Here is a 57,671-nt window from a genome sequence, read left to right as displayed (position 1 = left end):
TCTAAGTATTTGTTTCTTCGCTTCATGGGTTTATAATCACGATAAATCATGTCAAAATATGATACTGTTTAGAGGTCCGAATGAAAAAAGTAGAACGGATTAACATCATCATGCAGTACATCAACAACCGCGCCGCCCATTTTACCATTTCGGAAATCATGCAAGAGTTTAACATCTCACGTTCGACGGTGATTCGAGACATCAGGGTAATTGAAGTGATGGGAATGCCTCTAGTCGCCGAAGTCGGGAGGGACTGAGGCTACTTTGTGATGAACAACTCTGCCCTGCCCGCTGTGCGTCCGCTATGGCCACACGCAATCTGTAACTCCCTTATCTGAAAAGCCGCCACTCTTTCGAAGGTCCCCCCAATCCTGACCTGCTTGATCTATCAGATCTGCCCCATCCTATGTTAGAGTAACTCATCCAGATCCTTCTTGAAGACTGCTACGAGTGGTTTCCGTCGAAGAAAGAAGAGAAATAAAATCTTATCCCTATCTGTAGGTATGGTTTGACAACGGCGAGATTGTCGACAGGAATAATCCGCCTTTTCCCTCCTCTAGGTCGAAACCTTCAATTTGCCGAGAGCTTTTTTCACGATACAGGCGCATGAGATAGGTAAGAAGATTGTAGAACAACTAAGCAATCTGGAAGAAACAATCAACCTCGTCCTCGAACTTGGTCCCAAGGCGATCACCCCAGTTCAAAAAGTACTACCCTTCAAACCTTTTCTTAGGTGGAGATATCAAAGTGAGGGAAATACCGAAAGAAGTTGTAGAAGGAGTGCAGGAGTGAGTGGATATGTTGGGGAACAAGTAATTGACCCCAACTACCGACTGTTAAGCTCATTGAAGATACAGCGATCGCATAGTTTCGATTTTTCAAAGATGACATTTCCGTAATCCACGAGGTTAATGGCGATTATTTTCGCCATACTTGTGATACGGTTCGGCGTATTATCTATAGAGCGAAATCGAAGGCACCCTACTGGGTGCCTTCGATGTTCTTACTGTCTCTCTTTGGCAAATTGGATAAACGAACTCAAATCCATCAACCATCCTTGTTGGGACACTCGTTCACTGTATAGAACGTGCAAGTGCTGCAACAGAGCCGCGGAAATCGGGTCTGCCGTCAGCCGTCCACAAAAGCTCCGTCACAAATGTATGGCGATTCGGATCGTACAGCGGATCTCCTATAATGTTCTTGTACGTTCTTGCGTGGAACACAAATAGCGTCTTTTCGTCGGCCTCTGACACCGTGAAGGAATTATGACCGGGACCATACATAGAGATGCTCTCATCTGTCGAGAAAACCGGTGCTTGCGACTTGCGCCATGAGGTGGCATCGAGCAAATCAGCATCCGCATCGGCTTCAAGCAGGCCCATGCAATAATTAAAATCAGTGGCGCTAGCCGAGTAAGAGAGGAATACCCGATTACCCTTGCGAAGAAATGCCGCGCCATCATTCACTTTATAACCAATGATCTCCCAGTCATATTCCGGCATGGAAATCATCGTTTGCGGCCCAGTCAGCGTCCACGGATTGCTCATTTTAGATATATACAGATTAGAGTTACCTTCGATATTCGGATCCTTTTGTGCGGCAGCGAAATACACGTACCATTTGTCATCAATAAAATGCAGTTCAGGCGCCCAAATATTGGCACTAAGGATACCAGTCTCGCGCTTTCTCCAGATCACTACAGGAGTTGATGTAACAAGCCCCTCAAGGTTCTGGGCTCTACGGATTTCAATCCGATCTACTCCGGAACGGATGCTACGAAGTAATAATAACCGTCCGAATGTCGGTAAATAAAAGGATCAGCTTTCTGCTCAATCCATGGTTGAATGTCGTGTAACACTCTTTGTTGGACTTCCATCTAATCACCTGTTTCATCATGATATATACTACCCTTTAACAGCACCTGCAGTCATACCGTCTATGAAATATTTCTGGAAAGCAATAAACAGTATGAAAATTGGAATGATGGAGAAGAAGGAGCCCACGATCAATAGGTCATAGTTATTGCCATAAGGAGTTAACAACGTTTTTAAACCGATTGGCAGTGTATATTTACTCTGATCTCCCAACACCATGAATGGCCACAACAGATTATTCCAGCTGTTCATACCATTCAGAATGGCCATTGCCGCAAAGGATGGCTTCATAATCGGCATAATTAGTCTGAAATAAATCGCATATTCGTTTGCGCCATCAACCCGCCCAGATTGAATAATCTCTTTGGGTATGCTTCTTAGATATTGCCTGAAGAAAAATATTGTCGCGGCATTGGCTATACCCGGCAGAACGATTGCTGAATAGCTGTTCACCATATTCAAATCATTAATTAGGCTGTACAAAGGAACCAGCAGTATTTCGAAAGGCACCATCATAATGAGCAAAACACATATAAAGAGGAAGTTCTTACCTTTAAAATGATATGCTGCAAAACCATAAGCAACAAATGCGCTTACAAAAAGTGTTAAAACCACTTGAACGATTGTTAAAATCATACTGTTCCAAAACCATACAAAATAATCATGTTCTCCAGTAAACAGATAAATGAAATTGTCAAAACTCATGATACTAAAATCCAAACTTAGGTTAAGACCATATCTAACTAATGATTCACCTGGTTTAAAGGAAGATAGAGCCACTGCATAGAATGGAATCATAATTATAACGAATAGTATAATGAATAAACAAATAATTACTATTCTGGAAATAAAGTCATTCCTCGTCTGGCTGTTGCCCACTTTAATCCTCCTCCTTTTTGAACATTCCACTAAATTTCAACTGCGTTAAATTGATAACCATAGCAATGACTAACAGAACGATACCAACTGCAGCTGCGTAACCCAGCTTATTCTGCTCAATCCCTTGTCTATACAGATATCCGACAATGGTTAAGCCAATATTTTTGGGTGAATTGTTACCGTTAAACATCATTAGGCTCTCGGTAAACATTGCTAAACCTGCATAAACACTAATTGTCGTAACATATACCGTGGTCGGCTTCAATAATGGCATTGTGATCAGTCTAAACTTCTGCCAAGCAGATGCCCCGTCAATTGAAGCAGCCTCATAATATTCATTGTCAATGCTTTTCAAACCGGATAGATAGTAAAGCATATTAACGCCTGTCCATCTCCAACATGCGAGGATTAACAGTGCTGCCATACTCCATTCTCCGTCTTTCAAGAATTTAATAGGCTCTACACCAAATAGACCTAGGAAACTGTTCATTAATGAACCTTCCATTTCACCGAATGTAAGGCGGAAAATGGTACCCGCAACTGCGACAGATGTCAATGCAGGGAGAAAGAACGAAGATTTAAAAAACTCTCTTCCCACCATTAACTGACTGTTTATCATAACGGCGAATAACATTGGAAAAGGAATTAACAGCACTAAGGTTCCTAACATGTACACAATGCTATTTTTAATAGCCGTCAAAAACACCTTATCTGTTAATAATTTCGAATAATTGGCTTCACCAATCCATTTAGGATCCTGTCCCAACATCCTATCTTGAAAGCTCATTACGAATGAATTTACAAGCGGATAAAACCAGAATATCAAAAATATGAGTATAAATGGCAATACAAAAACATAAGGCGCAACTTTTTGAGAGTATACAAATTTCTTTATCATATTCTCAATCTCCCTTGACTAAGATTAAACCTGCCGACCACTATACCTACCGACAGGTTTAATCAAATCATTTACTTATTATATTTATTTCAATTCTTGTTCAATTGCTGCTTGTGCTTCATCCAGCGCTTCCTTCACGTCTTGGCCATCTTCAAAGATAGCATTCAAAGTAACCGTATTGAGGACATTGCCGATCGTCGGTGAAGCTTTAACGGATTTGATAGCTAGAATTTCGTCTTTGATTTCATTCAAAGTATCAAATGCATTTGTTTTAAAGTATTGGACGTATTCGTTATCAGGGTTTTTCGTTACAGCCTCATCTTTCCATACTTCCATGTTGATTGGGTCGAATCCAAGCGTATTCCAGATTTCAGTAGTAGCTTCTTTCGAAAGCTTAGCAAAAGCTACAAATTCTTTTGCCAACTGAACGTCTTTACCATTCTTGGTAACAACTGTGCCAGTACCGCCTAAGCCAACGGAACGAGGATTACCTTCTTCAAATACAGGCAATGGAGCAATTGCATACTTACCTTTAAGGTCCTTCATTTCGTTTACAAAGCGAGACATGTACCACTCAGGCATCAATGCGCTTGCGTAGTTGCCTTTGTTGTATTCGCCTTTTGCTTCTTCTGTATCCGGTTGTCCACCAGGGATCGTATGAATAACATTGTTCTTCTGCAGATCGACTAACATTTCATACGCTTTAATCATTTCAGGCGAGTTAACTTTTGGATTGCCATTCTCATCTGTGAAATCAGCGTTTTGCTGAGCAAGCAACAGCGACCCTTGCCATATTGCTGATGTATCAGCAGTTCCTAAGTACTTACCCGTCTTCTCATAAACCTTGATACCTGCTTGTTTATAATCTTCCCAAGTTTTGATTGTCTTGTAGTCAACACCTGCTTGTTCAAGAATTTCAGTGTTGTAGAAAGCAAGCGTAGCACCTACGTGATAGTCAAAGCCATAAATCTGGTCGGCTTTGGAGTAAATCTCGACACGTGAAGGAACAACAACGTCTTTGTATGGTGCAAATACATCATTTAATGGTTCTAGTGGAACGTTGTTACCTTCCAAGAATTTAGGGAATTGACCAAGCTCGATATCCGCGATATCAGGAGCACCTTTTCCGCTTGTAACTGCCAATAAGAGCTTGTTGTGCATATCATCGTAAGGCATAACCGTTACATTCAACTTAATCTGTTTGTCTGGGTTTTGTTGATTCCATAACCCCAGCATTTTATCTAAATGCATGCCATGCAAATCTACGAATGTCCAGAATGACAATTCTGTAGCATTCTCACCAGCATTAGCGCCTAACTGCTGTGTTTCCGTTTTTGAATCAGAAGAGTTACCACATGCTGTAAAAACAAGTGACATAATAAGGACTGTAACGATGGAGATGAAAGTACTGCGTTTTTTCATTTGTTCGTCATCCTCTCTTTTTTTGTTATGCATTTGAAAAGTCGGCTGACTAGTTAGTTCTGTTAATTTAAGCGGGTTCAATCTACCTTGGCACCACCATCCTTAACATAATTCTAACCGTTCAAAGAAAAGACCCCTTCGCAACAATTTCTCAGATTCCATATTGTAAGCGCTTTACATGCCGTATTATAATATATATGAAATATGCTTTATATAACCAATTGATTATAAAATCATAAAATTTATGGGGAGATGCACCTTTTTGAAAAAACTGGCGCTCTACAAACAAATTCGAGAAGATATCATACAGAAAATTAAATCAGGGCAGCTTCGGCCAACGGACCGGATTCCTTCTGAGCAAGAACTAATGGATGAATTCAGAGTAAGTAAAATAACCGTCAAGAACGCCCTAACCCTACTAGCTGACGAAGGATTAATTATACGCGTACAAGGCAAAGGCTCATTCGTCTCCTCTAGTCTTGATGTTTTTAGCATCCATTCTCTGCCATCCCGCAGCGCGTCGTCCATGCCACTCATCGGCTTCATCATTCCGACGATGAGAACCCGTGTCATTCAGAAGATCGTTGACTACACGGAACAATTCCTGCAAGAAGCCGGCCTCAGCATGGTACTAAGCATCACGCGCGAATCCTCCTCTATCGAATCCAATGTCATTCGTACACTAATGGAGATCGGTGTGAAGGGGCTGATCGTTTTTCCGACAGAAGATGAGAAGTACAACGAATCATTACTGCGTCTGTCGCTCGATAAATTCCCGTGCGTTTTCATCGACCGCTATCTGCGGAACATTGAGACGTACACCATTACATCCGACAATTACGGCGGTGCGTACAAAGCTGTCTCCCATTTGCTATCCAAGAGTCATCAACAGATTGCGCTCATCTCACCTGAGAATGCCAATACAGCCGTCGAGGATCGCACGCTCGGATTCGAAAAGGCTTACACAGATCAAGGCATATCGATTGACAAGAGCTTGTGGTGTCACATCCCTCTTGACATTCTGCGCGGCGAGCAAGCATTGGACTATGTAAGCGACTTCTTGCAGGACCACAGTGGAATTTCGGCCGCCTTCTCCTTGACTGAAGAAACCGCACGCCTTACATCGGCCGCTATAAGTCGTCTGAACAATCACTCAAATATCGATTTGCTATCTTTCGATAATCCACATCTTTCAGGCGTAGCTTATGTACAGCAGGATGAACAGGAAATGGCACGAACAGCCGTAAAGCTGTTACGTGAACAAATGGAAGATATTTATTCTCCTAAGAACGCCGTCATTCCCGTGCAACTCATCTTCCCTTGATACGACAAACATTGCAGCCAGTTGATAGATGAACTGGGCATATCGATTGGTTTTACTGGCGATCTTGTTCATGATTGTCGCCCGGTTTTTTTAAGATTCACTACCAATTTGGTCGTGCCCCTTGCAACGCGCATCTCCTACGCGAATGCTAAGGAATCTCAGAGCATAACTGGCGGAGCTGTTGCGGGAAGGATGGCAGTTGGCTCTAGTTTCCCTACACAACAACACGCCCATCTGTTGTCTTAAGGTTATTCCAGGTCTTTTCAGATGTGACGAGGATGCTCCACTCCAAAAGCGATAGCCCTATGTACCTTTTCAGCGTTACCATGGCCCGAAACCTGCACACATATATACAAATCCATGCCCCACAAGGAACCCCTCAAAAAAACTTGCTCTTATTTATGATACGGTTTACCGTAATGCATCTAAGCACAAAGTACAGTAATACGCATTAGGTGAATTTGGTTGGTTAATGCATCTTGCCTTTGGATTGTTAGCAGTGAGTCTAATTAGCGTTGAAATTGTGATCCTCTCACAGGCTCGTAATATTGCAGGATACACAGGACTCTTTATTCTAGGGCTAAGTGCCATCGGTATAATAATCGCTGCTATTTTTGTGACAGACCCTATATCGCTAAGTCTGGATGATGCGACATTCAGCGGTAGTCTTCTGGTACGCTTGGCAGTTCTAGCATGTGGAATACGTTGCTATGCAATCCGTCTAATACGGGATGCTAAGAGAACAAGTTTAAGATTACATTGGTTTATGTCGGTTTAGGCGAGCCAGGTACTTGACATATGTAATCCGTAGCCCTAAAATGAGCTAAGTCAGTCGATTATGGACTCGATGAGTCGATAATAGGAGCGCAAATGAATTATTCTTAACTCGACTATGCACTTCATGTCCATGGGATCAAAGGAACTGGTTCTTTGTATGAATGCAAGCTGAATCACGCACCTTTTTTTGCCCCTATTATAGATATAAAACATCTATAATATCTTATTTTTAATGTAAGTATAGGAGGCAGTGACAGATCGTATCACTTTACTTTTAAGAACTTAGATTAGGGAGATGACGAACGATGAAAATATTTATGACAGGCGTTACCGGATATATTGGAAGTTCTGTGGCTAAAGTATTGCTCGATGCAGGGCATTCTATCTATGGTCTGACCCGGAGTACCAGCCAAATAAACGAGCTGAAAGAGCTTGGAGTGGAGCCTGTCGTGGGCACACTTGGAGATACGGAAATACTGGCTGATTACGCAAAACGGAGCGATGGAGTGATTCATACAGCTGACGTTGCTCACCGCAAGGCTATTGAGACGTTTGTTAGTGCTTTGCGCGGTACAGGAAAGCCGTTGATTCACACATCCGGTTCAGGCAACGTTGGGGATGATGCCAAGGGCGAATTCCAGAGCGAGCAAATCTATAACGAAGAAACGCCTGTAACAAGGGACTTGGAATCGATTCGAGTCAATGAGCTGGTGCGTAAAGCAGGGGTCGATCAAGGAGTGCGAGGCATTGTCATCGTACCTTCCATGGTATATGGAACGTCTCTCGGACTTCCAAGAGACAGCATTCAGCTTCCAATGATTGTACAGAAATCGAAAGAAATGAACGCCGGAGTATATATTGGCAAAGGTCTGAACAGATGGTCGAACGTCCATATTCGTGACTTGGTCCAATTGTACCTTCTTGCGCTAGACAAAGCGCCATCCTCCTCTTACTTTTTCGCAGAAAATGGCGAGGAATCGTTCCGTGATCTAAGCCGTTACGTGAGTGAGGCGCTTGGATATGAGGGACGCACGGTGAGCTGGTCTCTGGAGGAAGCGGTTGCTGAATTTGGCCTTCTGGCTCAATATACACTTGCGACGAATTGCCGAATTCGCTCTGTACATGCTCGAAACTTGCTTGGCTGGAAGCCTGAAGCCGAATCCGTGCAAACTTGGCTTGCCAATAGCTTTTGAAGATTGTGATGTTGATCAGGGAGGTAGAAGGAAGATGACCAAGATTGAGGCCGAAATATATGATGTTGCGATTGTTGCCGGTGGGCGAAGTCTTATATTCATATGCTTTTATCTAGCCACATGATCTCCATCATAATACTATTTAGATAATGACCTAATCCGAAATGACACAATGTTCTTGTCCCTCGACAGTAATATTAATATTTTACTTTAAATTAAGCTTGCTTACACGTTTTTCACCCTGGACTGCTAAATCCTATTGCATTGTTCTCGGTTTAAATAAACTCGACCAGTTAGATAGTAAAAAGTAAAGGTCAAGATGTACATCTTGACCTTTACCTTAGTAAATCCATATTCTATCAATTGGGACAAAGGAATCTCTTGTTTCACTAACAAAATTGAACTATTTCCGTTCCACAGAGTATCCTTTATCCTCAAGCAACTTCACAATCCCATGCTCCCCTAAGTAGTGAGCAGCACCTATCACAATAAAGTACTCTTCTTTTTTATCACTCTTCAAATATCCATCGATCTTATTAGCCATGCCGATGTTACGGTCGATTAGCATTGCTTTGTTGTACTCTTCGTTATCCGAGTAGGTGTTTGTGAATTCTAACAACTGCTCGTCGTTCCCCGTTTTCCACATCTCAGCCAACTGGTTCATATCATCATCCAACACATCGAAGTTATCGAGTGTTGTATTCAGATTCTCCTCCTGCAGCTCTTTGGAGAAGTTATTGAACATGTTCAGTTGAAACTCGTAAGATTCTAGTTCAATAATTGGAAGTTTTCGTTCAATAGCCTTTTGAACAAAATACAGATCCACCCCTGCCGAACCTTCATATCCAGCAGGCGTAGTCTTAAGGCTGGCGAGTGTATTTTCTACAACCCAAGGCTTGAATTCATCCAGCACATCCGGCTCCAATCCGTTTTTCTTCAAAATATCCCCTAGCTTGGCATACGTTTCGCTTGAAACATGATCCTTCAGTGTCGTCCCATCTTGATAAGATCCCAGATCCAGGATTAACTGTTGTTGTGCTTCGTCTGTTCCTTTACTCACATCAAGCTCTACGCCCAAGTAATCCGCTTCAGCAAAAGCTTCTTCAAACTCTTCATGTAAGGGATAGAAGCTATCATCTGCAAGATGCATGGAGCCCACCAGATATACGGTATTTCCGTTGCTTTCCACTTCCCACATGAAGCCGCGGCTACCCGTTTTTTCAGCCGTTTCTGTTCCTTTGGAGACGAGCAGCACAGTACGTGTCTTCGCATCCCAGTTTACTTCGTAACCTATTGCGTCTCCAACGATACGGATGGGTGCATACGTTACACCATTAATACGTGTTAGCTTGTTTTTAAGAGTAATCGTTTTTCCATCCACAACGGCCGTAATCGTATCATCTGTCGCAGTCTTCAGTTTTACGTCCATCGCATCCAGCGTAGAGCGAAGCGGAACCAATGTTGTTCCCTTATTATTAATTGGTGCCCCTGCAGTATACTCTACTGCCTGATCATTGACTTTAATGGATGTCTCTTCTTGAGGTGCAGCCAGGGCCGGCGCTGCTGAAGCTAGCAAACCTACTGAGATGGTGAGAGACAAGAGCATGTGTTTCCAGTTTTTCATATTATGTATTCTCCTTTAGATAAGTATCGTTCATATTTGAATGAACATACTTAATTATTACGAGTACAGACTGGGAGAAGTTCCACCTTTTCCCTATCACAACCCTCTTTCTTTTTGTGTCATTGCTTCCTACTGTCAGTCCTCTACCGTTTTCTTTGGACTGGTTGCTTCGTCGATGGAACGATCATATGACACACATTAGTTACTCTTACTCTCGTAATGATAATTCGCATTCTCTAGCTTATAGAGGTACGGTGATAACTCTATCCTATACAGTAAATATTTAAAATTTACCGTAACGTTCTCTATTAAAACCATCGCAATTCTAACACATATTTTGGAATTATCCTTCCTGTTAGTTGAACGAAGGCTGAAAATAAGGCATGTAACAATGGTGCGACATGCCCACAGAGTACATCTTCTTCTCTATCGTGCGGCGAACAAGAACCAGGCTAAACTGAGTTTGTCTTATTTAGGAAAAGTGTCTGTCATACTTTAATATTGGAATATGGTTTGGACTTACTTCTGACAACGCAAAAGAGCATTATTGAGCGGTGATGTAGAAATTAAGGAACCAGCAATAATTAAGCTGAGGATCTCATAATTAGATATTTATCTAATCTATAATCGGACTATGTTCTTGTCCATTCCCGTAATGGGTACAAGTTCTTGTCCTTGGCTTGGGACAAAAACTTGTACCTATAAAATAAAAAGCCGCTAAAATATCGACTTCAATGGGACGATGTTCTTGCCCCTCGACATATATATGGCAGTCTTTTATCGTTAAGCAAACCGCAATCAGTTTGATGGCTGATTTTCGTTTTAAACAGTGCGTTTTCCATAAGCGCAAAGAAAGACGCGTACGCCTTCTGAGATGATGCGTTGGGTTTGTTCCTCCTCCAAATTGCTTGCTTTTATCGGTTGATCAAATACCAACAAAAACGTTAAGGCAGCGAAGTGCTTTGTAGCCATTACAGGATCTGGCACATCGAGCAGTCCGGTTTGTCCAAACTCGGTAAACCTCCTGATAATCCCCTCTTCCGTTGCGTTATCCAGCTTTTCTAAAAACGAGCCTGGCAGGTTGGCCGCTTCCATTGTAACCAGACGGATCAAAGCGCTGTAATCGGACGAACCGTTCGCAGAAGCTACGAATTGTTCGCAGAATAAGATGAGCGCCTGCTCCAGATCCTCGAATTCCCAGAGGTAGTCTGATATCCCTTTCTTGATCATGTCCAGAACCGCCTCACTGGTTTCTTCCACAACAGCAAGCAGCAAGTTCTGTTTGTCGCCATAATAATCATAAACGGTCCGTTTGGAAACTCCCGCTTTAGCAGCGACTGCATCGACGCTGGAACGATCAAACCCATCTGAAAGAAACAGGTCTCGTGCTGCCGCAATAATTTTGGCTCGTTTGTCTGAAGAGCCTTTGCGGATTTTTTTGTTTTCCGTATTATCCATCCTTATGTTTCCCCCCTATAGGTATACTATCAAAAATGAGTTCCACTTTACAAGCTACACTGCACGGTGTAGTATAATCAATGCAACATATCACAATCAATGATTAAGGAGGATTTTATCCATGAAAACCGTGCAGTCTTTTGTTGATGTTCTCATTGTCGGGGCCGGACCAACAGGGCTTACACTTGCCTGTGACATTGCCCGTCGAAACGTCGACCATCGTATTATTGAACGAAGCGCCTTATATAACGTAGCGTCTCGCGCCAAAGCAATCCAGCCCCGCTCGCTTGAGGTTGTTGATGATTTGGAGGCCGTTCGTTACATTGTGGACACAGGTGTTGTGGATTTGCCTGTTCGTTACTATACCGCAGATGGCAGGAATGTGGACAAGCCGGCTATTACCGTTGCAGCCAGTGCCGAACTGGAGACACCCTATCGTGATCCGGTCTGGATTGCTCAGTATGATGTGGAAAAAGCATTGCGCGACCGCTATGCGGCGCTTGGCGGTCAAGTCGAGTTGGGCGTGGAAGCTGTAGGGCTTGAACAGGATTTGGATGGTGTGACGGTAACCGTGAATACACCGCAAGGAGAAGAGCAAATTCGCGCTCGTTATGTCGTCGGCGCTGACGGGGGCAAAAGCAATATCCGCAAGTTTATTCAGTTGCAGCTGGTTGGAGAAACACACGATGATGAGCGATGGTATCTTGGCGATGTACGATTGGAAGGGTTAGATCGTGACCATATCCATATCTGGACATCTTCGGAGGGGATGGTCGGGGTGACACCGCTACCGAAATCCGATATTTGGCAGCTGCAGGCTACAATTCCGGCAGACATTGAAGAACCAGAGCAGCCATCGCTAGTGGCGTATCAAGCCATGTTTGACCGCCGGGCTGGGGCAGGACTTGTTCGGCTCACGGATGCTTCCTGGCTTTCCATCTACCGGGTCAACGTCCGTATGGTTGAATGCTACCGCAATGGCCGGGTCTTCCTTGCCGGCGATGCTGCTCATGTTCATTCGCCGGCCGGCGGTCAAGGCATGAATACGGGGATGCAGGACGCGTACAATCTCGGCTGGAAGCTGGCAACTGTCATACGCGGAGCGGACACCGCCTTGCTAGACACGTACGATGAGGAGCGCCGCCCAGTGGCTCAAGCCGTGCTTGAGGACAGCTCGAAGAAGATGGATGGGGTCATAGGAACGGCGACTGAAGGCGGAGGGTTGTCCCTATCTTTGAGCACCATATCCGACGATCTGACGAGTGGGCTTCTCATTTCCTATCGGTCAAGTTCTCTTACCCACCCGTCTGCTCGAACGAATGTTACCCGTTCATTGCCCGGGAATCGTGCTCCTAATGCCGAGGGTCTGCAAGGTACAGATTTTGCGGGAAGTGTATTTGACCTATTGCGTGGTCCACACTGGACTCTTTTGGCTTTTGTAAACCGCACAGATCATCTTTCTTTGGAGAACTTCACCTACGACGAACTTCATGTGCATTGCATCCTTCCATCGCATGTGGAAAGAGTGGAAGGCATGATAGACGTAGCAGGGAATGCCTATCGAATTTACGATGTAACAAGTAATGAATTCGTATTGATTCGTCCCGACGGTTACATCGCACTGCGGGCCTCCATTAATGATACCGCAACGATTTCGAATTACTTGAATTCCATTTATCGCGCAAACTGATTTGGACAAGGCTGGCGGAATTCTTTTCAACATCTCATATGGCTGCCGGCTCTTATATTCGTTTAATTTAGGTTATGGAAGGACTGTTTCTATGGAAGAAATTATTCGAACGGTTAACTTGACAAAGCAATACGGAAATAAAGTCATTGTAGATCGCGTTTCGATTTCCGTTAAAAAAGGAGAAATCTATGGATTCCTGGGGTTGAATGGCGCAGGGAAAACGACAACCATCCGATCTCTTCTCGGAATGAGCAAGCCTTCTTCCGGAGAAGTGTATTTGTTTGGTCAGCGCTGGGCGAATGGGAATCCGGATTTGTCAAGACGAGTAGGTTTTATGGTGGAAGTTCCCTATGCCTACCCTACCTTTACGGTTAGGGAAAACTTGAGTTTGATGGCCAGATTGCGAGGATTACCGGTTCCGAGGGCAGTTGACGAAATTCTGGAGCAATTGAATTTGACCCAATATGCGGATAGTAAGGCAAGAGATTTGTCACTTGGTAACGCGCAGAAACTTGGATTGGCCAAAGCGTTAATTCATAAACCAGACGTTCTGATTCTTGATGAGCCAACCAATGCGCTTGATCCAGCCGGAATTGTCGAGATAAGGGAGATGCTGAAAGCTCTAGCTTCTCAACAAGGGGTTACCGTATTTATATCGAGCCATATCCTTGAGGAAATGTCCAAAATGGCTTCTCGAATCGGCATTATTCACAAAGGCGTTTTACTTGAAGAACTGACAACAAAAGACTTTGAAACCATCCGCCGAAAGCAGTTGATGATCGGTACGAAGGATGCTCGGAAGGCTCAAGCTATTCTTTCAGACTCCGGGTATGCAGTACATTCGACTTCGAATAACTGCCTTGCACTACCGGATGATCATGCCGTGAAGCATCCCGAACATATTGCGAAATTGCTTGCTCAGCATGAAGTGCCGCTCACGATGCTTAACATTGAAGAAGAGAATTTGGAACATTATTTTCTCAAAGTGATCGGAGTTGAGGAGGGAAAACGGAATGAGACTATTGCTGACAGCCTGTAGCGTTGAAGTTTACAAATTGCGTCGATCCTTTGTTTTATGGGGCACGCTTCTGTTTATATTGTTTGTCACCACGTTGTTCTTGGGACAGCCCGATTGGCCTTCTTTTTTTGAACGAACTGCGTTTTTGTATGCATCCGTGTTTGGGCTGCTGGGGTTTGGATTGGTGACAAGCTGGACATTTGGCCGTGAGTATTCTGATCGGACGCTTAAGGATTTGCTCGTTTTGCCTATATCGCGCGGTAAAATAGCGATTGCTAAATATGTCGCAATTATATTCTGGTGTTTTGTAATGATGTTGATCAGCTTTGCTTATGTCTTAATACTTGGTTTTGCTATTGGACTTCCTGGCTTTTCGTTTGCAATTGTACAACATTATTTGTTCCTAATACTTATAATTGGCGCTCTCCACCTATTATTAAGTGCACCTCTTGCCCTGTTAGCCTGTATATCACGCGGTTACCTGGTGCCGATCGGCTTTGCTTTTACAACTTTGATGCTGGCATTGGTATTCGGTCCTACTGCCATTGGCACGTATCTGCCCTGGTCTGTACCTGCTTTGCATTTGCAGGGAAGCGGAGTATCTTCATTTCCCTTGTTGGGTACTAGTTATTTACTGGTTTTCTTAATCGGACTCATAGGTCTCATTGGGACGGTTAAATGGTTACAAAACAGGGAGCAGTGATTGCCAGCCTCTTCATTTTTGCAAAGATCAAGCTTTTGATGCAGGAGCTTTCGTCTTACCTACTTTTCCTTTAATCAGCTCGCTAACTAATTGTTCAGTTGCCCAGCTAATATTACCTGCACCCTTTTGCATGCGCATCCTTCAACATATATCTGAGCTCTGTAGCATAGGAAGGCTGGACCATATGGTCGATAGGTCCTCCCTTCCATTCATCCTCAGCGTCAGCTAAAAGGATATAGAAACCGCGGCATTTTAGGACACAAAATCCTAGAATGCCGCTGTACGTTCCCCGTTAGTATATCAATGCATCAACTCTGCAGTACAGAGGAGTTAATGTACAATGAGAACTGGGCAATAATACATTACATACGGCAATTGCGAACCCAAGAATTGCAGTCCCTATATAGATTAGCTGCGCCAGATAAAGAACGTATTACAATACCAACAGTCAGAAATATAAGTTCAATCAAAATGATGCGTTCAACCCCATACATTCGTCCCCACATGATCTCCATCATGGTACTATTTAGATAATTACCTAATCCGAAATGACACAATGTTTTTGTCCTCCGATACCTCTCAGTGTGCTTTGGGGCGCGAAATGCGTTCCATAATCAAAGCTACTCTGCGTCGGGGAAGAAAACGACCCAACTGTGCGGCCATGAAATTGTTGCGCCCGTCGATGATATAACTGCTGCCTCTATCGATTCCACGAAATCCGGCTTGAACAACGTTCTCCGGGGTGGACATCGCGCTGCCCGCCGCTATGTCCCGGCTGCCGACAGCATCGAAAAAACCTGTATCAGTCGCACCCGGGCACAGGGCAAGTACTCGGACACCGCGTCCGCGTGTTTCCGCCCATAGCGCTTCGGTGAAAGATAACACGAATGCTTTGGCAGCACCGTAAACAGCTGAATAGGCGCAAGGCGCAAACGCGGCCATTGAAGCCACGTTTACGACGATTCCATCCTTACGCCCCTACATGCCGGGCAGAAAGTGATGCGTCAGGTCGACAAGCGCAGCGGTGTTCAGCATAATCTCTTCCTGCTCTCGCTCCGGATCTATATCCTCAAATCGGCCGTATGTGCCGAAGCCTGCGTTATTAATAAGAATATCGACCGTAAGGCCGAGATCGCCTATGGTTTGGGATAGTTGGCGCGGGGCACCTGCTTTGGACAAATCGCTCGGCAGGGCATACGCCTGCACGCCGTGCTTGCGTTTCATTTCGCCGGCCAACGCTTCCAGCTTATCTTTTGAACGTGCGGTCAGTACGACATGGCAGCCTCGAGCAGCCAGCTCTTTGGCATACGCCTCGCCGATTCCGGAAGAGGCGCCGGTGACCACGGCCAGCTTGCCTTGATAATGATATGAAATCATGAAACAACCCCCTAGTCGTTGAAGTTGTCTTGATCATACCAATGACAGGAGGGGCTAACCACAGTGCCTCTATACTATTAACGGGACTGATAGGTTAGGATGAGGGTGACGATTCGGAGTTCTGTGTTAGCAGGAGCGCGAGTCTCTCCTCCGTGCCTGTACCAGGCGTCGGTACGAGAAAGCACCAGTGCAGTCCAGGGTCATTGTCGATGGCGGCAGCACAATGGATCGTGAACTCCAACTTCTGTCCGTCCGGAAAGAGATAATGGACAGGAACAGAGCTTTTTTGCCGAATTTCATGCCACTTCCACAAACGTACGAAGTCTTCGCTGTTCCGTCTCAAAAGTTCGAATCGTTCCATGTACATTGGGTTGTCTTTGTTACGGTCGAAGCTTGCCCGAATTAATGCTGTCATGTAACGGGCGAATTCTTCCCAATTCACAAGCCTTTTCGGGTACTCCGGATCGAGAAACAGCAGCGTCACCATGTTTCGTTCACCTTCCGACAGACGACCGAAATCCGCAATAACGAGCTCTGGTCCCCGATTCCAAACAATCATATCGGCAACCTCATTTGCGATGAAAGAAGGATAACGCAATTGATCCACAAGGTTTTGCAGAAATCCGACATCGAGTTTTTCTGGTTTCGGTGCAATACTGAAACGAACCGGATCGGGTGCGGCCAGATTGAATAAGTGCTTCCGCTCGTCCTCGTCCAGCTGCAGCGCTTGGCTGATTTGGGACAACACATCAGGGGAAGGATTCTTCTCTCGGCCCTGCTCCAGCCAGGTATAGTAAGTTACACTAACATTAGCAAGATAGGCGACTTCCTCCCTTCGAAGTCCAGGGGTACGCCTTCGGCCGGGGAATGGCTTGATTCCCACTTCTTCAGGCTGAAGCCGATATCGGCGCGTTTTGATAAATTCGCCCAATGCGGATGAGAAACGTCGGCTCTCCATATAACTCACACCTCCTTTATTTGGCATACATTGATTATACTCGTTGACGTAAGGTCGAGAACTCCCTGCGAATCATGATGCTTCTCAACTTCTCAAGCAAACGTATGGCTTCCGTAAAGTAATGTCCGGCTAAATAGTAATCCACGGCTTCTTCCAGCAGTCCCGACGACTCGCACCATATAGCAACCGCATTGTATAGGTCCATTCTTATTCCAGAGCTATGATCTCTCAACGGCTTTTACAGAAAATCACCAAACAGATGATGAATTCGGTACCATTCTTTGTTATCGTCCAATGGGATGGGAAACAGGTTAACGCCTGCTGCCCTATACTTCATTCAAAGCAAAGAACAGTGAACTCAAACATGGGCACGGGTATGATATCGCGCCACCACTGAAAGTCAGCCCGAAGCTTTGTTTCCACTTTGATTGCATGATCGAGATATCCCCTCTCCTAAATCCGGCTCGACTCCCGGCGAAATATCGTACAATGATGCGATCGAGAGCGCGGCAGCCCTTAGCTTCATTGCGATGCTGCCGGGCTCGACGACAACAACGTCCGTACGGAAATGAAGCAAAAAGTCGATAATCCACGGCTGGTCTGGCAACGTCGTCCGCACGATTAACGAGCCGTCCGGCTGCCATTCTAACTCATGCTCTTCGAAGTGATCAGACGCGGCGGCCATCGCCGCTCCCTTAAACCGGAGCACCAGCTCGATTGTAGCTCCGTATTCTGGAGTCTGGCGGTCCCTCTTCTGGCTGTCGGAGACAGGTAATTGCCTTCGTACGAACCGCTCTGGGGTTGCCTGCAGATCCCGAACGCGCGAAAGCCGGAACGAGCGGTATTCGTTCCGCTTCAGACAGAGATACCAGACGTTTCCTTTTAGAGCCAGCTCCATGGGCTCCACGGAACGGAGGGTTGTGACCTCACCCTTGCCGTCCACGTAGGTAAAGACGACGACGCGTCGCTCGCGAAGCGTCTGCCGCAGCAGTTCGAATTTGGTACGATCGGCTTCGCTATTCCTCCAGGGAGAAAAGTCGATTCGCAAGTGATCCCTGTAGTCCAGTCCTCCTTGCTCCGCCCGAGCAACCAAGGCTCCGACTTTATCCATAAGCCGCTCCAACTTGTTTTCGTTCATTGTTCCTGTAGATTTCAAGCCTTGCAGCGCGATTATGAGTGACGTCAATTCATCGTACGACAGCAGCTGTCGATCGAGCCGGAAGCTATCCAGAATCTCGAAGCCGCCCTCTGCCCCCGTATAAGATACAATGGGGATCCCGGCGAGATTAAGCGACTCCAGGTCGCGATAAACCGTCCGAAGTGATACCTGTAGCTGCTCGGCCAATTCATGCGCCTGTACGCGCTTGCGCTTTAGCAGGATTATTGTAATCGCCATCAATCTCTCCAGCTTCATCCCTTATCCCTCCGTTGATTGCCTTCAATCCGTATTTCTCATTCGTTCTATCAAATCAATCATTGCTTGTTTCATGGATGTTCGATCCAACTCGATCCACTCCCCATGGCGAGGGAGCACCCATCGGAACGAATGCCGCGCCAGCCGCTCCATGGAGTCCGTCTGCTCGATCCAAGAATAAAAACAGTAATCCCGTACCGCGCCGAGCCCGGGCGTATACCGGTCCCAATGGAGGTGATCCCCCGCGAACAAATAAGTGTTTTTATACAGTAGCACCGTGTGGCCCCTCGTATGACCAGGCACGGGCAATAAAGTCAGATCCGGATGCCAATGAACGGAATTCGTACCCGTCAATAGGCGTTCTGTCCCGTCTCGTTTGGCATCCTCGTCGGCGTGGAGAACGACTTCCGCCCCGAAGCAGTTAGCATATCGATCAGCATCGCTTTTTTCATCTGTATCGTTATGAGTTAAGAATATGGTGCTAATGCCGCCGAATTCAAGCAATTTCTTCGCCAGCGCTGGCACGAAGCGCGGAGCGTCGATCAGCCAGTTACCGTCGTGACGCTGAATGAAATAGCTATGGCCACCGTATGATTTAGCCGAAGAGTAGCCGCAGTAGTACACATCCTCTGACAATGGTAGCGGGAACTCATTCATGGCTTCGACAAGCCCGTCTTTCGATTCGGTACCAATCGCGCCCGTAGGACAAGCCAGTAAAGAATGGAACGCCCGCCGCCTACTTTCGTCAGTTTCAGGCTGCTGAATGACAACGGACAAGCCCTCCATCGGGGAGAAAATGTCAGGCGCCAGCTGCCGGCAAATATCGCAATCGACGCAAGCCGAGTTTACGTAGAAATCACCTTCGGCGTTTCCGGGTAATCGTATTTTTTTCTCAGCCACTGCTTTCACACCCTTCCATTCCAGGCCGTCTCCCGAGCACATTCATACCCCGCATGAATTCCAATAGCTCATTCATTTCCATATTGAACATCCTTTCATCAGTCTCAATATAGACATTTTACTCCCCCATTGTTGACAACTAGGTGTCAACAATGAATTCCAAGAAAATATAGTTCGCGTTACCGAAGCTGCTAGTACGACTCACCACTAACACATTATAGGAATACAATCGATTACTTCTACTAAAAGTATCTTCTTCTCTTTATCAAGTTGGAATATAATTCTCTTTTATAATGCAAAAGGGGGCTAAACAAAGTGAAGATCAGTAAGTTATCGAGTCTGACAAATGTCAGCAGCAGACCGATACGGCACTACGAGGAGAAGGGTTGCTTCAAGCATACCGACTAGAGAATAACTACAGAGATTTTGAGACTGGGTCTAACCGTCGATCAGATTCAAAATTTGTTTAAAGAAGAAGTAGCCGACCCAGATGAATATGAGTATTGCGAAGAAATGCTCACATTGTATAATGAGAAACTGAACACCGTAAAACATCAGATCGATGCTTTAGAGCAACTGAAGAAACTCTTAGAGAGACAAATTGCTTTAAGCCTCGCTAAAAAGAGCAGCAACGTATCCCTTATCGAATTATTGTTAGCTTGAGTTCCCATCCTTCCGTAAGATTGGCCTTAAGATAAGAAGTCCACCTCTCTTGCGTTCAAACGGTTTTTAGATTATCTGCAATACAGCAGCACTACTGAGAAACCTTAATTACTACTAAGATTTTATTTTTTATTAGTCATACTATGACGCCACTTTATCTTTGGTTTTAGGGCGTCGATCCCATTCTCATTGTACTGACTACGTAACTTTGTATACCCCTGGATGAATAGAAAAATCCCCAAAACCCTTGATACGGCTAGGGTTTCAGGGGGGTTCATGCCGAATTAATTATTCAAGTATTTGCCCGTCAGCGATTGCTCTGCTTCAATGATTTGCGAAGGTTGTCCCTCAAATACGATCTGACCGCCCCTGCTGCCGCCATCGGGCCCCATATCGATAATCCAATCCGCCTGGCTGATGACGTCAAGGTTATGCTCGATCACGATAACTGTATTTCCTATGTCCACAAGTCGGTTCATAATGTCCATTAGAAGGCCGATATCAGACATATGCAAGCCTGTCGTCGGCTCATCCATGACATAGGTGCTTCCATCCTTATGCAGTTCGCTGGCCAGCTTGATGCGTTGGCATTCTCCGCCGGACAGGGTACTGAGCGGCTGTCCCAGCGTAATGTAGCCCAGCCCGACATCGCTCATGGCCTGGAGCTTGCGCACGATGCCTTTCAACTGAAAGAAACCCAGTGCTTGTTCTACCGTCATTTCCAACACTTCCGCAATAGACTTGCCGTCCAATTGGTAAGCTAGTACCTCTTCCTTGAACCGCCGCCCGCCGCATGCTTCGCATGGCAGCTTCACGCTGTCGAGAAAAGCAAGATCCGTATACACCGCGCCTAGCCCGTGGCAATTCTCGCACGCTCCCTTGGAGTTAAAGCTGAATAAGCCTTGATTGATTTTGTTGGCGGAAGCGAACGCTTTGCGGATGTCATCCATAATGCCCGTGTACGTTGCGGGATTCGACCGCGTAGACACGCCAACCGCCGACTGGTTGATGACGATCGCATCCGGATATTGCTTCAGGAATAACTCGTTAATCAACGTGCTTTTCCCTGAACCGGCGACTCCGGTAACGACTGTCAATATGCCGGTAGGAATATCTACATTCACATGCCGCAAATTATGGAGGCAAGCGTCCCGAATCGGCATTTTGCCGGATGGCCGTCTGCAATCTTGCTTCAGGACAAGCGGCCGTCTCATATAGTTGCCCGTCAGCGTACCAGACTCCAGCAAACCGTGGAAACTGCCTTCGTATACGATTTGGCCTCCTCTGCTGCCCGCATGGGGTCCAACATCCACGATATGATCCGCCACTTTGATGACATCGGGATCATGTTCGACGACAATTACCGTATTCCCTTTATCTCGGAGCCTCTGGAGCAATTCGTTCAATCGATGTACATCGCGAGGATGCAGCCCCACGCTAGGTTCGTCGAAGATGTACGTGACATCAACTAGGCTGCCGCTCAAATGCTTCACCATCTTCACGCGCTGTGATTCGCCGCCGGACAATGTATCCGTTTCGCGATCCAATGTCAAATAATCCAGTCCAATATCGACGAGATGTTGCAGCCGTTCCATCAGTGATCTCACGATCGGCTCGGCAACAGCGTCATCAATCTCCCGTATGACATTCATTAGCTGGCCAACCTCGATTGAAGTCATCTCTGCAATATTGCGTCCATTAATTCTGCACCTCAGCGTAGCTTCGCTGAGTCTCGCTCCGCGGCAACTCGTGCAAGGCCCCTCCGAGAGGAAAGGCACAACCGCTTTTTGGGTCCGTTCGGACTTCGTTTTCACGTCCTGCTTGATGTATTTGTTGGTGAATTTCTCGATAACGCCCTCCACCGTCATATTCATTGCTTTTCCCGCGAAATCCATCTGCACTTTCCTCGCCTTTGCGTACAGCAGCCGATCAAGCTCTTCTTCCGAATAAGCGTTCAGCTTCTTGTCCGGGTCTAGAGCCCCCGATTGGATAACCATATTCCATTCCCATCCGTCCACTGCGTAATCCGGCAGCTTAATAGCCCCTTCGCGCAGCGAGCACGACATATCCACCGCTTTCCTCACATCTACCCCAAGCCTGCGTCCCAATCCGCTACACTCCGGACACATTCCTTGCGGATCATTAAACGAGAATAGACTTGCTTGTCCGAAATGGGGTTGACCCACTCTTGAGAAAAGAAGACGAAGGATCGGGGCGATATCGGTTATCGTGCCCACAGTAGAATGAGAGCCGCCGCCTAACCTCTTCTGATCCACAATGACGGCCATGCTTAGGTTCTCTATGGCGTCCGTATCAGGCTGCGGTATCCGAGGCAGGAAATTTCGTACGAACATGCTGAAGTTTTCATTCAATAACCGCGTCGATTCCGCTGCAATCGTATCGAATACGATGGAAGACTTTCCGGATCCGGATACCCCGGTGAATACGGTGATTTTCCTTTTGGGTATAAGCAAAGAAACGTTTTTGAGGTTATTCTCCCTCGCTCCAGAAATGATGATATGATCATGTTGGACTCCTGTCATGGTTAATATCCTTCCTCCCGCATGTGTACATGTTTTTTTTCTTCTGCGTATATCTCGATTACACTTATTAATAAGCTCCGAGCTTGGCTCCATGAATCCCTACAATAATCAGCCACGCAATGTCCGTCAAGATTAAGAATCGTCCAAACATAGCGGCCAAAACCTCCAGTCCGAATTGCCCGTCTTGCGGAATTTAAAGCACAAATACCAGCATCGCGAAGATTGCAATAATTGCGCTACTGATTCCAAGAATAACAAGAATGATGCCAAAGTTCACTTGAAATCATAGTCAAACCTCCTATTAGAGCAATTTATTCTCGTTTACTTCTAAATAAAAGGTTTTTAGACTGGGTCTATTCAACTAGAGTTTCCCGTTAGTTGAATAACTGTTGATTAGCTAACTTCATGATGGATTCTTACCAAAACTACTGGATACATAAATAATACGTCCAAACTTTTGTTCACTCATGAACGGAATAACGGATTTAGTCGTCACGAATGCTGCTTTTAGTTCATCGTTTAATTTCTGACTCATCCTACTAGTTCTAACTTTCTTAGCGAAGCTGACCAAAAAACTTTCGGATGTCATTAACTAACAGGTCAGGTGCTTCCATTGCTGCAAAGTGACCACCGCGATCGAATTCAGACCAGTACACGACGTTATGCTCACGTTCGACAATAGCTCTGATTGAGAGGTCTTTCGGAAAAACCGCAACACCGGTAGGAACAGTAGAGCGCTGAGCAGGCATACCCCATGACTTCGCTTCCTCTTTATAAATCCGTGCCGATGATCCTGCCGTTCCGGTCAACCAATACAATGTGACATTTGTTAGTAAGTGGTCGAGATCAACGGCATCTTCTGGTAGATTTGCTATAGGGTCTGTCCATTCCTTGAACTTCTCAACGATCCAAGCAAGCTGACCGACGGGCGAGTCAGTGAGACCATAGGCAAGCGTCTGAGGTCGAGTAGATTGTATAATCGCATAACCCGCTGTCTCATAGCTTTGCTCAGTCAACGTACTGTAGCGCGCTCGCTCAATTTCAGTTAAATCAAGCAATTCTGAGGGATCTCCGGACGGGAATGTTGTAAGCCCGTTTGCATGTATCCCAATGACAGAGTCTGGTGCAAATCGTCCAAGTTCTGGAGAGACCATTGATCCAGTGTCCCCACCTTGTACGCCGTAACGTTCATAACCTAGTCGACGCATCAGTTCAGCCCAAGCTCTGGCTACTCGACCAATGTTCCACCCTACCTCGGTTGTCGGTCCAGAAAAGCCAAAGCCGGGTAGTGATGGTATAACAACATGGAAAGCATCTGCCGGGTTACCGCCATGAGCACGGGGATCGGTGAGCGGTCTTATAATGTTCATGAACTCAACGATCGAACCCGGCCAACCATGTGTGATGATCAGCGGCATTGCTCTAGTTTCTGGTGAACGTACATGCAGAAAGTGTATGTTCTGTCCGTCAATGGTGGTGGTGAACTGTGGGAATTTGTTAAGCGTTTCCTCGTGTTTGCGCCAGTCATATTTGGATTTCCAGTATTCCGCCAGTTCCTTGAGGTAATCAACAGGAACTCCATAGTCCCAACTTACGCCTGCCAAAGCATCCGGCCAACGGATGCGGGTTAAACGGTCTCGTAATTCATCAAGGTCAGCCTGCGGAACATCGATGCGGAAAGGCTTGAACTCAGTGCTCTGGTGGCCACTGCGCGCACTTTGTTGTTCTGGATGAGTCATATTTGGAAAGCCTCCTCTAATTTCTTGTATTTTTTCTTGTGACTGATTAATGTGTCTCTCTATTTAAACTCATCATAAACCAGGCTTGTTGACAACTGTGTGTCAACGATCGATATAAAGTTTAGATATCTCCAAAGCGCTTTTCCGTACCTCTTCAGCAATATGCAGGGGTTCAAGAATGAACAAATCCGTTCTAAAATGAAGTGAAAAGCCGATTAACCAGTCGTTATCCGGATATTGGACCCGAATGATAAGCAAACCATCGGGTTGTCGTTCAATTTCTTCTGAATCAAAATGATCTTCTGCTGGAACCTTAGCCTGTCCTGTAAATCTAAGCACCAGATCAACCATCTTGGAATCGCGCTTCGGACCCCAATTTTCATTCCAACTCAGAAAGCGTCTCCATTCGGGGCCGGAACGTATCCTCAAGAATGAGTAGATTCCGGATCCGAGAAAGCCTGAACATGCGGTAATCATCTCGGTTTAAGCAATAACCGTGAAGATATCACGTGTAGCCTTTGAGCACCAGTCCCATAGGTTCAATGCAACGTTCCGTTTCTCCCCTTGTCCGTCGGTATATGTAAACAGGATCAGCCTTTTATCACTTACGGCTTTATGCGCGTGTCATACTTGTTTCGTTCGGAAAAACTGCTTTTCCACGGATTTAAGTCTATGATGACCTGATCAGCACTAGCCATACGACCTTGTTCTGTCTTCGAAACCAATGCGCCAACTTTATCGAGCAGCCCGTCTAATTTTTGGTTGCCAAATGCCTGTGTAAATTGAATGCCTCGCAAGGCTGTAGAGAGGGGAACCTCCAGACGAGCAGCGAATTCTTGGGCCTGTACGCGTTTGCGGTTTAATAGAAGGATCGTAATGGCCATAAGTCGCTCAATTTTCACTGTTGTCCTTCAATTCAGTAAGGTCAACTGGTTAATAAAATGTTTCAGTTCCACGAACACGATGTTTTAACTCCTGCAGGTAATTAGGCTCTTACTTGTATAATAAACTTTCATTAGAGCTTGAGCTCATTGCCAACACCACTAGCTGATCACTTCTTCTCATATTCCACAGTGGAACTACTCCCTAAGTCTGCCCTCTTTCTCCCGGCTACCACCATCGTAAAACACCCATAAAAATAGGCCAACCAGAATATTTCTGGCTGACCTAATAATACGAAAGCCGCTAAATAAGCGAATTTGAATGGGACAATGTTCTTGTCCTTTGATATCCTCGACATCTTCTCTTCTTCTTCGATGAGGCCAAATCGACGCTTCTAATACATTCGTCATCTTTTACATTTTGTTATTCTTTAGGCATTTCGTTAAAGAAAGCTACATCATCGACTGCCAGCCTCACCGTCGGATGACCTGACTTCGCCGCCTTGCCGATGGCGATGAGCATAATCGGAACGCAGCGTTCTGATATGAGGAACGCTTCCATGAACTTTTGTTTGTCGTAGCCGCCCATCGGTACCGTGTCGTAGCCTTTAGCGCGGGCGACAAGCATGAGTTGCATCGATACTAGCCCGCCGTCGGTATAAACTTTTTCGCGGATGTCCTCGGGCGGCATGCTCGAATACATCCCGGTATAGCGTTCCACGAACGATTTAGCCGTTTCTGCAGGCATGTAACCCGCATCGACCGCCATTCCGTAGATTTTCTCGGCCGATTTATAACACTCCAAATCTCCGAGTACCGCAATGACAGCCGAAGCCTCGACCACTTGCTGTTGATTGAATGCGATCGGAAGCAGCTTCTGCTTCAGCTCCGGCGAGTCGATAACAAGAAAACGCCACGGCTGCAGGTTAGCGGCTGAAGGAGCCAGCGTAGCTTGCCGCAATATTTCGGTCAATTCCTCCCGCGAAATTTTGATCTCGGGATCATAGCTACGAACCGACCGGCGTTCTCCAATAACATCAAAAAAAAGTTGGTGCTCCATCGTTAGAGACGGTTGTGAAACCGACATGTTTTTTTCCTCCCTTTTGGAAAAGCAGCATTCTGCATATGTTCCAATACAACATGAGTCGTTTGAACAACACTTGTTGTATTTATATGTTATAATACCAACCGAATGGTACGCAATCATCAATAACCATAAACCGTTGTATAGACAACACCATTTCTATAATGTCGTTTTATTAGGGGAGATCTTAAAGATGACAATTAAAAAGAATGAAGCTGATCCTCGTGTGATACGTACACGGCGACTCCTTCAAGACGCTTTTGCTTCATTAATTCAAGAAAAAGACTTTAAATCGATAACCGTTAGGGATATAGCAGAGCGGGCTACTGTTAACAGAGCGACTTTTTATGCGCACTTTGTAGATAAATTCGAAATTCTTGAGGCCAAACTAATGGAATCATTTATGACAATCATAAAGCGTAGAATAGACGGTCACGAAGTATTAAATGAGGAAACAATTCAGAGTATTTTTCTGGGTGTGTGCGATTTTCACAAGGGTCTAAGCACGATGTGCAAAAGAAGGTATACATCGCTTGGACCTGTATTCGAAATTCAAATAAAGGAAAAAATTCAAACGATCATTCTTTCCTTTATAGACCAAGACAAGATGCTATCGAGTCCAAACGCGCACTTCTTAATAAATACAGCTGCTATCATGTTAAGTTGGGGGATGTATGGTGCTGCTTACGTTTGGAACAATGAGGGGTGTCCAATAAGTGCGGAATCATTCGTTAAACAGGCTATGCCCTTAATGATGAACGGAGCCAAAGAGTTAGTTGAATGTTAGATCTCATATAATGTGTGAGAAAAGGGCCCCAATCCACATCGGATGGGTCCCTGCTCATTTTCTTACGGGTTGACGGTTCCGTTAATCTTCTCGAAGTACGGGGCCAGCTTGGAGGCCAGCTGCTCAAATTGCTGCTGTTCTTCTATGGTCAGCTTCTCCTCATGTTTGACTCCTTATCATCAGTGATCTTCAGCTTTAATTGAACCATCCGTTTTGTTTATTTCTATGATAGTAACGAGTTATATAAAGTAACTCTAAATAAACAGCAATTAGAATTACTGAATTTCTCCTATTGGATTAGATATTGTAGGTAAATATTGATTTGTCATTGTTTTCGTTCCCTTCGTTTATACAATTATCTTTTATTCTTAGGTGGCAGGATCAATATATAATTATCAAGCCCAAACATCAAGTTATTTGAAGCCAAGATTTTATGAAAACTATTTGATTGAATATATTGCAGTTTTCTTGGCATCATTATAGGTTTCAAGTTGCGTGGCTATTGTGATTCCCTGTGAATTATCTACTCTGAAAAATGAAATGGATTCACACCCATAACCTGGCTGTATGCCTTGACTATATAGCACGTGTCGTCTGATTTTGTGTGGAATACTAGCCAACGGTTTGCATTCTGCTTATGTACCTTAATCATTTGTATACTCTCCCCCTAATGGAATTCTAATAGATTACTGAAAGAACGCAAAAAAAGATGCAATCTTCAAAAATGATTAATCCCGCAAAATTAGTGGAATTGGTCACAAGGACACGATTAATCACTCTTTGAAGAGGCATCTTAATTTAAATCTCTCGTCTGCGCTTGCATGAGAGTTCCATGAAAATATTTATAATACACTCATTGTATCAGTCATGGAGACTTTTAAAAAGTTTGGGTACAGTTCTCCTTGCACAAGTGCAGTGATGACTATGACTCTGTTAGATCAGTTCAAACTCCGGACTACCTGTACTCTTTGTTTACAATCTCGTTATTGTATAAGTCTTTCACTGCCGAAAGATACAGTCAGCGCTCGCCTACCCGGTATTGGGTCACATCCGTCACCCATTTCTGGTTTGGTTTCTCAGCCGTGAAATTACGCTTAAGTAGATTATCGGCGATACGCTCGACTGGCTTGAAGACCCAGCTTTTAACGTGAAATAAAAACGACTATAGATCATCCGAATCTATCTGCTCTAAGGTTGCTGCAGGTAACCATCCTTCAAGCAGTGCTCCTCCTTCCGGATGATTGCTTGCGGCAAGTTCGCCTCCGTGCTGCCTAACAATTCTTTGTGAAATGGTTAAGCCTAATCCGCTGCCACCGGTTGAACGACTTCTGGATGCTTCCCCGCGATATAGAGGTTCAAATACACGCTCAAGTTCTTCCGCAGAGAAGCCCGGCCCGGTATCCCGTATCGTAAACTTAACCTTATCACCAACTTTGTTACACTGGACTTCGATGTCACCACCCGCAGATGTGTGTCTTACGGCATTATCCAGCAGATTGTTCATGGCTCGTTCTAATAAATGCATATCTCCATGGATGATGCACCGATCCGTTACATGGAACGAGATGGAAACTCCTTTTTGCCGAGCCAGTGGACTAAGACTATCCATCGAATTCCGGACGACCTGGTTAAAATCCACCGTTTTATTATGCAGTTGCGACTCCACATACTCCATTTTTGTAAAAGTGAAAAGATCCTCTACCAAACGATCCAATTGGGCCGATTTGTCCTTGCAGACCGCAACATATTGGCCCATTTTCTCCGGAGATTGAGCGATCCCTTGCTCCAAACCATCCAAGTAGCCTCGCAAAGCGAACAACGGTGTCCGTAAATCATGCGCAACAGCCGCAATGACGAATCGGCGTTCCTCTTCCAGTTCAGCCTGTTTTCGATAGGACTGCTCAATTCCCTTGACCATAACATCGAATCCGTCGCGGACTTCAGCGATTTCAGTGACCCTCGACATGGGTAAGCGAACATCCCAATCCCCTGTTGCAATTTGTCTTGCTGCGATCCCCATCTTCTCGAGTGGTTTTAGAACGAATCGTCTCATTTCCATTCCGACAACAAAAATCGCAAGCAGCAGCCCGACAAAAGCTGACATCACTTGAAATTGGTTGGATTGAGGTAAGTACAGAATAACCCTTCCCAGCAACTGGCCGTCCTCGATGACGGAGAACCGCTCGGTTGATAAATTAGTGCCGCGTCGGTCAGGATTGGAACGATAAATTTCCTGATCTTCTGCGGATTCAATGAGAACATCCATCTTCGCTTCACGCAGCGCGGAATACAATTGGTTTTGCCAGACTGGATCTGTCCATTGGTCTGTGTCCGATTCAATTCTCTGCGTCATTTCTGATATATTTCGTTGCAGGGTCTCGTTTTGAAGCCGACCTTGTTCGAAGCTGAGTGTCTTGGTTTCCATAAAGTGCGCAGTAACAAAGAAGATCCACGGCAATAAGAGGATAAAGAAGAAGCAAAGCATGGTAAACGTACGAATGCGGAGCGACCTCATATTACCCTCCCTCAAAGCGATACCCTACTCCCCATACGTTAACCAGAAATATCGGCTGGTTCGGATCAGCTTCGATTTTCTCACGTAGCCGACTAAGATGAACCCGAATTGTATGCCTGTCGCCCACCCCATCCCAAAACTTCGAAAGTAATTGTTCATAGGAGAAAACATGTCTCGGATGTTCGGCAAATAATCGCAACAGCTCATATTCCCTGGGTGTGAGCACGATGTTATTTCCATCCACTAGTACTTCTCTTGTGGACAGGTTTAATTTAATGCGGCCGTAATCCAAGACCCTGTTATCCAATTGTTGTGGGGAAGCGGAACGCCGCAATACGGCTTTTACTCTGGCAACGATCTCACCCGGCGAAGCGGTTTTGACGATGTAATCATCGCCTCCGAGAGTAAGGCCTCGAATCTTATCCACATCATCGCTGCGAGCACTCAAGAACAGGATTGGTACATTGCTCTCCCCGCGAATCCGGCGGCAAAACTCAAATCCATTTTGTCCCGGCATCATAATGTCAAGAACAATGCAATGAATGGCGCTTTGCTTAAATATGTCCCACGCTTGAGCAGTATCACAAGCAGTGTTCACTTGAAAGTTGTCATTCTCTAGAAAATCCCTTAAAAGCTCAACTATACTTTGGTCATCGTCTACAACCAGTATCGTCTTAGATACGCTCATGTTTATCCCACCTTTGCTTTCCTAGTTTATCATTTTTTTAACAAGAACTAACGCGAGCTTATGTATTGTGATGATTTGTTTATACTTTTGTGACCTTTCTGCATCTTCGTTTGAGATATTCGTTTGGTATGCTTCTACTTGCACATATGATCAGCCCATACTTCGGTTGATCGTCCCGCGCAGTCATTGATAAAGGAGGTTTACATATGGGTTTGGAAAATAATTCCCTCTCGTTCTTTCCTTTCGGCGCTTTGTTTTGTCTCACGCTGTTTTCTTTCCTGGCGGTTCGAGTATACGCAATTCGTCATCGTTACAAGAACGATTTTCAAAAGAATGACATCGCTATGATTCTGAAGAACCGAATGGCCAATGGTGAAATTGATGAGAAGGAATATCGTAAGCTGAAAGATCTTTTGACTAAATAAAGACTGGGAGGATTTATGGATGCTTAACGTTCAAATTGTATTGTTTGACGGCTTCGACCTTCTGGATGCGCTAGCACCTTACGAGGTCTTCTGCGCTGCAGCCATGAATGCTGAAAATGCGCTGAACGTAGAATTGGTCACCGCCGAAGGACCAAGATCCGTGCCTAGTGGCATCAATGGGTTGAGGATTGAAGCGAGTGGCATACTGGACCCGGAACGTGCGGGCATTATTCTCGTCCCTGGCGCTTCCGGCGACGTCGAAGGAGATGGGCCCGATTCGGTTCCGGCTATTCTGGGCCGGGCCATGGATACCGAATTGATCGGCATGATCGAGCAGGCTCTCCAGCACGAAGACAGCATAGTCGCAACAGTCTGCGGCGGTTCACTGGTGCTTGCCATGGGAGGCCTCTTGGAAGGCAGACCGGCGGTAACGAACCATCTGGGCATGGACTTACTTGGTGCAACCGGAGCCGTTCCCATCTCGGCTCGCGTCGTGGACGACGGCAATCTGGTTACCGGCGGAGGCGTAACTTCCGGACTCGATGTAGCGCTGTATCTGGTGGAACGTGAACTTGGACCTCGTATCGCCCACGCGGTAGAGCAGTTATTCGAATATGAACGAAGAGGCACGGTTTGGAAGGATACCGGGATAACGCCAAGCGTTAATAAACCATTGACAAGCGACGAACCAAACACCGCGGTGAACAAAACAGCGGTGACACCCACGCCCAGCACGCTGCATAGCAATAGCGCACAGGCATCGGTCTTCGACGGAGATTGGGATACCACCCTCGCTACGCCCGTCGGGAAGCTGGAGGTCAAGCTCTCCATATCAACAAGACACGATATGATCCATGGCACGGCGACGCAAGGAGATGAAACCATCGGGTTTATGAACCCCGTGCTTCAAGATAACAAGCTGGGCTGGTCACTTCGAATCACAAAACCCATGCGCTTGAATCTCAAATTCGAAGTTGTCGTCGATGGAAATCACATGGTTGGTATCGCTAAAGCCGGCCTACTGCCTGCATCCAAATTAACAGGAAATCGAATTTCCTAGCTTCGGGAGTTGCGAACGGATGAAGAAACGGAAATCGTTATACTTATTGTTGGCCTGTGTCAGCATTCTATTTATACTACACGCCTTGGTGAAAAACTATTGGATCGATCCAGGTGCTTCGGGATTTTTAAGCCATAAGACCGGGTTGAAGCGCGAGCTCAATCTCCCGGTTTGGCTTAATGTCATGTACGTTCATGTTGCATTCGCATGTGTGGCCATGGCATCGGGACTGGTTAACTTTTCGAATCGAATATTGGAAAGAAGCCGCAGGCTCCATCGCATAAACGGCTATGTATATATCGTATCCGTACTGCTGGTTGTGCTGACTTCCGGATATATGGCCCCTTACGCCACAGGCGGAAAAATAAGCAGTATGGGATTCAATCTGTTGAATATGATCTGGCTGGTTATCACCATTATTGCGCTCGTCCAAATCAAGAGGAAACGGATCATTCGTCATCGTAACTGGATGATTCGTAGTTACGCCTTTTGCTTCACAAACATGTTGATCCATCTCATTACTTCCCTTTTTCATCAGGGCTTCGGGTACGTTTACCCTACTAGCTACACCATCGGCGTTTACGGCTCGATTGCGCTGCTGCTAGTTATTCCTGAAATCATCATCAGAACAAATCGAAAGGAATGGGTATCAGGATGAAAAAAATACTTAGCTTACTCACGTCGTTAACGCTCGTTCTATGTCTATTAGCCCCCGCAGCAAGCGCACAAACAAACAAGAATCCAGATCCATCCAAGGGTAAAAGCGTGCATGTACAAATCGTATTATTCGATGGGTTTGATCTGCTGGACGCATTAGCGCCATATGAAGTATTTGCTGCTGCCGGAATGTACACTGGTGGAAAAGTTACTGTAGAATTAGTATCTGCAGAAGGTAAGCGTTCGGTACCGAGCGGGCTGAATGGACCTGCCCTCGATGCGCAAGATGTGTTAGACCCTGATCGTTCCGGGATTATTGTTGTTCCTGGCGCTTCGGGGAAGCCATCGGGGAATACCGCAGATGCTATTCCCAACATATTAAGGCAGGCTAAGGATTCGGGATTAACAACGATGATGAAACAAGCTATGAATAATAAGGACGTTACGGTGGCTACCGTGTGTGGAGGTTCATTGCTGCTGGCTATGGATGGATTGTTGAAAGACAGATATGCTGTCACCAATCAGATAGGCATGGGTGCGTTAGGGGCTCTCGGTGCAATTCCGGTCGATGCAAGAATCGTGGAAGATGGCCCTCGTTTGGTAACTGGCGGAGGTGTTACTTCTGGACTTGATGTGGCCTTGTATTTGGTTGAGCGTGAAGTCGGACCACAGATTGCGAATGCCATAGAGAAGTTATTCGAGTACGAGCGTAGAGGAACGGTGTGGCAAGCAAACGGCATACCGCCGATTAACTTTGAGACGAGCCAGGAAACGTCTAAAAAAGAGCAACCGTCTGCACCGGAGAAAAAAGTCGAGAAGTGAGGAATCGATCATAAGTTGCAATGAAACATGTCGTTTCATCTACTCGCCTATGAAACTGAATGAAATCTTTAAACAAGCCGGAATTTTGACGCTTAGCAATTAACAATACCAGATGAAGCTTGAGTAAACAGAGATCCTACCTGCCTAAATAACATCAATTCAAATTAACAACAAAAAAAGCCGTTGATCATCATTATTCAGATCAACGGCTTGTTCATTGCGGAAACAGCTGTTTTATTACTGTTCTTTATACACCCGTACATAATCCACTTGCATAGTCGCCGGGATATCGGAGGCGTTCGGAGTACGGCCACCGTCAAAGTTTCCGCCGATTGCCAAGTTCATAATGAGGTAAAACGGCTCATCGAAAGGTGCATTCGGATTATTCGGTGCAGCTGCGGAATACCACTGTTGGTTGGTCACTTTATAGAAAAACTTGCCATCGACATACCATTTAATGTTGTCCTCTTCCCAGACTACCGAGTATACATGATAATCATTGGCAAAAGTTTGCCCCTCCGGGAAGTGATAATCGCCGCCCGAAGACTGGTTCCCGGGCCATTGTCCACCAAAGTGTATGGTACCGCTTACTGATCCAGGCAGACGGCCTCTCGCTTCCATAACATCAATTTCACCTGATGCAGCCCAAGTGCCGTATACCGAATCTTTTGGAAGCATCCACAGTGCTGGCCATACACCATCACCTGTAGGAAGCTTGGCACGAAAATCTACTCTGCCGTACTTCAAGGACAGTTTATCCTTGGTGTTAATCTTGCCAGAAGAATACTGTGCATACCGATTCGGATCCTGCGGGAAAGATTTGCTATCGTTCATGGCTTTGATATTCAGCTTTCCGTCCTGTACATATACATTTTGGGTGCTGTTCGTGTAGTGCTGCAGCTCTGCGTTACCCCATCCCCATGTAGCGGGATCGTTATTGAGATAATAGCCTGTTTCATAGTTCCATTTGCTTGTATCCAGCGTAGTTCCGTTAAACTCATCCTGCCAGATGAGGTTCATGCCCGCGATTGCCGGGTCGGTTGGCGTTCCGATTGAGATATCCTCTTGATCGGATACATCCGGACGCGGAGCATTTGGATTGCCGATAAAGGTATAGTTGACGAAGTTGTTGCCAATATTTCCGCCCGGCTGTCCGTTCAGTGGATATCCAATACGGAACTGCATATTTTCTTGAATTGGCTGGAACCAAAGACCATAGATATAATCGGCCCAGTAACCCCACTGGTTGGCATCGGACATATTGTTATACCCATTACTGGAGTATGCAAATTTGCTCTGGCTGGAGTTACTCAAATCAACCCATTGCCCATTGATGTTAATCTGGTATACAAAATTGCCCAGTTCCTTGGCGATTGGCGCCCCCCCATCAATTTTCGGAAGCGGAACCCCAATGGAACCATTTGCATCTGCTGTGAAGGTTGTCCCTTCATATGGCGTAATCACATATGAATTTCTTGTAGGTTCATTAAACGTAATGGTATAAACAAGATTAGCCGAAGAAGTCTTTGATTCCAATTTGACATTGATCGACTCCGTTACGTTAAACCAGTACCCACCGCCGCCATCAGTGAATTGGCCAAAATTGTGATCGTAGATCCAGCCGCTGGCTGCGTTATTATCAATATCAATCCAGGTGCTGCTGTTAATAGGTTTGACATACACCTTCAAATCATCCGCAACAGCTTCATAAGTGACCGCAGGATTATTGTTGAACGTTGGATATGTAAAGCCTGCACCGCCTGTGAAACTTGCTGTGATTTGTGGACCTTGTGTCGCATTCATCGCTGTGATGGTTGTTTTGTTGATGTTTTGGAATACAAGTTGATACTCCAACTTAACACCATTCACTTTGGAGTACAGTTGAATCTCGGTTGTTGCGGAGAGGGTGAACCAATAGCCATTGAAGCCTCCATCGCTCCAGTGCCCCCAGTTTTGGTTATAGATATAACCGCCTGCCTGGTCGATATCAACCCAGTTGTTGCCCACTTTTACATTAACGCCTACATCACTGTAAACATCATTCCATGTCGCGGAGCCTCCATTGAACTTAGGCATAACAAATCCGTAGCTGGCCTTGCCAACCCCAGATTTTGAAATAACAGGCCCATCTGCTGGTGAGAAGTACTCCATTGAGGTTACAGTAGTTCCCGCTGCCTGAACCTTTGAAGCTGGCAGTATGCCAATACTAGCCAGCATCACAACCACAAGGAACATACCGAGTACCTTTTTCATAAACCGTTTCGCCGTAAAGTGAGATGGTTTCATAATTGCCCTCCTTTAATAGAATAATAGCTTCTCCCAATCCATGCGCATTAAGGAAAACGCTTACAATTGGGAATATCTTTATTCTATCGAATAGGTTAATTTGCTGAAAAGGTACAATTGTTTTTGTGGTATCCCATTTTTTTGGCTTTTGATTCAATTGGCATATTTAACAAGGGAGATTGTCCGTTTGATTATGCTGTTTCATGGTATAGCGTTAGCTTCGTGCTCTGCCTTCTGCCGCATCATCTGTCGGTACTCTGTGGGTTGGATCTGCATCACAAGTCGGAACGCGCGTGTGAAGCTTTTGTAGCTTTCATAGCCAACCATAGCAGCCACCTCAACAATTTTATGATCGGTTTCGGCGAGAAGCTTGCGCGCTTTATCCAAACGCACATCTCGTAGGTATTCAGCAAAACCTTTACCAATATTCTTCTTAAACAGATTTGAAAAATAAGCATAATTAAGCGATACATGATTGGATACCATCGCGAGGTCCAGCGGTTTGTGGTAACTCTCGTGTATAAAACGAATGGCTTCATTTAGATCCTGCGAATGGCGATAGCTGCACTTATAGTCATAATATAACTGATTCAGCCGAAGCAGCTGCTGTTGCAGTGCTTGTATATAATTACGCATCCCTTGATAATCAAAGAGATTACGCAATGATTCAAGGTCCAGCACTTCTTCCCCCATATAAGGGCGGATAACTCGTTCATATTCCTCCATCATCTGAACGGTGGCTGCGCAGAGCTGCTGGGTATAGCGAATAGGATAGCGTTGCAGCACCTTTTTGTGAAATATTGCAGAAATACCCTGAGTAATCGTCCCACTGTTATCTGTTCCAATCGACTGGAACAGTTCATATAAGTCTTCATAGGGAAGTTGCCACTGCTGTTCCATATGCTCAATATGTACTGGGAAGATACTGTACTGATCAGGAAACAGGTAACTGTGGCGATAGAGCTCAAGCACTTGGGTATAGCTGTCTGGTAGTTCTTTTAACCCCTGAATCGGGTTAGTCATGGCCGTTATAGCATCGATCTTTCCTTCCTTGAGCGCTGCAGGCAAAACACTTGGATCTATGGAAGCATCTACCGCAAGGATCAGGTACGGGCGATGTTGCAGGCAGATACAACCTTGTCTGCCAAACACACCATAAGCAATGGCTTCCATGCTATGGGCGCTGCTGGCTCCGGGCTGGTTCATGCAAACTTCTTCCCGCAGCAGGGCTAGGCGATAATTACGCCATAACGCATAATTTTGTTCCTCAATCTGAAGAATCCATGCGTCATCACTTAACGCACCTTGCATAAACATTCTTAATTCTTTACGAGCGGTCTCTTGAGCGAGACGGGATACACGCTGTATATTATGCGTAAGTGCCTGCCGTGTCTGGATCTCTTGCCATACATGCTCCAGGGAATTTTGCAGATCCTCTCGCTTCAAAGGTTTTAGCAAGTAGCCCTTTGCCCCAAGCCCGATAGCTTTTTGGGCATATGTAAAATCACTATAACCGCTGATAATGAGGTATTCCACATCCATGTATTCCTCTTTGGTTTGAGCCATGAGAGCCAATCCATCCATATCCGGCATCATAATATCGGTAATAACGATGTGAATGCAATGCTGCCGCAATAGGCACAGCGCCTCAATCCCGCTCGCGGCACAGTATATGTTGTTCAGCTCCAGAGGAAATTGATGCAGCATGGCCTGCAGGCCATCACGAATGTGTTTTTGATCGTCCACAATCAGGATATTAATCATGCTCTACCACCCTCCAAGATTTACATTTTCCCAAGGCAAACGTATCGTTACGCAGGTATATGCACCTTGAACACTATCAATCCAAAGACCGCAATTCTTGCCATAATGAAGCTGCAACCGCTTATTCACGTTTTCCAAACCAAGTCCACTCCTGCTAGTAACCATCGGCGTATCCGATTCGCTCCGCAGTACTGCCTGAAGACGGTGTAACGTCTCAGGCTCTAACCCCTCTCCGTCATCTCTTATGTTAATGAAAAGCAGACTGTCATTCTCCACAGAAAAGGTAATCTCTATAGTTACCCTGCCGCCTGAAGGTGCCCCGTGATGAACTACATTTTCAACGATGGGCTGCATACACATCTTGGGAATGGCGTAGCGAAGTATCTCCTGAGGAAGATCCGCCGTCATAACGATACTGCCGCCTTCCATAAAGTTGATGAATTCAATATAATTTTGGATATTGGCAAGCTCATCACGAAAAGCAACGGTATCGCTACGCCACTGCATGCTGTAACGTAGCTGGGAGCCCAACGATACCAATGAATTGGCTATAGCAGGCTGTCTCTGTACCTCTGCCACCATACGGATCGATTCCAGGGCGTTATATAAAAAATGAGAATTAATCTGCGAATGAAGGGAGTGCAACTGTGCGTTTTTGGCAATTAACTGCTTATCCACGACCTGTGTCATTAGACGTTTGACCTCATGTAACATTTTATTGTAATTTACCGCCACCTCATCGATTTCATCCCCTCTTTCGTTCTCATCAAGGCCTGTATCAATCATTGCATCCAGCTCGCCCTTTCGTACCTGCCGCATTGATACCAGTACGCTGTCCAACCGCCGGAAAATACGCCGCGTCGTTTGGGATACGAGTAACATAATCAGCAGCAATACACATAATGTAATCGTTACCACAAATGCATACCAACTGCGCGGCCCCTTCATCAATGCCTGATGGGAAGCAATATCGACCACATAAGTGTTCAACGGAGCGATGTATCGATACAATGCATAGAAGCTCTGATCTCCCACCTTAACATGAAGCGGGCTTTCCTGCGGCAATATATCCAGCTGGTGATGAATACTGCCAAGGATCTCCTCCAGCCCCTGCCCGTACTTCTCAGAAAACTCATGCTGGGGATTGTAAACATACTGGGGAGGATCGCTTCCGTTCATCAATACTGAAAAGAAGTCCCCCTTGCTCTCCTGGAGCAGGTCGCTGAAAAACATGCTGTGCGGGACTCGCACTTCCATAATACTAGGGCGTTTTTGTTCCTGCCCTTGAAGGCGAACCAGACGATAGTAGGATAATGTGTGTTCACCATCCCTAAAAGAAAATAAACGGTAAGCCGCACCACCTTCATCCCGAAGCTTTACCCAATAATCCTGCGGGTAAAATTTCTTATAATGATAGATTTCAGGCCAGATTTCATACAAGTTTGGGTTATCGACGTAAAAGCTAAGCTCACTGATCATCGCATTGCTTTGAATAATATTGAGCATTTGCTCAAACTGGTTCTGCTTAAACTTTACCAGGCGCAGTCCATCCACAAGCATATTGGAATGAATAAAATCCACAAATGACTTTTGAGTGAGGGTCGTATTGGAAGCGTTCTCAATCATGTCCATTCTTCTGCGCAATTGTTCATTCAGCCATGAAACGTGGCTGTTGCCCGTTGCCATAGCGTCCTTATATAGCTGGGTTTCTTGCATGCGGATATACACAAAGGATATCAAAATAACAGGTATGGCAATCATCAGGCTAAATGCCAGAAACAGCTTTTGGGATATACGGGCATTGCGATAAAGCTTCCTCAATCTCGTCAGTAGGTATTTCATTCTGATGTATTCACCACCTTGTTATACCATATATTACTAGTTAGCAGATAGGTAACAATGTATTAGGGAATGGTTATCTGGCTATCTTGGCTTTCCGCAGTTCCAGTTCAGCCTGGCGATATTCCATCACCTGGTTAAAGCCGTAGTTCACACGACGTATCAGAAAATTTTCAAAAATTTTGTCAAAGGCAGCTTCATCCTTCGCTGTAATCAGTTCTGGCAGCACCTCTTCCCAATTCTGAGAAATACGTGACCAGGCTAACGCTATATCGGAATCACCTACAGGATCTAGTCCCTTATAGATGCCGCTGTCCAGATCGGCCTGTTGGTTGGCGAACTCCTCCATTTGCTTAATGGATGGGGTATGCTCTGGTCTCCACTGATTAACGAAAGCAGGGTTTCGCAGCATCCAGTAGGTATCCACAATGCCATATTCCTTTTCCAGCCGCTCCCTATCCGTGTCATGCAACTGGAGCATTGCCGCCGTTAACTGCGGTTTGCCGTTCTCCATCGCCCAGGTTTCCCCTTCTTTGCCCAAAAATAAATCCCGTTGGCCTTCTTCGCTGGCCAGATAGGTCAAAAATCGGATGGCTCTTTCAGGTTTTTTCGTGGATCTGCTAATCATCGTAACCATCCAGCCATCCATGCTGCCGGGGAACAGTTTGGCGGATTCTCCCCTGCTGCTCCGGGGTCCATCTACAGCAATATAGTATGAACTCTGATTCGTAAGGACTTCCAATTTCGAATTGAGGTCCGATATGTCTGTCCATTCCCGAATCATCATAAAATATTGGGCATGGTTGGTTTTTTCCTGCACCTGTGCACTGGAGTCGACCAGAAAATCAACATTAATCAAGCCCTGCTCGTAAGCGGTACGAAATGTTTTCAGCCACTCCATATAATCGGGATCTGTCATTCGGTCGTATACTTTACCGTTCTGTTCATGGGGGATCGCAAGCAGATTTTGCAAATATTCGGTCATCCCATAGGATGCATCCCCCTGTGCCCAAAACGGGCTGATCAGCTGGCCTTTATAAACAGAATATTGATTCTTCAGCAATTGCAATGCATTTAGAAAACCCTTCGGTGTGGTAAGGTCCGGTTTGCCCATCGACTCATACAGATCTTTACGTACGAGAAAGGTTTGGTTCGCTCCCGTCAAGCCGGTTGAACGCATCTGTTCGGGACTGTACGCATCATTGGGGATGACATAGGTATGGCCGTCTTCCTGCCGATACCATTGTAGAGCACCATCGCCTGCTACCTTGTAAAAGTAAGGATCATACTGGTTGGCTAGCTCATCCAGGGCATAGATGAGATTACTCTCCCGAAGTTTGTTAACCGCACTCTCCCAGGAGCCGATGGTTATCAAATCCGGCAGACTACCGGTCGTCAACATCCGTGATAACATCTCGCTTGGTTCATCAGTTGCTACTTCAAATTCGATATTTACCCCTGTTTTTTGGGTGACATATTTGGAAGTCAGGCTCTCACCCCAAGTTTGCCCGTACCATTCGGCTCCAACGAACCACGTTAGATTCACAGGGGTGGTATCCAGCTTCCATGACGGTTCTTCCATATTAAGGCTCTGTATCTGCTCCGTGAAGTCAGCCTTTGTCAAAGCATCCCTATCTTCCGATTGCTCTGACTCAGAACAAGCAGTCAAGCCTGACATCAGACACATCATCAACAAGGCTAAAATATAAGGGCTTCGAAACATGAACACCTAAGCGCCTCCTTTCTATACTGACCTTCTCCAATCCCCATATGCACCAGCATTCCTAGTAGTGGTGGTACAACCGATTTTACTACCCTTGGATTAAAATGGAAATGGTTTAGTGGTCGATTCTCAGATGATCCGCATCATTCCCTAACGAAACATCACTTGTAATAAATCAATGGAAGGGAGACCGATAGTTGAATAAAGCCGCTGATCCTGTTGATCGGCGGCCTTCTTGGGTTCTATGAAAATATTGTTTCCTGTTTGTGAAATTTCCAGATGCAATAGCGGGAACGGATTTCCAGATCCATCGAATTCGGAGCGTCCGCTCACTAAACTACATGACTAGTTTTTCAAGAACCCAAGAAAGAATCTCAACATCAAAACCTTTGGTGGATAAAAAGTGATGGTGGTGACAAATAAGACATACGAACTAAAAAATCCTATTTTGGATGAACAAGACCACATAAGTCCAGAAAAGGGTGATTGGGTTAGTTATAGCTTTATTCATATCAAGAATGAGTGGCCACTGTTCACCTATCCTATACGTAATTCATACTCAGATCGATTTAGTTCGCATGAATTACAATCTCCGCAGGAAACATTCCGTCTGCACAAGCCGTCAAAACAATGCGACCTGGTTCACCAGTCAGCCTGATGACCGTGCCGACACATCCCCGGTACATATGTATTACATTCTGATCGTAGGGCTCACTTGAACAGAGATCACCATTGTCATACCGCACGATTTCTGCCGGCCTGGTAACGTGGAAGGTGACCTTACAATGTGAACTTTTTCATTTATTATGGTACTTAATGCGGTTTTAAGTGTATGCGATCAATCATTGTTTAAATATGCATCTAATCGGGAAGCGGACTATGTTCTTGTCCCTCGATACCATCACTCATTCAGTAAACAATGATTAGCAGTAGCCACAACAGAACAAGGCAGCCCCGCGAATACCTTCGCTGCGGGCTGCTTTGATTTTGCGTGCCAATTTCACATTACCAGAACCGTTCCTGGTGTCCCATCAACAACGAAATACCTTCTGCGAAGTAATAATCACCGTAAATCAATGGAACATTAACATTATGCTTTTCAGGGAAATGGCTCGTCCCATGTAAAATGAGTCCTTCCTCTGTATCCGAATCCCAGGCTCCATAATTCGTATACAATGAATGCAGAATTTGCTTTCCGCGTTCGCGATAGATTCTTGCCTCCAGTCCGTCAACTTGGTCCGCTAGGAGTAGAAGTCCACAAGCAGCGCAAGCTCCAGCCGAGGAATCACGAATCGCAGGAATCCCTTCTGACGAACGGAAATCCCAATAAGGAACATGGTCTTCCGGTAAATTGGCCATAAAGAAATGAGCTGTTTGTTTGGCTGCATTCAAATATTTCGGGTCACCTGTGTACTGGTAACTTAGACTCATTCCATAAATAGCCCATGCCGTCCCACGAGACCACGCAGATTCTGGTGCGAATCCTTGTCCTCCCTTCACTCCAAGCTTTTCGCCGGTATCGGGGTCAAAAACCACGATATGAGCAACCGACCCGTCAGTCCGATAAAAATGCTTCAACACCGTATCAGCATGCTTGATTGCAATGTGCTTATATCGTGGATCTCCGGTTATACTGGATGCCCAATAAAGTAACGGCAGATTCATCATACAGTCGATAATGGCCCAGCCTGCATGTTCTTCCCCATTCCACGCACGAATGAAGTTTCCCTGGGCATTAAAACGTGCAGCAAGTAGGTTTGCAGCAAGCAGCGCCCTTCGTTTAGAATCCTCTGCTCCGAGAATCTTGTATCTTGCTCCACTTGTTAAGGTCCACATAAAACCGATATCGTGATCAATCTTGTTTGAATCGGTCAGCAATATATCCAGCTGGCTTTCGCATGATTCTGCTGATTCCTTTAATTCATTATCTTGCGTATCTCGATAAACAAGCCACATCAATCCTGGCCAAAAACCAGAGGTCCACCAAGATGCTGGCTCAAGCTGATACTCTCCATTTATACTTGCATGCGGGAATCCATCTCCGATTCGATGATGAATACGCTTTACTTTTGCCTTCGTCTGATCCCAAGCTTCTTGCACCCATTCCGTTTTGACCGTCATCATAATTGCTCCTTCCTTTAGGTGAACTCCTATATGTCGTTCGACATTGCTTTATCCAACTTGAGGTTTTTACCTGACCATATCATTAGTGACGTCCATTCTGCCTCTCCTTGCCAGAATTCAGCGTCCGATGGCAGTCCCAAGGCGAGGAATACCGTCGTGCATAAGTACAAGCTACCTGTCGAAATATATCCTTCTCCGATATCAGGCTGACTGCCAGCAAAACCAATGCGAAGCCAACCGGAATCATCGAACGTACCCGGCATCTCGATTTGCCTCCTGATTACGGCAGTAAGCGCGCAGCGGACTTGAGTTGGTAGCAGTTCTTCAGGAAGCTCATCCCTTAGAGCCATTAAAGACAGGTGCTGAAATGCACCGAACCGATAGGCAAGTGATCGTCCAATTGGTGGGAACGTTCCTTCAGGTGATATCATCCGTTCCAAAACGGCTGCATAACGTACTGCTCTTTTCATCACTTTATTCCGAAGTGTACTCCAATCGCCAAATTGATCTCCTATCACATCCAAAATATCAATCATCATGGGTTGAATGACAAAACTGTTGTAATAATCCCAATGAAATGTGGGACCGTCTCCGTATACTCCGTCCCCTTTATACCATTGCTCGTGTTGCCTTAGCGCATAATCGACGCGCATACGATCCCAATTCTCTACTCCCATCCGATACAGAGCGACTTCAATCATGGCGCTAAACAGCAGCCAATTGCTGAATACGGGACGGATAATACGCGTTGCCTTCAAAGCTATAATTAAATTAGCCTTCACTTTCTCATCCAGCAATTCATATAACTCGTTTGGAGCCCGGAGAACCGCGTTAGCAAGAAAGGCTGCGTCAACCAAGGGCTGGCCGCCTTTCGTGAAATTCATCAAGTCAGGCGAATCCGGGTCCGTAGCAGCCTCGATGGCCAGCCTGGCCATACCTGCGATTCTAGCTCGAATCTCTCCCTCGTCTCCACAACGCGGTCCATGCTCAAGCCATGGTGCAATTCCCGCAAGCGTACGTCCCAATGCTTCCAAGTATGTGTAATCTGTCCGATCTCCCTCCCTTGCTTCAACAGGCATATCATTAACCAACCGACGTTCCGATAAAGAATGAAGAACAGGATATGCAATTCGAACCAAGGTCTCCACCCAATACTTCCTATCGCCCGACATCGCGCTTCCCCCTTAATCTGACAGTTGTCTAAAAGAATTATAGTCGGTTGTAACCTCTCCTACAATAAACTATAATGATCAAAAACTGACCTATTGTGCTGAGGAGTGTTAAAGTATGCTGCAGTTGTTCTCATGCGGGTTCCATACCATTCACCATGAAGGAATCATAAGGAATCGTCCGTACGGCTCCGGTAACTACACTTTTGTATTTTTTAATAGCAACGCAGAAGTGAAACTACACAATGACACAATGGTCATTGAAAAGGATACTTTTATCATTTTTCAACCCCGGACCCCCCATTCTTATCGCGAAATTGAGAGCCCTTTCATAAACGACTGGTTTCATTGTAATGGAGATGATTTACCGGAATTTCTTGCGGAATTGAATTTCCCTTTGGATACGCCCGTTGAAGCATCTGATCCGTTGCTTATTTCTAGGTGTATCATGGAACTACAGAACATCTATCGGCTTGACGGACCGTTACGTGAGCGAATTATGGATTGTGACCTTCGGTCTTTTTTTATGAAATTAACCGATTTACGGGAACGAACTGCTCCTCACCAACTGAATCGTTATTACATGCGATTTACGGAACTACGTAATGATCTCTACCGCTTTCCTCACCAGAACGTTTCTGTGACGGAATTGGCTGCACGATTAAATCTAAGTAAATCCTATTTCCAGCGTATATATAAGCAGTTATTTGGCTGTTCTGTAATGATGGATATTATTAACGGAAGGCTTGAACGCGCGAAGTATCTTTTGGATCATAGTGAGATGTCAGTAACCCAGATTGCTAACTCATGCGGCTACGAGAATGACACTCATTTCATGCGTCAATTCAAGAAGTTTGTTGGCATCTCGCCGAGACAATATCGATTCAGAAATGAATGATTTCTATATACGTTGATAGCAGAGGTAAAAGCCTTTGCGACCGTTACGTCCACAAAGGCTTTCGTGTATTCATGTTTCAGTCACTCAAAAAAGACCCACCACCCTCACTTAGATAATCACCTAATCGGTAATGGGAATATGTTCTTGTCCCTCGACATTTTTTCATTGATTTTTAATAACTCATCTTCTCCATTTGAATCGTCTCAAAACTTCGCCAACTCAATTGTTGACTGGGTCATATATTCAAATTACCTCAGAAAAAAACATAGTAATCCCTCCTTACCGTATTAAAAGTTAATACGACAGACACGCAAAAAGTTTGATTTCGCGCTTTTTTATCCGTTTTTCTTCATTCGGTACTGCCCGGGCGTCATGCCTTTCTGCTTGCGGAACAGCCGGATAAAATACGAGGGATGATATCCGACCGATTCGGCGATCTCGTTTACTTTGAGGTCGGTCGTGCATAGCAGCTCCCGGCCCCGTTCAAGACGAAGTTCCATCACATAATCGACGAAGTTTTTGCCATAGGCCTGCTTGAATGAGCGGCTGAGCGTATAAGAACTGACGCCAAAACGTTCCGCACAGCTCTCTAGCGAGAAATCTGCCGTATAATCACGTTCGATCTCTTCCTTGACTCGTTCCGCGAGACGATCAGTATACAGCCGCTCGGCGCTGCCGATCTCGCGGCCGTAAGGTTCCAATACCTGTGTACGCACAAAGGCGGCTATCGCTTTGGGCTGGCGTATAGTGGCAAGTCGTTCATACAATCCCATACGGTCGATGTGCTCGGATTGAGCGCCGTTCTCCATCATCGTGTGCAGTAGACTGCCGAGTAGATGCATAGTCAGATTACGCATTTCCGGCTTCGAGACCGCTCGGCGCGCAAGCTCATCGATCAATTCATCCGTCAGCTCGGCCGCTTCCTCGATTTGGCCAAGCTTGACGCAGCGGAGCAGCTCACGTTCGAGCTCGAATGGATAAGTGCTCTGCTCATCTAGATCCGGCATCCATTCGTCGAGATTCAGAACCCGACAATCTTCGTCGTGCGGAATATGACGCAGTGCACCTCGCTGGGAATGAAGCAGCTCCGGCACTTCCAGAATTCCGGAGGCACTGCCTATGCACACTAGGGTTTGCAGCCGCAGCACAGAGCGTACCGTGCCCGCCAACTCTCCCCCCAGCCTTTTCCACAGTGCGTTCAGCGGCTGTTCATCGCTTTCTTCATTTGCAGCATCACCTTGGATCTTTTCGGCTGAACTTTGCAAACCGTGCATATATTCTCGATTCGTCTCGGCCGTAACGCCGCTTTCATCTATGGAATAAGGAATCAGCACGGCAGCGGTCGAATCCTGAAAATTCACAACGATTGCACGCTTCATACGTTGCTCTACAAATTCACGGGCTACATTGGCGGCAGCGAACGTCATCAGCAGTTCGTCTTCTTCACGGAACTTCGATTCCGGCGGCGACAGCACGCCCACCTGCATCAAGAAAACCGACAGCCGCTCGTCGGGATGGATCGACCACCCGAATCTTTCCATTCGCGACAGCAGTTCCTGCTCGCTCAAAGTTTGATAATGTCCCTGCATCAACTGCATCAAAAAGGCGGATCTCAGTTCGGGATACGTGTGTTCAAGCCGGGCTTCGGCTTCTCTTTTGGCGTCGGCCAGACCGCGCCAACTTGTCTCGATATAGTCCAGTTCATCGTATGGATGTCCAGCCTTCTCGATTCCGGAAGCGGCCGTTCCACTTTTGGGCTGCTGGCTTAGGCGGATCTTACGCAGCAGCCGGCTTAGGCCCTTTTCTTTTTCCGGCGATTCTGCCGTTCCCGCAGCCCCATCCGCTGAAGAGTGGGCAAGCGCCGGCGAGAACTGACCGCTGAGGATCTCTACCAATCGACTGATCGGTCTATGCAGCCGATGCGAAGCCAACCAGGCGATCAGCAGCGCCAGAAGCATGCCGGCCAAACTGACGGCGAGCAGCGAACGTGAGAGCAGTACGACAGGGCGAGTTAATGCTTCCAAAGGCGACACCGTCACGTAAGTCCATTCGACCCCCGGCCGCTGCAGTTGGCTGTGGGAGACGGAGTATGTTTTGCCCAGCCATTTGAACAGATAAGAATCCGGTTTGTCCGAGACCCGGGTACGAAGTTCTTCACGCAGCGCAGATTCGAAAGTTGGAGTTCGCATTGGATCGTCCGGCAGCACATCCGACATACGGATTAAAGGGGGACCGGAACTTGCATACAGAAACGAAGCGCCTTTATCGTCGAACGATGCCCGGCGCATCCGTTCTTCAATCTGATTCCTGTCCAGATTCAGTAGAAGAGCTCCGTAAGGTTCTCCGTAACCGGGCAGCTTCCGGACCAATACGACCTCTTCGTTCTCGGAAGCGGTCCAGCGAAAATCATCCAGCCAATACAGATCGGACGGTGCATCGACAAGCTTTTGAAACCGCTTACTATCTTCTGCGAACGAAATATTTCTTAACCCGTCCGTATCCGACAGCAAAAGCGGCTCGCTGCGCGCAAGCAGCAGCTTTGCGTCTTTCAACTCCGGATACGACGCTTTCATCAGTCCCAAAAAACGGTACAGCTCCTGGGTTCTCTGATATTCCATACGAAGATCCGCTCTTCGCAGATCAGCGTCGAGTCTCGGATCGAGCGCCCAACGGGCCGCAGACTGTTCTACCTGCACGAACAGTTCGTCCATACTTTCCGCCGATCGTTCGACAAGTGCCCGGTGGCTGCCCATGACCTCACGTTCGATGTGCGCCGTACCCAGCGCATAAGACGAGAAACCGATAACCGCTGTGGGGATGCTTGACATGCACAGCGCCAGGATCAGACTGTAGCGATAAAAGCGTCCTTTTCCTTCCCGGCTTCGACTCCACAACCGAAAATTTCGCCAGCTTCGAATATTAGTCATAGCTGCTCCCCCTTTTTTCCAAACGCTATTAGCAGTCCACACAATTTTATGTAAAAAGGAAAATAAACACAATAGAGCCCCCGTTTCCGGAGGCCCTCCTGTGTACACCCTGCTTTTTCGGAATGACTCCGCCGGTCGTTTATTGCGCCGCTTGACGGTCGGCATAAGCCTGATTCAGCTCATCCGTAATTTTTTGCAGATCCGAATCGTTTTTCAATTTCTCGACATAATTGTCCCAGTCCGACAGCGACTGCTTGCCGAGTATAATTTTGGTTTTCATATCCTGAATATTCTTCGCCAGCTCAGGTCCCACCGAAATATTTGTTTCCGAATACAATCCAATCGCTTTGTCAGGAACACTTATTTCTGCACGCTCGTCGATAATCTTTTTGTTCCGCACAAAGATCTCCTGCGGCATGCCGCCCCGATACGCGCGCATATATTTGTCATAATTCATGAAGATTTGACCAAGCGCCTGCGAACCAACGATATCGGTCTTAGCCTGCTCCGTCGCCATCTTGATTCCGTTCTCTTCGGTATAATGAACGCCTTCTAGACCGTAGCTAGCCAGCGTTCCGCCTTCTTCCGACGCGCCGTAGTCCATCAGTTCAAGCAGTTTTTTCAGTTTTTCTTCCGATACGGTCTTGGGAATCACGAACATCCCGAAAAATCCGCCGTCTTTGTTGGTCCAGCCGTTCATCGAGATGAGCGGCAGGAAATCCGCGTCCGGGTTGCTCTTCAGATTAGCTTCCATCGGCTCCCACGCCGCTTCGACGGTGTTGACGGCGCCGCCGGCACGGCCCGCATTCAGCTGGTCCTTGGTCTGGCTCTCTTTCAGAACGGCGAGATCTTCCGAAATCAACCCTTCAGCATAAGCTTTGCTCAACCATTCCAGAGCGTCGCGCATTTCCGGCATCAGGTTAACGTTGACCAGCTTGCCGTCGACCTCTTTCCAATCTCCGGTATTTTGCGTGAATGCGCTAACGATTGCCCCATAGCTGCCGATATTATTTTGATTGACCAATCCTGTGAATCCGATCGTATCGTCTTTACCGTTGCCATCGGGATCGTTTTTTGTAAATGCTTTGAGCACTTCGTAAAATTCGTCTGTCGTTTCCGGAATGTCCATGCCTACATTGTCCAGCCAGTCTTTACGCAGGAACAGGAATGGGCCTCCTTCGACCGGACGTACACGAGGAATCCCGTAGTTTTTGCCGTCGGCCTGCTTGGTGTTGATCCAGGACTCTTCCGGAAACCCCGACAGGTTAGGGTAGTCTTGAATATAAGGCGTCAGATCCCAGAATGCGCCCTGCTGCACCATGGTACGTACCTGAGCCGAGAAGGGATCGTCGACCAGCATCAGATCGGGAATATCGCCCGATGCCAGCGTAACGTTCACCTTGTCGCCGTAGCTGTTCGGCGATACCCAGGTGATATTGAGATCGGTATTTGTCTTCTTTTCGATCTCTTGAACGATTACATTGTCCGCTCCGGGCGGTTCCGGGGTGAAATACATCGACATGATACTGACTGGCAACGGCTTTCCATCTTCTGGAACGCCGGATGCCGCATTTTGATTGCCGCAGGCCGTTGCAGCCAGGGACAGCACCATAATTGACACCAATCCCAACTTCGCTCTCATTTTCTTCCTCATTCTGAATCTCCCCTTTTCTTCGGATAGGTAATCAAACTCTGCTTGTACTTGCGCTTACTCTTTTACCGAACCGACCATCGCGCCCTTTGCGAAATGCTTTTGCAAAAATGGATAGACCATCAGGATCGGAATGGTTGCGATTACAACAGCGGCCATTTTCAACGTTTCCGACGGAATCTGCTGCTCGGCCGTCATCTCGGCCGCTGCCGTTCCTCCCGACGCCGTCGACGAGTCGATCAGCATGTTTTGCAGCAGGACTTGAAGAGGCTGCTTGTTGAAATCGTTGATGTAGAGCAGCGCCGTGAAGAAGGTGTTCCAGTACGCTACGGCGTAAAACAGGCCGAATGCGGCCAGCGATGGCAGTGACAGCGGTAGAATGATACGCCACCACACGCCGATATCGTTACAGCCGTCGATACGGGCCGCTTCTTCCAGGCTGGGCGGGATACTGTCAAAGAAACCTTTCATCAATAATACATACCACCCGCTGGTCAGCACCGGCAGAATTAGCGACCAGATACTGTTGATCAAATGGAGATCGCGGATTAACAAGTACGGCGGAATAATACCGGGATTGAACAGCGTCGTCAGCAGAATCAACAGCATCATCACCCGCCGCCCCTGCAGCCGTCTTCGTGACAGGGCATAAGAGAGACAGGATGTCACGAACAAACTGAGCGCCGTGCCGACGGTAGCCAGAAACGCACTGTTGCCCATCGCACGGATAAAAGAATCGGTGGACAACAAATACCGGTAAGAATCGAGACTCCACTTTTTCGGGAAAAGCGTCGCTTTGTTACGAATGAATTCTGCCGGGTCGCTAAACGATACGACCAGCACGTAATACAAAGGAAACAACGTGACCAGACCGATCACAGTCAGAAAAAATAGATTGGTCGCATTGAATAGACGATCGCTTTTGGACTGGAGCATAAAAAACTCGCGCCTCCTTTCGTTTCTTCACATCGATTGGAACTTCCTATGAACCTTTTCTTAATAAACACCTTCTTCGCCGAATTTCTTGGCTAGCTTGTTCGCTCCGATAACCAGGATCAGACCTACAACCGATTTGAACACGCCGACGGCGGTACTGAAACTGAGTTGGCCCTGCTTGATACCAAGCCGATACACATAAGTATCGAATACATCTGCAACTTCGGATACGGCGCCGTTCATCATCAGGAAAACCTGTTCGAAACCGACGTCCATAATATGTCCAATCCGCAGAATAAGCAGGATGATTACGACCGAACGGATGCCCGGCAGTGTAATATGCCAGATCTGCCGGAAGCGTCCCGCTCCGTCGATCTTCGCTGCTTCGTTCAACTGCGGATCGATCCCGGCCATCGCGGCAAGGAACAATACCGTACCCCAGCCTGCATCTTTCCAGATCGATTGAACCGTCAGCAGACCCCAGAAGTAATTGGGATTGGTCAAAAAGTCGATTTTGTTAAATCCGGCCGCTGCCAGCAGTTGATTGATGATGCCTTCGCCGGTAGACAGAAGAAGAAACGTTATGCCGACGATAATGACCCAAGACAGAAAATGCGGCAGATAAACGATCGATTGGATCGTTTTACGGAACTTGTTGCCGCGCAGCTCGTTCATCATGACCGATAACAAAATTGGCAGCGGGAAGAAAAAAATCAGCGACAGTAAATTGATCGCCATCGTGTTTCGGAACAAGATCAGAAAGTCGGGATTCGAAAAGAAACGGATGTAATGTTCGAACCCGACCCACGGACTCGCCCACATGCCTTGATAAGGCGAATAATTTTGAAACGAGATCATGATCCCCCACATCGGCACGTACTTAAATAAGATAAAGAACACGATGCCCGGCAGTGCAAGCAGATACAAAAAGCGATCGCGCTTGATGCCGTTCCAGATGCTTCGTCTTCGCTCCGCAGCCTGGCTTTTCTTTTTCTTGTATGCGCTTTCTATTTTGCCTTTGCCGGCTGTGTCCATTCGTGAAGCCATATTCCCACACCTCCATCTGCTGGTTTACCGTTCACCCGATAAGTTCCATGCTCCGGCATGTCCGGGAGCGGTTAACGTCAGCATAGGGTCTGAGGCCGTTTCCGGCAATCGACGCTTTTTGCGGCGTTTCGTTTCACAAAGCAAAGAGGCTTAATATAGGGTATCCGATAACAATAATCAACAAGAAAAAGCCCAAAAATCCGCTGATATACTGCGAATTTCCGGGCATTGACTTTTCTTGCAAGCGTAATTAATTCGCTTATTGGCGCGTATTACGGCTGTTAACAGAAGGGGGTGAACCGTATCATATTTTCAATAGGCAATGCTTTTACCCCTTGATACAAAAGCATATTCACCATCTTCTCCACTTCTTTGCTAAAGTAACTTAGACGAGCTTGATTTATCCATCTTAAATGGGGTCACAGTTCCAGTTGAAATAATTCCGAGTATTGAAGCTGGTCTCTTGATCATAATCCATCCTTCAGCGTTTTAGTCACTCAAAAGAGGCTCACCGCTCCCAATTAGATACTCATCTAATCTGTAACCGGAATATGTTCTTGTCCTTTTCGGTAATGGAACCAAGTTCTTGTCCCGCTACTGTTTCGTGTGTTGGCGTTGTTCCCATCCTCCTCACTTTAAGAAGTTACTTTCATCCGATGAGTCGGTTGTGGAGGCAGTGGACTAAAACATTCGTGGTACGTTTGTTCCCAAACCGTTCCCAGGTCCTGATCATTTACTTAAAAATCCATCTACCCACTGCTGAGGATCGAATGCTTTTCCATCCGGATGCTTCACGTCACCCAGCATATTCATCCACGCAAGCTTGGCTTCGCCTTCAGCATGAAATTATAGCGAGATACCCGAAACTGTTTCTTCTGCAGATTATGGACGACAGCAGATACACGAATCAGTTCCGGATCAACACCTGGACCACATACGCCAGAAGAACAACACATCGCAGGATCGTAGATCTCCATTGTTTTCAACACGAACACCCCTTTCGAAATTAGAAAAGCCGGGAAACATTCTCCCGGCAGTTTGTATTATTTGCCGGTTTCAGCGAACGTTTTAATGCGCTCCCCAATCTGGTCACGAACCCTTTGGAATACAGCCCATTTCTCTTCATCTGTACCTTGCGCTTTGGCAGGATCATCGAATCCCCAGTGTTCCCGCTTGACATGTGGTGGTGTCATTGGACATTTATCCGCGGCGTCTCCACACAATGTGACTACAAAATCAGCATTGTTCAACAATTCTGAATCAATGATATCGGAAGTTTGAGTAGAAATATCCAGGTCAACTTCGTTCATGGCTTCCACTGCTTTTGGATTCAGACCGTGTGCCTCAATCCCCGCACTATAAATGTTCCAGTCCTCACTTAGATATTTCTTGGCCCAGCCTTCGGCCATTTGGCTCCGGCAAGAGTTGCCTGTGCACAGGAAGTACAGTGTTTTTTTACTCATGTTCATCGTCTCCTCTTTGTTTGAATTATAGAATGCTTAACCACAGATACAGACCCACTAGCGTAATAAGCAGAGTCGGAACGGTGATAATGATACCTGTCTTGAAGTAAGTGCCCCATGAGATTTTGACGCCTTTCGTGCTAAGCACATGAAGCCAGAGCAGCGTCGCCAGTGAACCGATCGGGGTAATCTTGGGACCCAGGTCTGATCCAATAATATTGGCGTAGATGAGCGCCTCCCGAACCGTTCCTGTAGCCGTTGTTGCATCAATGGCAAGAGCATCAATCAGCACGGTAGGCATATTGTTCATCAGGGATGAAATGACTGCCGCAATAAAGCCCATACCAATCGTTGCAACAAACAATCCCTGATCCGCCACAGCCTGAATGACCACGGCTAGGAGATCCGTTAAACCCACGTTACGTAGACCATAGACCACGACATACATGCCGATGGAGAAGAATACGATGGCCCACGGTGCTTCTTTGACAACCAATGCAGTCGGTACAGCAGAACTGCGGGAAGCCATGATCAGGAAGAATATTGCGACAACACCTGCTACAAGAGATACGGGAATACCGACGAATTCACTGGTGAAGTATCCAATGAGAAGAACACCCAACACCACCCACGACAACCGAAACATTTTCATATCCTTAATGGCAGTTACTGGTGGTTTCAATTCGCTCGCATCAAAGCGTTTGGGAATACTTTTTCGGAAGAAGAGATACAGAACGCCGATACTTGCAACCAGTGAGAACAGATTCGGAACAAACATCCTTCCTGCGTACTCCATGAAGGTAATGCCAAAGAAGTCGGCAGATACAATGTTGACCAGGTTACTTACAACCAGTGGCAAAGAGGTCGTATCCGCAATAAATCCGCTAGCCATAATAAATGGAAATACTTTTTTCTCATCGAAATTCAGTGCGCGTACCATGGCTAGAACAATCGGCGTCAGAATCAGTGCGCCTCCATCATTGGCAAAGAAGGCAGAAACCACAGCTCCCAAGATCGAGACGTAAACAAACATCCGGACACCATTGCCGTGAGCAGCCTTGGCCATATGTAAGGCAGCCCACTCAAAAAATCCGATACGATCCAGAATTAACGAAATCAGAATGATCGCTACAAATGCAAGCGTGGCATTCCACACGATTTGCGTCACATCCCATACGTCCTGGAAATTGACGACACCCACAAGTAGAGCGAGAATTGCTCCGCCGCAAGCAGACCAACCTATGGACAGGTTTTTAGGTTGCCAGATGACGAGGACTAACGTAATTAAAAAGATAATGCAGGCTAACAACGTGGAAAACAAAACCTTCCCCCTCTTTCAGTTCCTCTAAATTTATATTTGTATATAACAATATACTTATATACTAATTAAAAATTAATTACAAACGGATGTAAAGTTCTCTTTATTCAAGGACTTAAGAATCGTTGCCGTGTCCGGCATCAGTTCCAAGACAGATCTAATATAGGGTGTATTCTCTACATTTAAAGAGTAGTATACCCATTGGCCACGTTTATTCTCTTTAACCAAGCCTTGATCCTTCAGCTTGCGCAAATGCTGACTAATTCCAGGTTGTGACATGTCTAAAATCTCTACAAATTCACACACGCACCATTCACGTTCTTTGAGGAGTGTAAGTATAGTAAGACGTGTTTTATCGCCCAGCAATTTAATCTTATCCGCTGCTTCTTGAATAGAATCCATATCACTTCCTCCTTCCGTTAAATATAAGTGCATGCTTATATTATAATATAAAAAAATTGAAGTCAACGTTTAATTCAAATTAACCTAAAAAAGCGTTGGTTCAAATTAGAACCAACGCTTCGGGTGTTCGTAAGCTCTCTTCCATTTTCAATTGGTACAAGAAGTACTGCAATCACTCTTTTCCGCAGCTACCGCCTTCACTTGCCGGCGATTGACACTGCATACACCGGTCTCCGGTAGATCCAGCTCTACTTTTAAAGCGGCTGCTAGATCACCGACTAAAAAGGCCACAACGGATCGAACCTGTTCATATCCTGTAGCCATCAGGAAAGTAGGTGCACGTCCATAACTCTTCATACCTACAATATACAATCCTTGTTCCATCTGACGGAGTTCGTTCTCCCCATGTGGACGAACGGTGCCGCAGCTATGAACATTCGGATCTATTAATGGTGCCAGGGTTTCGACACTTTCGGTAATCTGGTCAATGCTAAGCCTCAACTCTCTTAAGAAGGTAAAGTCGGGTCTGCTACCTGTATTCACAATGATCTCATCCACTTGAGCTATTTCCTGAATAACACCACGTTGCTCTCCAATGATGGTGACTTGATTGCCTTTCTGCTGAAGTTCCTGAATATGAAATGGCGTTATCACGTTGACCTTTCCAGCATCAACGAGTTGATGAATTCGACTTCCTAGTTTACCTCTGGCTTCCAGTTGATCATTCGCTTCTCCACCATAAGCTTCCTCTACTTGATCTCTTCTCATCAACCAGGTCAGTTTTGTACCTGAATCCATTTCTTGCAGACCGGATAGATCAAGTAACGTATTCAAGGCCGAATGCCCACCTCCTACAACGGCAACATGTTTATTCGTGTAACGCTCCCGCGCTTCCCCTAGTACATCCGGAATGCCATAGAATATACGGTCATGAAGAACTTTCTCTCCAGGAGTGAGTACACCACTAGAAAGCACAGGGTTAGCGTGTTCCCACGTTCCTGAAGCATCGATCACAGCTCTAGCTTCATACCGACGGTTCTTCCCCTCCTCTTCAACATAGATCATAAAGGGTTGTTTCTCGCGGCCTACGGTTTTCATTTTATCTGTATTTTTGCGACTAATCCCCACAACACGTGTATTTAAATGAAGATCCGTTTGAATTTTCGGAAGTTTTGCGAGCGGAAGTAAATACAGATCACGCAGCTCATGTCCCGTCGGTAATTCGTCTGGAGATGGGGCAATCCACCCATTCTTCGTCAACAACCTTTCTGCTGCTTTATCTACGTTATACTGCCATGGCGAAAATAGACGAACATGGCCCCACTTGGAGATATTCTCACCTACTTTACTCCCCGCCTCAAAAATGATAAATGATTGGCCAGCTTCAATCAGATGTGCTGCTACTGCCAGACCAATAGGCCCAGCACCAATGATGGCTACAGGTAAATGAGATAGCTCTCCTTGGTGTACAGGCTCTTGAAGAGAGATCTGCTTTTCCGTGAGCGTAGGTGCACAACAGGACTCGACTGGTTTGAATTCAATGTTATTCATTTCAAATGACCTCCAGTAGTTAGTTAAATATATTTGCAAATTACAAGTATCAGAGAAATGTAACGGGGTAATATCGCTCATTACCCCACTGGCGTACAGCACATTTTCGATTTTAACATACTATCATTCAGCAGTTTAACAGATTGCATAACGATTGCTTTTTCTGTATCGGTCATGAAAGAAAAAACCTCTTCCAGATGTGTATTCATCCGATGATCTATAGCTGTCGCTACAAACTTCCCCTCTACCGTCAATCTCAGAATGTATACTCTCCGATCTTCAGGATGAGGTGTTTTTAAGACCAGGTTTTTCTTAATCAACGTCTGTATTTGACGACTAAAGGTTGTAATATCCATGGCTAGCGTTTCGGCAATTTGTTGCATGGATGGCTCATGTTGATGGTCAATTTCATATAGGATATGACTTTGGATTAAAGATATTTCCTGCTCTCCAACCGTGCAACAATTTTTATCCAGCAAGCCGAAGCGACGTACCATGATCTGTAATAACTCTCTTGGGTTTTGGTTATCCGGCAACATGATCACCTCTGTGGTGCCTATTATAAACATATTATTTGTATATTGCAACTATTGTGTATTCTTCTGCTATTTCACATCGTTTTGAATATTAATGATGACTTCAAGTTCTTTTTTCTGTTCGTCCGTCAGCTCAGTCGCACATTTTGTAAGCAAAATATCGGCTAGTACAGCACCTGCCGGTTTATCTTCCACATGTTGAATGGCATTTAGCAAACCTTTGTATCCTTTGGAGCCTTTTTGCTTGGATTCGGTTGTATTTGAAGACACAACAAATGATTAATCATTCGCCTATTTCCTTTTACTTGAATACATTGTAGTGAAATCAAACCTGAAGGGCGGAAATCAAAGATGAATCTTGCTGATCGTGAAGCGATCCTTTTCACTTCAAATGTTGGGGGTGGTTCGTACGACATTTGGCTTTATCAACCTTTAACAGGACAGACCATTAAGCTAACCCAAGATCTTGGTGAGGAATTTTCGATTCCATATTGGTCGCCAGATGTCCGGAACTTCGCCTTTATCGGCAAAAAAAATATCGTGTATGTATTCAATCTAAACAGCAGGGAATTGGCACAAATTGATCAAATTGACGCTTATACTTTACTGAGCTGGTCACCGGATAGTCAATACTTGAGTTATGTAAAAAACGGACGAATTGTGA

Annotated in this window: 46 protein-coding genes and 7 pseudogenes (1 of these 53 only partly in view); 14 read left to right on the top strand and 39 right to left on the bottom strand. The window is 46.0% G+C overall.

The features are described 5' to 3' along the window. The first annotated feature begins 80 nt into the window (after positions 1-80). Positions 81-792: pseudogene (locus M1D71_RS15400) on the top strand (helix-turn-helix transcriptional regulator). Between the two features lie 281 nt (positions 793-1,073). Here the strand turns inward: M1D71_RS15400 and M1D71_RS15395 are convergent. From M1D71_RS15395 to M1D71_RS15380, 4 genes and pseudogenes are all read right to left on the bottom strand, one after another. Beyond that, positions 1,074-1,876 (bottom strand): annotated as a pseudogene (locus tag M1D71_RS15395) (glycoside hydrolase family 43 protein). A gap of 28 nt (positions 1,877-1,904) precedes the next feature. Next, positions 1,905-2,723 carry a carbohydrate ABC transporter permease gene (locus M1D71_RS15390; RefSeq protein ID WP_458127263.1) on the bottom strand — a complete coding sequence of 273 codons (819 nt, stop codon included), beginning with the start codon at positions 2,721-2,723 and terminating at the stop codon, positions 1,905-1,907. Positions 2,724-2,754: 31 nt separating this feature from the next. Beyond that, complete coding sequence (locus M1D71_RS15385; RefSeq protein ID WP_458122669.1) at positions 2,755-3,651, bottom strand: carbohydrate ABC transporter permease; 897 nt, start codon at positions 3,649-3,651, stop codon at positions 2,755-2,757. An 84-nt stretch (positions 3,652-3,735) separates the two neighbouring features. Further along, positions 3,736-5,073: an ABC transporter substrate-binding protein gene (locus tag M1D71_RS15380; RefSeq protein WP_458122668.1), complete on the bottom strand. Its 1,338-nt coding sequence runs from the start codon at positions 5,071-5,073 to the stop codon at positions 3,736-3,738. Positions 5,074-5,335: 262 nt separating this feature from the next. Here M1D71_RS15380 and M1D71_RS15375 point away from each other — a divergent pair, with 262 nt between their 5' ends. Continuing rightward, complete coding sequence (locus M1D71_RS15375) at positions 5,336-6,397, top strand: GntR family transcriptional regulator (RefSeq protein WP_458122667.1); 1,062 nt, start codon at positions 5,336-5,338, stop codon at positions 6,395-6,397. 1,082 nt (positions 6,398-7,479) lie between these two features. Next, complete coding sequence (locus M1D71_RS15370) at positions 7,480-8,367, top strand: NAD-dependent epimerase/dehydratase family protein (protein ID WP_458122666.1); 888 nt, start codon at positions 7,480-7,482, stop codon at positions 8,365-8,367. Between the two features lie 403 nt (positions 8,368-8,770). Here the strand turns inward: M1D71_RS15370 and M1D71_RS15365 are convergent, their stop codons facing one another. After that, complete coding sequence (locus M1D71_RS15365; RefSeq protein ID WP_458122665.1) at positions 8,771-9,991, bottom strand: TraB/GumN family protein; 1,221 nt, start codon at positions 9,989-9,991, stop codon at positions 8,771-8,773. A gap of 822 nt (positions 9,992-10,813) precedes the next feature. Then, a complete protein-coding gene (locus M1D71_RS15360) occupies positions 10,814-11,449 on the bottom strand; it encodes a TetR/AcrR family transcriptional regulator (RefSeq protein ID WP_458122664.1) in 636 nt (211 codons plus the stop codon). A 121-nt stretch (positions 11,450-11,570) separates the two neighbouring features. Between M1D71_RS15360 and M1D71_RS15355 the strand changes: the two genes are divergently transcribed. From M1D71_RS15355 to M1D71_RS15345, 3 genes are all read left to right on the top strand, one after another. Next, positions 11,571-13,139 carry an FAD-dependent monooxygenase gene (locus tag M1D71_RS15355; protein ID WP_458122663.1) on the top strand — a complete coding sequence of 523 codons (1,569 nt, stop codon included), beginning with the start codon at positions 11,571-11,573 and terminating at the stop codon, positions 13,137-13,139. Between the two features lie 91 nt (positions 13,140-13,230). Further along, on the top strand, positions 13,231-14,178 hold the full coding sequence (locus tag M1D71_RS15350) for an ABC transporter ATP-binding protein (RefSeq protein WP_458122662.1): 948 nt from the start codon (positions 13,231-13,233) through the stop codon (positions 14,176-14,178). Continuing rightward, positions 14,153-14,860, top strand: a complete 708-nt coding sequence (locus M1D71_RS15345) for an ABC transporter permease (protein WP_458122661.1) — start codon at positions 14,153-14,155, stop codon at positions 14,858-14,860. The genes M1D71_RS15350 and M1D71_RS15345 overlap by 26 nt, the downstream gene beginning before the upstream one ends. Before the next feature lie 346 nt (positions 14,861-15,206). Here M1D71_RS15345 and M1D71_RS15340 read toward each other — a convergent pair. From M1D71_RS15340 to M1D71_RS15315, 6 genes and pseudogenes are all read right to left on the bottom strand, one after another. Then, positions 15,207-15,360: pseudogene (locus tag M1D71_RS15340) on the bottom strand (MFS transporter); the annotation flags it as partial. Between the two features lie 79 nt (positions 15,361-15,439). Next, positions 15,440-16,237 (bottom strand): annotated as a pseudogene (locus M1D71_RS15335) (SDR family NAD(P)-dependent oxidoreductase). Positions 16,238-16,331: 94 nt separating this feature from the next. Further along, on the bottom strand, positions 16,332-17,195 hold the full coding sequence (locus M1D71_RS15330; RefSeq protein WP_458122660.1) for a helix-turn-helix transcriptional regulator: 864 nt from the start codon (positions 17,193-17,195) through the stop codon (positions 16,332-16,334). A 34-nt stretch (positions 17,196-17,229) separates the two neighbouring features. Beyond that, on the bottom strand, positions 17,230-17,400 hold the full coding sequence (locus tag M1D71_RS15325) for a hypothetical protein (RefSeq protein WP_458122659.1): 171 nt from the start codon (positions 17,398-17,400) through the stop codon (positions 17,230-17,232). 195 nt (positions 17,401-17,595) lie between these two features. Then, a complete protein-coding gene (locus M1D71_RS15320) occupies positions 17,596-18,609 on the bottom strand; it encodes a helix-turn-helix transcriptional regulator (protein ID WP_458122658.1) in 1,014 nt (337 codons plus the stop codon). Between the two features lie 24 nt (positions 18,610-18,633). Further along, positions 18,634-19,551 carry an MBL fold metallo-hydrolase gene (locus M1D71_RS15315; protein ID WP_458122657.1) on the bottom strand — a complete coding sequence of 306 codons (918 nt, stop codon included), beginning with the start codon at positions 19,549-19,551 and terminating at the stop codon, positions 18,634-18,636. A 273-nt stretch (positions 19,552-19,824) separates the two neighbouring features. Between M1D71_RS15315 and M1D71_RS15310 the strand changes: the two are divergent. Next, a pseudogene (locus M1D71_RS15310) lies at positions 19,825-20,172 on the top strand (MerR family DNA-binding transcriptional regulator). 284 nt (positions 20,173-20,456) lie between these two features. Here the strand turns inward: M1D71_RS15310 and M1D71_RS15305 are convergent. The 7 genes and pseudogenes from M1D71_RS15305 to M1D71_RS15275 all read right to left on the bottom strand — a co-directional run bounded on the left by M1D71_RS15305 (position 20,457) and on the right by M1D71_RS15275 (position 26,422). Beyond that, a complete protein-coding gene (locus M1D71_RS15305; protein WP_458122656.1) occupies positions 20,457-22,715 on the bottom strand; it encodes an ATP-binding cassette domain-containing protein in 2,259 nt (752 codons plus the stop codon). A gap of 403 nt (positions 22,716-23,118) precedes the next feature. Further along, the gene (locus M1D71_RS15300; RefSeq protein WP_458122655.1) at positions 23,119-23,250 is read right to left on the bottom strand and encodes an SDR family NAD(P)-dependent oxidoreductase; all 132 of its coding nucleotides are present in this window, start codon (positions 23,248-23,250) and stop codon (positions 23,119-23,121) included. Between the two features lie 19 nt (positions 23,251-23,269). After that, positions 23,270-24,454 (bottom strand): epoxide hydrolase family protein, encoded by a 1,185-nt coding sequence (locus M1D71_RS15295; protein ID WP_458122654.1) that lies wholly within the window; start codon positions 24,452-24,454, stop codon positions 23,270-23,272. Between the two features lie 102 nt (positions 24,455-24,556). Next, complete coding sequence (locus tag M1D71_RS15290; protein WP_458122653.1) at positions 24,557-24,805, bottom strand: WCX domain-containing protein; 249 nt, start codon at positions 24,803-24,805, stop codon at positions 24,557-24,559. A 28-nt stretch (positions 24,806-24,833) separates the two neighbouring features. Further along, a pseudogene (locus M1D71_RS15285) lies at positions 24,834-24,929 on the bottom strand (hypothetical protein); the annotation flags it as partial. Positions 24,930-25,059: 130 nt separating this feature from the next. Then, a complete protein-coding gene (locus tag M1D71_RS15280) occupies positions 25,060-25,356 on the bottom strand; it encodes a hypothetical protein (protein WP_458122652.1) in 297 nt (98 codons plus the stop codon). 403 nt (positions 25,357-25,759) lie between these two features. After that, positions 25,760-26,422 (bottom strand): nitroreductase family protein, encoded by a 663-nt coding sequence (locus M1D71_RS15275; RefSeq protein ID WP_458122651.1) that lies wholly within the window; start codon positions 26,420-26,422, stop codon positions 25,760-25,762. 190 nt (positions 26,423-26,612) lie between these two features. Between M1D71_RS15275 and M1D71_RS15270 the strand changes: the two genes are divergently transcribed. Next, the gene (locus M1D71_RS15270) at positions 26,613-27,206 is read left to right on the top strand and encodes a TetR/AcrR family transcriptional regulator (protein ID WP_458122650.1); all 594 of its coding nucleotides are present in this window, start codon (positions 26,613-26,615) and stop codon (positions 27,204-27,206) included. A gap of 1,162 nt (positions 27,207-28,368) precedes the next feature. Here M1D71_RS15270 and M1D71_RS15265 read toward each other — a convergent pair. Together M1D71_RS15265 and M1D71_RS15260 are read right to left on the bottom strand one after the other, a co-directional pair. Continuing rightward, on the bottom strand, positions 28,369-29,721 hold the full coding sequence (locus M1D71_RS15265; RefSeq protein WP_458122649.1) for a sensor histidine kinase: 1,353 nt from the start codon (positions 29,719-29,721) through the stop codon (positions 28,369-28,371). 1 nt (position 29,722) lies between these two features. Continuing rightward, entirely contained in the window at positions 29,723-30,409 is a 687-nt protein-coding gene (locus tag M1D71_RS15260; RefSeq protein WP_458122648.1) for a response regulator transcription factor, read from the bottom strand. 206 nt (positions 30,410-30,615) lie between these two features. Here M1D71_RS15260 and M1D71_RS15255 point away from each other — a divergent pair, with 206 nt between their 5' ends. The 4 genes from M1D71_RS15255 to M1D71_RS15240 are packed head-to-tail and all read left to right on the top strand — an operon-like array spanning position 30,616 to position 33,373. Then, positions 30,616-30,834: a hypothetical protein gene (locus tag M1D71_RS15255; RefSeq protein WP_458122647.1), complete on the top strand. Its 219-nt coding sequence runs from the start codon at positions 30,616-30,618 to the stop codon at positions 30,832-30,834. Positions 30,835-30,853: 19 nt separating this feature from the next. After that, positions 30,854-31,894, top strand: coding sequence for a DJ-1/PfpI family protein (locus M1D71_RS15250; protein WP_458122646.1), 1,041 nt, complete (start codon positions 30,854-30,856; stop codon positions 31,892-31,894). Positions 31,895-31,913: 19 nt separating this feature from the next. Continuing rightward, positions 31,914-32,552, top strand: a complete 639-nt coding sequence (locus M1D71_RS15245; RefSeq protein ID WP_458122645.1) for a DUF2306 domain-containing protein — start codon at positions 31,914-31,916, stop codon at positions 32,550-32,552. After that, entirely contained in the window at positions 32,549-33,373 is an 825-nt protein-coding gene (locus tag M1D71_RS15240; protein ID WP_458122644.1) for a DJ-1/PfpI family protein, read from the top strand. The genes M1D71_RS15245 and M1D71_RS15240 overlap by 4 nt, the downstream gene beginning before the upstream one ends. 237 nt (positions 33,374-33,610) lie before the next feature. Here M1D71_RS15240 and M1D71_RS15235 read toward each other — a convergent pair whose 3' ends face one another. The 7 genes from M1D71_RS15235 to M1D71_RS15205 form a co-directional block, all read right to left on the bottom strand. Next, positions 33,611-35,659: a glycoside hydrolase family 16 protein gene (locus M1D71_RS15235; RefSeq protein WP_458122643.1), complete on the bottom strand. Its 2,049-nt coding sequence runs from the start codon at positions 35,657-35,659 to the stop codon at positions 33,611-33,613. A gap of 201 nt (positions 35,660-35,860) precedes the next feature. Beyond that, complete coding sequence (locus M1D71_RS15230; RefSeq protein WP_458122642.1) at positions 35,861-37,423, bottom strand: response regulator transcription factor; 1,563 nt, start codon at positions 37,421-37,423, stop codon at positions 35,861-35,863. A gap of 3 nt (positions 37,424-37,426) precedes the next feature. Further along, positions 37,427-39,265, bottom strand: coding sequence for a sensor histidine kinase (locus M1D71_RS15225; protein WP_458122641.1), 1,839 nt, complete (start codon positions 39,263-39,265; stop codon positions 37,427-37,429). Between the two features lie 73 nt (positions 39,266-39,338). Beyond that, positions 39,339-40,985, bottom strand: coding sequence for an extracellular solute-binding protein (locus M1D71_RS15220; RefSeq protein WP_458127262.1), 1,647 nt, complete (start codon positions 40,983-40,985; stop codon positions 39,339-39,341). A gap of 569 nt (positions 40,986-41,554) precedes the next feature. Next, positions 41,555-41,731, bottom strand: coding sequence for a hypothetical protein (locus M1D71_RS15215; protein WP_458122640.1), 177 nt, complete (start codon positions 41,729-41,731; stop codon positions 41,555-41,557). A 259-nt stretch (positions 41,732-41,990) separates the two neighbouring features. Beyond that, complete coding sequence (locus tag M1D71_RS15210) at positions 41,991-43,106, bottom strand: glycoside hydrolase family 88 protein (RefSeq protein ID WP_458127261.1); 1,116 nt, start codon at positions 43,104-43,106, stop codon at positions 41,991-41,993. A gap of 29 nt (positions 43,107-43,135) precedes the next feature. Continuing rightward, the gene (locus tag M1D71_RS15205) at positions 43,136-44,281 is read right to left on the bottom strand and encodes a DUF2264 domain-containing protein (RefSeq protein WP_458122639.1); all 1,146 of its coding nucleotides are present in this window, start codon (positions 44,279-44,281) and stop codon (positions 43,136-43,138) included. 445 nt (positions 44,282-44,726) lie between these two features. Between M1D71_RS15205 and M1D71_RS15200 the strand changes: the two genes are divergently transcribed. Continuing rightward, entirely contained in the window at positions 44,727-45,176 is a 450-nt protein-coding gene (locus M1D71_RS15200; RefSeq protein WP_458122638.1) for a helix-turn-helix transcriptional regulator, read from the top strand. A 335-nt stretch (positions 45,177-45,511) separates the two neighbouring features. Here the strand turns inward: M1D71_RS15200 and M1D71_RS15195 are convergent, their stop codons facing one another. The 11 genes and pseudogenes from M1D71_RS15195 to M1D71_RS15145 form a co-directional block, all read right to left on the bottom strand. After that, on the bottom strand, positions 45,512-48,103 hold the full coding sequence (locus M1D71_RS15195) for an AraC family transcriptional regulator (protein WP_458122637.1): 2,592 nt from the start codon (positions 48,101-48,103) through the stop codon (positions 45,512-45,514). Positions 48,104-48,242: 139 nt separating this feature from the next. Further along, entirely contained in the window at positions 48,243-49,757 is a 1,515-nt protein-coding gene (locus M1D71_RS15190; protein WP_458122636.1) for an extracellular solute-binding protein, read from the bottom strand. A 54-nt stretch (positions 49,758-49,811) separates the two neighbouring features. Further along, positions 49,812-50,690, bottom strand: coding sequence for a carbohydrate ABC transporter permease (locus tag M1D71_RS15185; RefSeq protein WP_458122635.1), 879 nt, complete (start codon positions 50,688-50,690; stop codon positions 49,812-49,814). A gap of 60 nt (positions 50,691-50,750) precedes the next feature. Then, positions 50,751-51,737 carry an ABC transporter permease gene (locus M1D71_RS15180; RefSeq protein ID WP_458122634.1) on the bottom strand — a complete coding sequence of 329 codons (987 nt, stop codon included), beginning with the start codon at positions 51,735-51,737 and terminating at the stop codon, positions 50,751-50,753. 845 nt (positions 51,738-52,582) lie between these two features. After that, positions 52,583-52,723: pseudogene (locus tag M1D71_RS15175) on the bottom strand (arsenic metallochaperone ArsD family protein); the annotation flags it as partial. Between the two features lie 57 nt (positions 52,724-52,780). Further along, positions 52,781-53,200, bottom strand: a complete 420-nt coding sequence (gene arsC / locus M1D71_RS15170; RefSeq protein ID WP_047843093.1) for an arsenate reductase (thioredoxin) — start codon at positions 53,198-53,200, stop codon at positions 52,781-52,783. A 25-nt stretch (positions 53,201-53,225) separates the two neighbouring features. Next, positions 53,226-54,521, bottom strand: coding sequence for an arsenic transporter (locus M1D71_RS15165; protein WP_458122633.1), 1,296 nt, complete (start codon positions 54,519-54,521; stop codon positions 53,226-53,228). 72 nt (positions 54,522-54,593) lie between these two features. Further along, positions 54,594-54,920, bottom strand: coding sequence for an ArsR/SmtB family transcription factor (locus M1D71_RS15160; RefSeq protein ID WP_458122632.1), 327 nt, complete (start codon positions 54,918-54,920; stop codon positions 54,594-54,596). A gap of 147 nt (positions 54,921-55,067) precedes the next feature. Beyond that, positions 55,068-56,471: an NAD(P)-binding domain-containing protein gene (locus tag M1D71_RS15155; protein WP_458122631.1), complete on the bottom strand. Its 1,404-nt coding sequence runs from the start codon at positions 56,469-56,471 to the stop codon at positions 55,068-55,070. Positions 56,472-56,551: 80 nt separating this feature from the next. After that, on the bottom strand, positions 56,552-57,010 hold the full coding sequence (locus M1D71_RS15150) for a MarR family winged helix-turn-helix transcriptional regulator (RefSeq protein ID WP_458127260.1): 459 nt from the start codon (positions 57,008-57,010) through the stop codon (positions 56,552-56,554). Between the two features lie 66 nt (positions 57,011-57,076). After that, entirely contained in the window at positions 57,077-57,277 is a 201-nt protein-coding gene (locus M1D71_RS15145) for a hypothetical protein (protein ID WP_458122630.1), read from the bottom strand. Positions 57,278-57,358: 81 nt separating this feature from the next. Between M1D71_RS15145 and M1D71_RS15140 the strand changes: the two genes are divergently transcribed. Further along, positions 57,359-57,671: the 5' portion of a TolB family protein gene (locus M1D71_RS15140; RefSeq protein ID WP_458122629.1), read on the top strand. It continues 1,049 nt past the right edge of the window; only the first 313 of its 1,362 coding nucleotides appear in the window; its start codon is at positions 57,359-57,361; its stop codon lies beyond the right edge, outside the window.

The sequence above is a fragment of the Paenibacillus sp. Z3-2 genome (assembly GCF_054161325.1).
The sequence above is the reverse complement of the archived record's forward strand: the minus strand, read 5'-3'. Positions and strand labels throughout refer to the sequence as shown.

What these genes read in the sequence shown, in the direction of transcription:
- M1D71_RS15385 (WP_458122669.1), bottom strand. Translation starts at nt 3,651, where the DNA reads ATGATAAAGAAATTTGTATACTCTCAAAAAGTTGCGCCTTATGTTTTT.
- M1D71_RS15380 (WP_458122668.1), bottom strand. Translation starts at nt 5,073, where the DNA reads ATGAAAAAACGCAGTACTTTCATCTCCATCGTTACAGTCCTTATTATG.
- M1D71_RS15370 (WP_458122666.1), top strand. Translation starts at nt 7,480, where the DNA reads ATGAAAATATTTATGACAGGCGTTACCGGATATATTGGAAGTTCTGTG.
- M1D71_RS15365 (WP_458122665.1), bottom strand. Translation starts at nt 9,991, where the DNA reads ATGAAAAACTGGAAACACATGCTCTTGTCTCTCACCATCTCAGTAGGT.
- M1D71_RS15360 (WP_458122664.1), bottom strand. Translation starts at nt 11,449, where the DNA reads ATGGATAATACGGAAAACAAAAAAATCCGCAAAGGCTCTTCAGACAAA.
- M1D71_RS15355 (WP_458122663.1), top strand. Translation starts at nt 11,571, where the DNA reads ATGAAAACCGTGCAGTCTTTTGTTGATGTTCTCATTGTCGGGGCCGGA.
- M1D71_RS15350 (WP_458122662.1), top strand. Translation starts at nt 13,231, where the DNA reads ATGGAAGAAATTATTCGAACGGTTAACTTGACAAAGCAATACGGAAAT.
- M1D71_RS15345 (WP_458122661.1), top strand. Translation starts at nt 14,153, where the DNA reads ATGAGACTATTGCTGACAGCCTGTAGCGTTGAAGTTTACAAATTGCGT.
- M1D71_RS15330 (WP_458122660.1), bottom strand. Translation starts at nt 17,195, where the DNA reads ATGGAGAGCCGACGTTTCTCATCCGCATTGGGCGAATTTATCAAAACG.
- M1D71_RS15325 (WP_458122659.1), bottom strand. Translation starts at nt 17,400, where the DNA reads ATGGACCTATACAATGCGGTTGCTATATGGTGCGAGTCGTCGGGACTG.
- M1D71_RS15320 (WP_458122658.1), bottom strand. Translation starts at nt 18,609, where the DNA reads ATGAAGCTGGAGAGATTGATGGCGATTACAATAATCCTGCTAAAGCGC.
- M1D71_RS15315 (WP_458122657.1), bottom strand. Translation starts at nt 19,551, where the DNA reads ATGTGCTCGGGAGACGGCCTGGAATGGAAGGGTGTGAAAGCAGTGGCT.
- M1D71_RS15305 (WP_458122656.1), bottom strand. Translation starts at nt 22,715, where the DNA reads ATGACAGGAGTCCAACATGATCATATCATCATTTCTGGAGCGAGGGAG.
- M1D71_RS15300 (WP_458122655.1), bottom strand. Translation starts at nt 23,250, where the DNA reads ATGAGTCAGAAATTAAACGATGAACTAAAAGCAGCATTCGTGACGACT.
- M1D71_RS15295 (WP_458122654.1), bottom strand. Translation starts at nt 24,454, where the DNA reads ATGACTCATCCAGAACAACAAAGTGCGCGCAGTGGCCACCAGAGCACT.
- M1D71_RS15290 (WP_458122653.1), bottom strand. Translation starts at nt 24,805, where the DNA reads ATGGTTGATCTGGTGCTTAGATTTACAGGACAGGCTAAGGTTCCAGCA.
- M1D71_RS15275 (WP_458122651.1), bottom strand. Translation starts at nt 26,422, where the DNA reads ATGTCGGTTTCACAACCGTCTCTAACGATGGAGCACCAACTTTTTTTT.
- M1D71_RS15270 (WP_458122650.1), top strand. Translation starts at nt 26,613, where the DNA reads ATGACAATTAAAAAGAATGAAGCTGATCCTCGTGTGATACGTACACGG.
- M1D71_RS15265 (WP_458122649.1), bottom strand. Translation starts at nt 29,721, where the DNA reads ATGAGGTCGCTCCGCATTCGTACGTTTACCATGCTTTGCTTCTTCTTT.
- M1D71_RS15260 (WP_458122648.1), bottom strand. Translation starts at nt 30,409, where the DNA reads ATGAGCGTATCTAAGACGATACTGGTTGTAGACGATGACCAAAGTATA.
- M1D71_RS15255 (WP_458122647.1), top strand. Translation starts at nt 30,616, where the DNA reads ATGGGTTTGGAAAATAATTCCCTCTCGTTCTTTCCTTTCGGCGCTTTG.
- M1D71_RS15250 (WP_458122646.1), top strand. Translation starts at nt 30,854, where the DNA reads ATGCTTAACGTTCAAATTGTATTGTTTGACGGCTTCGACCTTCTGGAT.
- M1D71_RS15245 (WP_458122645.1), top strand. Translation starts at nt 31,914, where the DNA reads ATGAAGAAACGGAAATCGTTATACTTATTGTTGGCCTGTGTCAGCATT.
- M1D71_RS15240 (WP_458122644.1), top strand. Translation starts at nt 32,549, where the DNA reads ATGAAAAAAATACTTAGCTTACTCACGTCGTTAACGCTCGTTCTATGT.
- M1D71_RS15235 (WP_458122643.1), bottom strand. Translation starts at nt 35,659, where the DNA reads ATGAAACCATCTCACTTTACGGCGAAACGGTTTATGAAAAAGGTACTC.
- M1D71_RS15230 (WP_458122642.1), bottom strand. Translation starts at nt 37,423, where the DNA reads ATGATTAATATCCTGATTGTGGACGATCAAAAACACATTCGTGATGGC.
- M1D71_RS15225 (WP_458122641.1), bottom strand. Translation starts at nt 39,265, where the DNA reads ATGAAATACCTACTGACGAGATTGAGGAAGCTTTATCGCAATGCCCGT.
- M1D71_RS15220 (WP_458127262.1), bottom strand. Translation starts at nt 40,985, where the DNA reads ATGTTTCGAAGCCCTTATATTTTAGCCTTGTTGATGATGTGTCTGATG.
- M1D71_RS15210 (WP_458127261.1), bottom strand. Translation starts at nt 43,106, where the DNA reads ATGACGGTCAAAACGGAATGGGTGCAAGAAGCTTGGGATCAGACGAAG.
- M1D71_RS15205 (WP_458122639.1), bottom strand. Translation starts at nt 44,281, where the DNA reads ATGTCGGGCGATAGGAAGTATTGGGTGGAGACCTTGGTTCGAATTGCA.
- M1D71_RS15200 (WP_458122638.1), top strand. Translation starts at nt 44,727, where the DNA reads ATGGAACTACAGAACATCTATCGGCTTGACGGACCGTTACGTGAGCGA.
- M1D71_RS15195 (WP_458122637.1), bottom strand. Translation starts at nt 48,103, where the DNA reads ATGACTAATATTCGAAGCTGGCGAAATTTTCGGTTGTGGAGTCGAAGC.
- M1D71_RS15190 (WP_458122636.1), bottom strand. Translation starts at nt 49,757, where the DNA reads ATGAGGAAGAAAATGAGAGCGAAGTTGGGATTGGTGTCAATTATGGTG.
- M1D71_RS15185 (WP_458122635.1), bottom strand. Translation starts at nt 50,690, where the DNA reads ATGCTCCAGTCCAAAAGCGATCGTCTATTCAATGCGACCAATCTATTT.
- M1D71_RS15180 (WP_458122634.1), bottom strand. Translation starts at nt 51,737, where the DNA reads ATGGCTTCACGAATGGACACAGCCGGCAAAGGCAAAATAGAAAGCGCA.
- arsC (WP_047843093.1), bottom strand. Translation starts at nt 53,200, where the DNA reads ATGAGTAAAAAAACACTGTACTTCCTGTGCACAGGCAACTCTTGCCGG.
- M1D71_RS15160 (WP_458122632.1), bottom strand. Translation starts at nt 54,920, where the DNA reads ATGGATTCTATTCAAGAAGCAGCGGATAAGATTAAATTGCTGGGCGAT.
- M1D71_RS15155 (WP_458122631.1), bottom strand. Translation starts at nt 56,471, where the DNA reads ATGAATAACATTGAATTCAAACCAGTCGAGTCCTGTTGTGCACCTACG.
- M1D71_RS15150 (WP_458127260.1), bottom strand. Translation starts at nt 57,010, where the DNA reads ATGTTGCCGGATAACCAAAACCCAAGAGAGTTATTACAGATCATGGTA.